Genomic DNA, 48112 nt, shown 5'->3' with positions numbered 1-48112 from the left:
CGCAATAGGTTTTTGACGTCGCCGCCTTCTTCAGATCGATCAGCCTGCTATCCCACGTCGGCACCTGCACGCCCTTGTAGCCACAATCGGCCGCCCATTTCGTGATCGACGCAAACGAGTTGAACGGCGCGACATCCCCGGCAAACTGCGCCAGAAACAGGCCAGGGCCCTTGATCGTTTTCATCCCGAACATCCTCCTGATGCTATGGCTGCCGACAAAGCCGGCCTCTTAGGCCAACGACAGGAAGAAGCGGAAGAAGGTTTCATTTTCGCTCTTACTGAAGTACCTGAAACGTTGCAGGCGCCGAAACTAGCAGATTTTTTGCTTGGAGCAACCGGCCGAAGGACAGTTTTCGCAAATCCGTTCGAGGCATGCCCGGGGCCCGCAGGCGAGCATTCAGGGCAGAAAAAGGGGCGAAGGTTTCCCTCCGCCCCGTGTTCACAAAACGTATACGACTGCCCGATCAGACGTAGCGGTTGACGACATTCTCCAGCAGCTCCTGCTTGCCGGATTTCGGCTGCGGGTTGAGGTCGGACTTCAGTACCCAGGCTTCGATCTCTTCCAGCGAGAAGCCGCCGTCGAGCATCTTCTTGGCTTCAGGCACCTGCCAGCCGGCATAGCGCTGATCAAGCGGGCCGGACAGTGCCTTGTCTTCGATCATCTGGGCGGCAGCCTTGAGGCCGCGGGCGCAGCAATCCATGCCGCCGATATGGCCGATCAGCAGGTCTTCGGGATCGATTGACTGGCGCCGCAGCTTCGCATCGAAGTTGGTGCCGCCGCTCTTGAAGCCACCGCCGGCCAGAACCTGGTAGTAGGCGAGCGCCATTTCCGGCACGTTGTTGGGGAACTGGTCGGTGTCCCAACCGGACTGGTAGTCGTTGCGGTTCATGTCGATCGAACCGAAGATGCCGAGCGCGTTGGCAAGCGCCAGCTCATGCTCGAAGGAATGGCCGGCAAGGATCGCGTGGCCCTGTTCGATATTGACCTGCACTTCTTTTTCCAGGCCGTACTTCTTCAGGAAGCCGTAAACGGTGGCGACGTCATAGTCGTACTGGTGTTTGGTCGGCTCCTGCGGCTTCGGCTCGATCAGGATCGCGCCCTTGAAGCCGATCTTGTGCTTGTATTCGACAACCAGGTTGACGAAGCGGCCGAGCTGGTCGAGCTCGCGCGAAAGATCGGTGTTGAGCAGCGTCTCATATCCTTCGCGTCCGCCCCACAGCACGTAGTTCTCGCCGCCCAGACGCTGCGTGGCGTCAAGGCAAGTCTTGACCGTCGCGGCCCCAAAGGCAAACACATCCGGGTCAGGATTGGTGGCGGCACCCGACATGTAGCGGCGGTTGGAGAACAGATTGGCCGTTCCCCAGAGCAGCTTGACGCCTGTGTCGGCCTGCTTCTTTGCGAAGTAGTCGACGATCTCGTTGAGGTTCCTGGTGTTCTCGACGAAGTTGCGGCCCTCGGGACGCACGTCGGCGTCGTGGAAGCAGTAGTAGGGAACGCCGAGCAGCTGGAAGAATTCGAAGGCGACATCGGCCTTCAGCTTGGCCGCGTCCATCGTGTCCTTGAACCAGGGGCGCTCGAAGGTTTGTCCACCGAAGGGATCTCCACCCGGCCAGACGAAGGTGTGCCAATAGGCGACCGCAAAGCGCAGGTGATCTTCCATGCGCTTGCCGAAGACGACCTCGTCCTTGTTGTAGTGGCGGAAGGCGAGCGGATTGCTGCTCTCCGGTCCTTCATACTTGATCTTGGCGATATCGCCGAAAAATCCCGTGCTCACGGTGTAGCTCCTCTTAAGGGTGGTGGACCGGCGTCGCGGTTGCGAAACGTCCGGCCATTACGTGGAAGGTAATTGGTTTCATTCCCTCGGCGGGCGATATCTGGGGCATCGAAACGCCAACCGAAGGAACATTCAGATGAACGACTTCAACGAAATCGCCGAGGCCTATATCGCCGCCTGGAACGCCGAGGTCGGCAGCCGCAACACACTGATCGAAAAGGCTTTTACTGCCGATGTCGCCTACCGCGACCCGATCATGCAGGGTGACGGGCACGAGGGCATCGGCGGCCTGATCGCCGGCGTCAAGGGCCAGTTCCCCGGCTTCGTCTTCACGCTGAAGGGCGCCCCCGACGGGTTTGCCGACACGATCCGCTTCTCTTGGGCACTCGGCCCCGAAGGCGTTGATTCCGTCATCGAAGGCACCGACATCGGCCTGATCGAAAACGGCCGACTGAAGCAGGTTACCGGCTTCATCGACAAGGTACCGGCGCAGTAAGTGCGCTCGATCGGAAACAGCCATGGAAGGGCGCGGTGCGGTCACGTCGTCGCGCCCTTGATGGCCGGATAAAGGCGCCGGTAGCGCTGGTAGGCCTCTTCGTAGGCAGGCACCAGGCCAGCATCGGGCGCGATCGTTTCCGCTGTTTTCGGCGCGTAGCAAGTCGCAACCGGATCGGCACCGGTTGCCGCGATCAGCCCCAGGCGCGCGGCGCCGAAGGCAGCGCCGAAATCGCCGTCGGCGGGCAGATCGACCGGCAGATCGAGCGCAGTCGCGATCGACTTCAGCCAATAACGCGAGCGCGAGCCGCCGCCGATTGCCGTCACCCGCGAAAGCGTCGTACCGGCAGCACGCAGGGCTTCGAGGCTGTCACGGATGGCAAAGGAAACCCCTTCCATCACCGCCTGCGTCAGCACCACTCGGCTGCTCTCGTGGCCGAGCCCGGCAAAGGCGCCGCGGATAGCGGCGTCGTTGTGGGGCGTGCGTTCGCCGGAAAGATAGGGAAGAAAGGTCACGCCGCCGGGCGCCTTCAGCGTCTCGCCAAGTTCGGCGCTGAGATCGGCGGCACTATGACCGGCGATGCCCGAATACCAGTTGAGCGCATCGGTCGCCGACAGGATGACGCCCATCTGATGCCAGGTGTTCGGCAGCGCATGGCAGAAGGCGTGAACGGCGCTTGCCGGGTTGGGCAGATAGCGCGCATTGGCGGCAAACAGCACGCCCGACGTGCCGAGCGAAACGAAGGCGTGGCCCTCCCCCACAGTCCCCATGCCGCAGGCGGAAGCGGCATTGTCACCGGCACCGCCGGCAACCACGACATTGCCCGAAATTCCCCAGCGTGCGGCGAGTTCGGACCGAAGCGTTCCGGCTGCATCCGTGCCTTCGACGAGGTCCGGCATCTGCCGTTCCTCCATGCCGGTGACGGAAAGCAGGTTCTCCGACCAGCGGCGCTTGGCCGTGTCGAGCCAAGCAGTGCCGGCCGAATCCGACATTTCCGAGATATGCTCGCCGGTCAGCCACAGGCGCAGATAGTCCTTCGGCAGAAGCACCCGGCGCACCCTGGCGAAAATCTCGGGCTCGTTTTCGCGAACCCAGACAAGTTTGGGCGCGGTAAATCCCGGGAAGACGATGTTGCCAGTGACGGCGCGGAATTGCGGGTCGGCGTCGAGTGCCGCCGCCTCGCGAAAACTGCGGGTGTCGTTCCAGAGGATGCAGGGGCGCAGCACCTTGTCATCCGCATCGAGCAGCGTCGCACCATGCATCTGGCCGGAAAGGCCGATGCCACGCACGGCGCCGAGCGCTGCCGGGTGCGCCGCCTTCAGGCCGGCGATTGCCTCCTCGCTGGCGCGCACCCAATCGGCCGGATCCTGCTCCGACCAGCCGGGATGCGGCCGGGAGACATCGAGCGCACCGGAAGCCGAGCCGACAATGCGCTGATTGTCGTCGATCAGCATCGCCTTGACGCCCGAGGTGCCGAGATCCAGTCCGAGATACATGTAGGCCTCCATTGAGAGCAACCTCGGGAAAAGCGCGCAACGATTTTCCGTCAGGAATTGTGTAAATTCAAAGTATTACGCCGGCTCGACCGGCAGGTTGTCTTTCAGGAAGATATCGATGCGGATGCGCTCCTGCGCTTCGATCATCGACAGGCCGTCGGCTCGGGCCTTCAGCACGCGAATGGCGCTCCTCACCTCATGACCCGCATCCTGGTTGAGCAGCGCATCGATCGTGCCCGACACCAGTGCAGCCCGGCTATACGGCGTCAATTCATGCGCGATTGCGCAAATCTCGGACTGTCGCCCTGCCTCTTCGAGCGCCGCGATCAGGCCGCGGTTGCCAGCGCCGAGGCTGTAGATGCCGGCGAGATCCGCATGCGCAGCCAGCAGATCCCGTACCAGCGTCTCGACCTCGGTCGGATCGTCGTGGCCCTCGACCACGGGCAGCAGATGCCGCTTGGCCGCCCCTTCGTTGACGGCAGTACTGAAGCCTTCAAGCCGATCCCGGTGGTCTCGCACCAGCATCGAGCCGGCGACGATCGCGACCGGCCCGTCGCGGCCGCCGAGGAAACGCCGCATCAGACTGCCGGCGGTGCGCCCGGCTGCAATGTTGTCGACACCGGCGAAATGGTCGCGCTCCGACCCGGTCAGGTCGGAGACGAGCGTGATGACGGCAATGCCGTCCTCGCGAAGCCGCCCGACGGCGGCAACCACTTCCGGCGCCTCGACGGCAACGACGGCAACGCCGGCCGGTGTGCGCCGGCGCGCGTCGTCGAGGGCTGCGGCCAGCGCCGCGGCATCGAAAGCGGGAACGGACAGAATGGTAATCTCGGTGCGTTCGACGGCGGAACGGGCTATTGCTGCTTCAATCTCCGCCTCAAGCCCGCGCATGAAGGCGTTTTCGCCCTCGGGCAGGATGAAGATCAGCGGATAGCTGCGGCTCTTGGCAAGGTTGGCCGCCGCCACGTCCCTGACATAACCGAGCGTCGCGATGGCGCGCTCGACCTTGTCACGCGTGACCGACCTGACCCCCGGGCGATTGTTCAAAACCCGGTCGACGGTCGCAAGGCTGACGCCTGCTTCTGCAGCAATGTCGTGAACTGTAGGGCGCATCATTTCCTCCCGCAAACTGCCTTAGAGGAATTTTTGATGTACGTAAATCAAAAATGCGAGCGAGACTGCCGAACGCTGTTTTCGCTGGCTAAAACCGCTTGCTGAACGCCTGGGTGAAAACGACTTCGCCGTGGCCTTTTCCGGCTTCGCCAAGCGCCACGTCCATGAAGCCGTCGGTCACGCGCACAAGCGCGAAACCGCCCATATACGCAGCCTTGGGCTTGAAGAGGTCGAGACCTTCGCGGCGATAGATCATCGCCGTTTCGTGCTGGTGGCCGTGAAACGCGCCGACGACGTTGTAGCCCCCGATGGCGTCGACGAGCGCCTGACGCTGCTCGGCACTCCACCAATGTGGCGGGCCGTCGCCCTGATCGTCGAAGGTCTTGGCGGAAGCGTCCCAGACTTCGGTCGAAAAAGCGTCCCAGCCATAATGCTGGAACAGGATCACTGGCCGGCCGTCGGCCGCGTAGGTTTCCAGATCCTGCTTCAGCCAGGGAAGCGCATCGACGGCGCCCTTGCTGACATCGCCGCCGAAGCGCTGGAGTTGGACGAGATGCAGCCCGCCCCAGTCCCAGGAATAACAATCCGACAGTGGATCGTAATTGCTAACCGGCACCGGCGGCTTGTAGAACACCGTCTGCCGATGGTTGAGTTCGACATAGTCCCGCAGTTCGCGGCGATACCAGTCCACATGCGGCGGCGGGCCATCCTGGTCGAGGTCATGATTGCCGAGACCGACATAGACGGGGAAGTGTACCCGGTCGGCACCCGGCCCTTCCTGATAGCGGCTGGAAAACTGCTGTAGCTGTCGTCCCTCGCGCGGCTGGCGCACCTGCCCGCCGCCGTCATCGGTCACGTCGCCGCCCAGCACCAGGCCGAGCGGATGGCCGATCCGCCGGCCGGCGCTGCCAAGCCCGCTCGCCTCGCCGGCAACGCTCTCCGGCCACCGCATCGCCGGCAGACCATTGAGCGCCGCCACGTGACGTAAAAGGTTCTCGTCGGTCTTGCCCTCCGCCGCACAGTTCGGCGCAAGGCCTTCGGTCGAGACGAGGCAGGCATGGATGTCGTTCGAAAACAGGAAGGTGGCATCGATGGGCGGGCGCCCGGCTGCCCATGTCGGCCTTGCCAGCAATGCCGCGCCCATGCCGGCCGCACCGGCAAGGAAGGACCGCCGGGAGATGGCGAAGCGCTTGAATGCCTGCATGAATGACCCCGTTTCCGCCCGGCCGGCGATTGTTTTCCGGCCGGATTGTGCCGCAACGCGACGATCGCGTAAACCGTGCGGATGGGCTTGGTTGCCGGGCCTAGTGGCCGCCGCCGCTTGGGCCAACGCCCTCCGGTTTCTTGATCATCATCACGCCCAGGATCAGCGACAGGAACAGCACCGTCAGGATGACGAAGACGTCGCTGAACGACAGGATCATCGCCTGCTTCTGCGCCATCGCTGCAAGCTGCTTGATGGCGATCGAAGCACCGTCGAGGCCATGGGCGTCGAACTTGGCCGCCATGTTGTTGAACTGTTCCACAGCTTCCGGGTTACCCCACTGGATATGCTCGGAAAGCCGGGCATAGTGCAGGTCCTGTCGTTGGGTCAGGATGGTGTTGATCACCGCGAGACCGACGGCACCGCCCAGGTTGCGCGTCAGGTTGAAGAGGCCGGATGCGCCGCGCATGCGCGCCGGCGGCATGGTGCCGAGCGCGATGTTGTTGATCGGCACCATGCACAGCATCAGCCCGACGCCACGCAGGATCTGCGGGATGAACAGCTCGTAGAAGTCCCAGTCGGCCGTCAGGTGCGCCATGATCCAGGTGCCGCTGGCAAAGCTGGCAAAGCCGATGGTCATCAGCACGCGCGGATCGAGCTTGCCCGACAGGATGCCGGCAACCGGCGCGGTCAAGAACATCGCCAGACCCGAGACGAACATCGTCTCGCCGATCATCAGCGAATCGTAGCCGCGGATGCGCCCGAGATAGAGCGGATAGAGATAGGTGAGGCCATAGAGCCCGATGCCCATGACAAAGGAGAACATCGAGCCGAAGGCGAAGTTGCGGTTGGAGAACGCCCGAAGATCGACCACCGGGAACTCCACCTTGAAGGCCCGATAGAAGAAGATCACCGCGGCTACCACCGTGGCAACGGCGCCCATGACGATATGATCGTCATTGAACCAGTCGTTGGCGTTGCCTTCTTCCAGGACATATTCGAGCGAGCCGAGGAAGACCGCCATCGAGGCGAGCCCCCACCAGTCGAATTTCTTGAAGAGGCTCAGTTCCGGCTTGTCGAAATCGATGAAGGTCCAGGTCAGCGTCGCGACGATGATGCCGGGAATGACGTTGACGAGAAACAGCCAGTGCCAGGAAAAGGCGTGGCTGAGGTAACCGCCAACGGTCGGGCCGATGGTCGGCGCCAGCGTGGCGATCAGGCCGATGATCGGCGAGACGATGTTGCGCTTCGACGGCGGGAAAATGGTGAAGGCAGCCGCAAACACCGACGGGATCATGCCGCCGCCGATAAAGCCCTGGATCGCCCGATAGACGATCATCTGGTCGATATTGGTAGCGGTCGCGGCCAGCGCGCTTGCCGCCGTGAAGCCCGCAGCCGACACCGAAAATAACACGCGGGTCGACACGATGCGCGCCAGCGTGCCCGACAGCGGGATCATGATGACTTCGGCGATGAGGTAGGAGGTCTGCACCCAGCCGATTTCGTCGGAGCCGGCTGACAGACCCGCCTGGATCTCTGCAAGCGAGGCCGAAACGATCTGGATGTCGAGGATCGCCATGAACATGCCGACGACCATGGCGAAGAAGGCGATCAGCCTTCTCGGATCCATATGTTCCTCGACCTTCGGTGCGGCTGCCGCCACCGAGCCTGCTGTTGCCGTTGCGGCCATCTGAGCCACTCCCTGCGTGTAAAGGCGCGGGCGGCGCGTTCCATCGAACTCGCCGGCGCGCCAGGCCCGATTACTTCGTGGCGGCGACCTTGGTCTCAGCGGGCGCCGTGCGCGTGTCGACATCGACGACGACGCTCAAGCCCGCCCGCAAATGGCCTTCCGCCAGCACATCGGCCGGCAGCGTGATGCGCACCGGCACGCGCTGGATCACCTTGGTGAAGTTGCCGGTGGCGTTTTCCGCCGGCAGCAGCGAGAACACAGAGCCGGACGCCGGCGAGATCGAGGCGACCGTGCCTTCGATCGCGTGCTCGTCATAGGCGTCGATATGGACCTTGACCTTCGAGCCGGGGACCAGATGCGCGATCTGCGTCTCCTTGAAGTTGGCGTCGATATAGAGTTGGTCGACCGGCACGAGAGCGGCCAGACGCTGACCGGCCGAGACGAGATCGCCGACCTGGACGGCGACGTTGCCGATGACGCCGTCATAAGGCGCCTTCAAGACGGTGAAACCGAGGTCGCGATTGGCCTTGTCGCGGGCAAGCTCCAGCGAGCGGATCTGGCTTTCCGCCTCGGCGCGCTGCGCCTGCAGCACGGTGATGTTGGCGTTGGCGGTCGCGATGTTCGCATCGGCGCCGGCAAGGTTGGCCCGCGCCTGGTCCAGCGCAACGTCGGCATTGTCGCGGGAAGCAACGGTGCCGACGTCCTTGGACTGGAGGTCGCTTGCGCGCTTTTGCGCAAGTTCGGCGCCGCGCACCGTTGCTTCGAGAGCGTTTTTCTGGGCTTCCGCCTGGGCAAGGCTCGCCCTTGCCCCGGCGATCTGCGCGTCGAAGCGGCTGAGCGCCAGCTTCTGCGTCGCGATCTGGGCCTCGGTCTGCTCGGCGGCGATGCGGTAGTCGCCGTCATCGAGCGTGACCAGCGGGTCGCCGGCCTTCACCTGCTGGTTGGCGACGACGTCGACCTTGGCGACATACCCCGAAACCTTCGGGGAGATCGTGGCGATGTCGCCCTCGATATAGGCGTCGTCCGTCGAAACCATGAAGCGGCCATTGGTCCACCAGTCATAGCCATACCAGCCGCCTGCGGCCAAAGCTGCGAGGCCGAGAACCGGCAAGATCGGGCTGCGCTTCTTCTTTTTCGGGGCGGCTTCGACAGCGGGCTGCTGCGTCACAGCAGGCGCCTCGTCCGTCGCACCCTTGGCTTCGGGCGCGGCCTCATGGGTCTGCGGAACTTCAAAATCCTCGCCGACAGGGCGAACGCGAGCGGCGCTGGACGTTTTGGATGCGGACATGGGTACCGGCCTGGTTAATGAGTGGTGATTGAACTGAACCGTTCGGTTCGATCGAAGCTTGACTTAATCGCTTTGACGTCGCATATCAAGAGGGAATCGAACCGCGCAGTTCGATGGATGTAATTTAATGCGAACAGGACGGGCACAGACGGCGATCATGGAACCAGCAAAGACCGGACAGAAAGAGACCATCCAGCCTGACAACGGCATGGACGACCAGCTTTGTCCCGGCGGCGGACGCCATGCGGCGGGCGAAGACCCTGCCAAGCGCGAACAGATCCTGGAGGGCGCCCGGCGCGCCTTCATGAACCAGGGCTTCGACGCCGCCAGCATGAACGACATCACCCGCGAGGCCGGCGTCTCCAAGGGCACGCTCTATGTCTATTTCGAAAACAAGGAAGACCTGTTCAAGGCGCTGATCATCCAGGGCAAGACCCGGGTGGTTCAGACCGCCAAACATGCGCTCAACGATCACGACGATGTGGAGGAATCGCTTTTCGATTTCGGCGTGACACTGACGACCAGCATGACCGCCGAAGAGACGATCCGGTCCATGCGCATGGTGATCGGCGTCATCGACCGCATGCCGCATCTGGCCGAACGCTTCTTCAGCGAGGCACCGGAAAACGGCTACACGGTGCTCAAGGCCTATCTCGACCGCCAGGTTCCGGCGGGAACGCTCGACATCGACAATACCGAAATGGCCGCCCGACAGTTCATCGAGATGGCGCAGGCCGGGCTCTTCAAGCACCGGCTGTTCGGCGGCATGTGTTCGGCGCCGCCGCGCGAGCAGATCGAGGGCACGGTTACAGCAGCTGTGCGGGTCTTCATGGCCGCATACGGGCCGAAGAAGACGGCTTGAGCCGAAGGGCGCATTCGGCCGCCCCCCTCTTCAATCCAGCAATTGCGATCAAGCACGCCCTGCGGCAAAACCCTATGAGCATGGGTGTCTGCCACGGGAGTGATCATGAGTGCTATCGGAAGGGCGATCTGGTTCATCGAGAGCCATTTCGCGAGCGATATATCGCTGGAGGAGATCGCAGAGGCTGCCGGCTTTTCGCGCTTTCATCTGTCGCGCGTCTTCGGACTGGTGACCGGTCACTCCATCAGCGCCTATATCCGCGCACGCCGCCTGAGCGGCGCTGCGCAAACCCTTGCCGATGGCTCCTCCAGCATTCTCGCGGTGGCGCTCGAAGCGGGCTACGGCTCGCATGAGGCCTTCACCCGTGCCTTTCGCGAACAATTCGGCGTGACGCCGGAGACCGTGCGCAAGCAAGGGCACCTCAGCAACATCGCACTGACGGAGCCTATCAGAATGGACGACACCCGCCTCCTCAAACTGGACCCACCCCGCTTCGAAGACAGCCCGCCTTTGCTTCTGGCCGGCCTTGGCGAAACCTATGCCTACGGCCGCACCGAAGGCATTCCTTCGCTCTGGCAGCGCTTCAACGCCCATTTCGGCAACATTCCCGGACAGAAGGGCAATGTCGCCTATGGCGTCTGCAGCCAGAGCAACAGCGAAGCCGGCACATTTCACTACATGGCCGCAGTGGAGGTAGACGACGCCGGCAGCCTGCCCGCAGGCTTTTCGACGATCAAGCTGCCGAAACAGCGCTATATCGTGTTCCTGCACCGCGGCCATATCTCGTCGATCGCGACGACCGCGCAGCATATCTTCGGCACCTATCTTCCGGAGGCCGGTCTCCAGCATGGAGAAACGCCCGACCTGATCGAGCATTACGACGAGCGCTTCGACCCGCATTCGGGCATGGGCGTGGTGGAAATGTGGATTCCGCTGAAACCGTAAACGGTAAAGCGCCGCTGCAAACGCGCGGCGGCGCTTGTCACTTTCGCAATGTTGCTTAAATACTGCCGCGATTCTTGCGCGACGACGCGCCACCGAGACAAGGAAAGATCGCCGATGCAGGATTTAATGCTGCTAGCCCAGGACCCGGCTGCCTGGGTTGCCCTCATAACACTGGTTGTCATGGAGGTGGTTCTCGGCATCGACAACCTGATCTTCATCTCGATCCTCACCAACAAGCTGCCACCCGAACACCGTGAAAAGGCCCGCCGCATCGGTATCGGTCTCGCGCTCGTCATGCGCCTCGCTCTGCTCGGCACCGTCGCCTGGATCGTCAAGCTGACGACGCCGGTCTTCGAGGTCTTCGGACATGGCTTCTCCTGGAAGGACATGATCCTGATCGCCGGCGGTCTCTTCCTCGTCTGGAAGGCGACCAAGGAAATCCATCACAGCGTCGATCCGAGCGACCACGGCGAGGATTTCATCGCCTCTTCGGCGATCAGCAGCTTCAGCGCGGCGATCGGCCAGATTCTGTTGCTCGACCTGGTCTTCTCGGTCGACAGCATCATCACCGCCGTCGGCATGACGCCGCATCTGCCGATCATGGTCATTGCCGTCGTCGCCGCCGTCACCGTGATGCTCGTTGCCGCAACACCGCTTGCCAACTTCATCGAGAAGAACCCGACGATCGTCATGCTGGCGCTCGCCTTCCTCCTGATGATCGGCACGACGCTGATTGCAGAAGGCATGGGTCTGCACGTGCCCAAGGGCTACATCTACGCCGCCATGGCGTTTTCGGCCCTGGTCGAGGTTCTCAACATGGTGGCGCGCAATGCGCGGCTGCGAAAGAAGGCGGCCGGCAAGCCGCACTGAAGCGCAGCCATTGCCGAAAGTCGAAAAAGGCGGGGCTCCATGCTCCGCCTTTTTTCGTCGGGTCAAAAAGGCCTGCATCACGGGGATGCAGGCCATCTTGCTGCGGGCTTACGTGAGAGCGCAAGCCGGACGGGTCGGTGAGCTCGGCTGCCGTTTCGTTGGCCACGGGAAGAAATCGGAAAAACTCCCGCGTTCTCCACCTCCGTCATGTCCGATTGGCACCGTTCGCGCCTCTCGAAGGGAGAACGCATCATCCGGTCAATCGTTCCTGCTGGCTTCAGGCGTCGAGATCAGGTGCGCTTCGCGCGGCCAATGCGCCGGAGGGACAGATTTCAGTTTTTCTCCGCGTCCGGATCGCCCTTCTGCAGTTCCTGCAGATAGACGTCGAGACGATCGAACTTCTCTTCCCAGAAGCGGCGGTAGCTGTCGAGCCAGCTGTTGATGTCGCGCAACGGTGCGGCTTCGAGCCGGCAGGGGCGCCACTGCGCCTCGCGGCCACGGCTGATCAGCCCCGCACGCTCGAGCACCTTCAAGTGTTTGGAAACAGCCGGCAAGCTCATTTCGAACGGCTCCGCCAGTTCGCCGACCGAGGCCTCGCCGAGGGACAATCGGGCGAGGATGGCCCTGCGCGTGGGATCGGCCAGGGCTGAGAGCGTGGTCGACAGGCGATCTTCCGGCATTTTCTAAAAAACCTTTCAGTTAAATAACCTTACGGTTCAATATAGCCAGCCATCGGCGGTGTCAACAAAAACCGGAGTGATCCACTTTCCGTTGACATGCTCCATGTTCTATGGTCTCACGCGAGCCGACTGGAATAGCCTGCCGATACCGCTGGTGCGGCACCCCTACGGGCCTTTCCTTCCCATAAAATGCGCGCCCGGTGGCCGGACTTGTCTTCCGGCAAGGGGCGAAAAGCACGTAAAACGGGCAAAGACCATGACAGATTCAGCAGTTCGGGTACGCATTGCACCCTCCCCCACCGGCGAGCCGCATGTCGGCACCGCCTATATCGCACTGTTCAACTATCTCTTCGCAAAGAAGCACGGCGGCACCTTCATCCTCAGGATCGAAGATACCGACGCCACGCGCTCGACGCCGGAATTCGAGCAGAAGGTGCTGGACGCGCTGAAATGGTGCGGGCTCAAATGGTCGGAAGGCCCGGATGTCGGCGGCCCCTATGGCCCCTACCGCCAGAGCGATCGCAAGGACATCTATCTCGACTACGTCCGCCAGATCGAGAAGAACGGCCACGGCTTCCGCTGTTTCTGCACGCCCGAGCGGCTGGAGCAGATGCGCGAGGCACAGCGCGCCGCCGGCAAGCAGCCGAAATATGACGGCCACTGCCTGACGCTCTCAGCCGAAGAAGTGACCCGCCGCGTCGATGCCGGCGAGCCGCACGTCGTGCGCATGAAGATCCCGACCGAGGGTTCCTGCAAGTTCACGGACGGCGTCTACGGCGACGTCGAAATCCCGTGGGATTCGGTCGACATGCAGGTTCTGCTCAAGGCCGACGGCATGCCGACCTATCACATGGCAAACGTCGTCGACGACTATCTGATGAAGATCACCCACGTCGCGCGCGGCGAGGAGTGGCTGGCCTCCGTGCCGAAGCACATCCTGATCTATCAATATCTCGGCCTGACGCCGCCGGTGTTCATGCACCTGTCGCTGATGCGCAACGCCGACAAGTCGAAGCTGTCGAAGCGCAAGAACCCGACATCGATCTCCTATTACTCGGCGCTCGGCTACCTGCCGGAAGCGTTGATGAACTTCCTCGGCCTGTTCTTCATCCAGATCGCCGAAGGCGAGGAGCTGATGACGATGGCCGAGCTTGCCGAAAAGTTCGACCCGGACAACCTGTCGAAGTCGGGTGCGATCTTCGACATCCAGAAGCTCGACTGGCTGAACGGCCGCTGGATCCGCGAGAAGCTGAGCGACGACGAGTTCCTCGGCCGGGTTCTGGCCTGGGCGTCCGAAAACGATCGCCTGAAGCAGGGCCTGAAGCTGTCGCAATCGCGCATCTCCAAGCTCGGCGAACTGCCCGCGCTTGCCGACTTCCTGTTGAAGTCCGACCTCGGTCTCGAACCCTCGGCCTTCGCCAAGATCAAGTCGAGCCCGGAAGAACTGGTCGAGATCTTCAACACGGTCCAGCCGGACCTGGAAAAGATCCTCGAATGGAACAAGGAAACGATCGAGGCGGAACTGCGCGCCATCGCCGACCGCATGGGCAAGAAGCTCAAGGTCGTGCTGGCGCCGCTGTTCGTCGCGGTTTCCGGCTCGTCGCGCTCCCTGCCGCTCTTCGACAGCATGGAACTGCTCGGCCGCTCGGTCGTGCGCCAGCGCTTGAAGGTTGCGGGCCAGGTCGCCGCCTCGATGGCCGGCAGCGGAAAGTAAGGACAGGACGATGAACGACAAGACCGAGACAACAGCCCTCTCCTCCGACGTGACGGAAGTACGCGCGCAGAAGCTGAAGCTGCTGCGCGAACAGATCGGCGACGTCTATCCGGCGCATTTCCACCGCACGATGACCAATGCCGAACTTGCGGCGAAGTATGAGACCCTGGAGCTGGACACCGAGACGCAGGACGTCGTCACGGTCGCCGGCCGCGTCTACTCGTCGCGCAACTCCGGCATGTTCATGGATATCCATGACGCCTCCGGCAAGATCCAGATCTTCAGCCACAAGGACACCACGCCGGAAGACGCCCGCGCACTGCTGCCGATGATTGACATCGGCGACATCATCGGCGTCACCGGCGTCGTGCGCCGCACCAAGCGCGGCGAGCTGACGATCAACGCGCAGGCGATCACCATGCTGACGAAGTCGTTGCTGCCGATGCCCGAGAAGTGGCACGGCCTATCCGACATCGAGCTGCGCTACCGCAAGCGCCACCTCGACATCATGACCAACGAGGAATCCAAGCTCCGCTTCCAGCAGCGCAGCAAGATCGTCTCCGGCATCCGCCACTTCATGGAAGAAGACGGCTTCATGGAAGTCGAAACGCCGATGCTGCATTCGGTCTATGGCGGTGCCACGGCCGAGCCGTTCAAGACCCACCACAACACGCTGAAGCTCGACATGTACCTGCGCATCGCGCCGGAACTGTACCTGAAGCGCACGCTGGTCTCGGGCCTGACCGACAAGGTGTTCGAGATCAACCGCAACTTCCGCAACGAAGGTGTGTCGACACGGCACAATCCCGAGTTCACCATGATGGAGTGCTACTGGGCCTATGCCGACTACGAGGACATCATGGACCTCGTCGAGCGGCTGTTCACCAAGCTCGCTCTGTCGATCCATGGCTCGACCGAATTCATGTTCGGCGACAAGGAAATCTCCTTCAAGGGTCCGTTCCGCCGCGTGCCGATGCCGGATGCCGTCAAGGAAGCGACCGGCATCGACTTCCTGGCGATGAAGACCGACGAGGAAGCCCGCGTTGCCGCCAAGGCTGCCGGCTTCGAAGTCGAGAAGGACTGGACCTGGGGCGAGTGCCTCGCCTTCGTCTTCGAAGAAAAGGTCGAGCCGACGCTGATCCAGCCGTCGCACGTCACGCACTTCCCGAAGGACATCTCGCCCTTCGCCAAGGAAGTGCCGGGTGAGCCGCGCCTTGTCGAGCGCTTCGAGACCTATTGCAACACCTGGGAACTCGGCAACGCCTTCTCCGAGCTCAACGATCCGGAAGAGCAGCGCGCCCGCATGGTCGAGCAGCTCGAGCAGGCGCATGCCCGCGGCGAAAAGGCCAAGCAGCTTGACGACGAGTTCCTTGACGCCATCGACCAGGGCATGCCGCCGGCCGGTGGCCTCGGCATCGGCGTCGACCGCCTGATCATGCTGCTCACCAACGCGCCGTCGATCCGCGACATCATCCTGTTTCCGGCGCGCCGCAACAAGGCCGACTGATCAGGGCCACAACAGCACAAGACAGAAAAGCCCGGCGCGATTGCGGCGGGCTTTTTTCGTTCTCAATGATGGATTGCCGGCGCCCTCCAAGGCTAACCGTGTGTCAGTGGCCTGCTGGCGCCTCGGCGCTCTCGGCCTTGTGCTCTGGCGCTGCGGCTTCGGGTCCAGCCTCGCCCTCGACGGTGACAGCGTTCGGATCGATGCAGGGCGAACGATCGTCCATGCCGGCCATCATTCCACCGATATCGCCGACCGAAAGATCGACCGTGTTGCCGTGAAAGAAGCCGGCCGAGTTTGCCGTGCCGTCATTGTAGGACGCGCGGAAAGGCGCATCCATGCCGGGCACGCTTTGCGGGCCCGGTGCGAAAAGAACCTGAGCCCCGATTGCGGCGCCACGCACCGCAGCCCGCTCTTCCGGTCCGGCCGCATCGAGAACGACGACCTGATAGAGATCGGCCTTCTCCGTCTTGGAGAGCGCGCCGACGACGCGAAGCGCCGTGCGCATGCGCGCCTCGCCATCGGCGCGGTCCGTCTTGATGTGCAGGCGAACCCAGCGCTGGCCGTGATGGCCGAGCTTGACGGTCCTGACCAGCGTGCATTCGAGACCGGAGGTGGCGGGCTTCGACATCCGCTCCATCAGCGCGTCGCGGCCGACATAGACGGCGGCCGCACCTGAGGCAGCCGACACGCCGAATGCGGCGGCAAGGATGACGACCAGCCTCTTCGATGGGCGCAACTTGCCGAGAATAGCCTTCACGAGAATGGCTCCGCTGTCATAACAGGAACTGAAACAAAAGCCCGAAGGCGCCTTGCAAGGATAAGCGCTCGACCTTTCGGAAAGTTTAAGCGGGTTCGGCGGCCGGATGATCGAAAAGAGCACAGCTCATGTCACAGGCTGCACCAACTTTGCCGTCAGGCATATCCAACCGGGATCGATCACCGATTGACTTTCGCGGGCATCTTGCCTCCATTGCGACCCGTCAAACGCAAGAAAAAGAAAAGAAGAACACATGCACAAAGTTATCTTTGATACGGATCCGGGCATCGACGATGCGATGGCGCTCCTCTTCCTCCACCGCCACCCGGATATCGACCTCATCGGCATCACCACGGTCTTCGGCAACGCCTCGGTCGAAACGACGACGCGCAACGCGCTGTTTCTGAAGCGTGAGTGGGGCATAAAGGCACCGGTTGCCAAGGGTCTCGACAAGACCTTCAATCCGGATCGGCCGCATGTCGGCTGGCCGACCTTCATTCACGGCGATGACGGCCTCGGCAACATCGACGTGCCCGAGACGATCGACTTGCCCGTCGATCCGCGTTCCGCGCACCGCTTCATCATCGACACCGTCCGCGCCAATCCCGGCGAAGTGACGCTGATTGCCGTTGGCCGCATGACCAACCTGGCGCTGGCACTGCGCGAAGACCCGGACTTTGCACCGCTGGTGCGCGAAGTCGTGATCATGGGCGGCGCCTTCGACGTCAACGGCAACATCACCCCGGCCGCCGAAGCCAATATCCATGGCGACCCCGAGGCGGCCGACGTCGTCATGACCGCACCATGGCCTGTCACTGTCGTCGGTCTCGACGTCACGATCAAGACGGTGATGACCAAGGCGATGCTTGCCGACATCGCCGAGCGCGGCGGAGCGCCGGCGAAGCTGCTCTCGGACATCTCGCAGTTCTACATCACCTTCTACGAGCAGCATGTTCCGGATGGCATGGTGGTGCATGACAGCTGCGCCTGCGCCTATGTCGTGGCGCCAGATCTGTTCAAGGTGCGCAGCGGCGTGATCCGTGTCGTGTGCGGCGGCATTGCCGACGGCCAGACGATCCAGAAGCCCGACAGCCGGCTGTTCCCGCCGAGCCCATGGGACAACCTGCCGAGCCAGAAGGCCTGCATCGACATCGATGCGGCAAAAACCCTGAAGCTGATCGGCGACACGCTGGCACTGCACGACTGATGCCACCCCGGGCAGATCGGCACGGTCGACTGCTCGAAAAACTTTGCACCCATGGCTGGCGGATCCATTTTCGCCAGCTATCTCTAAGGGCATGAAACCGGACGCCCTGCTCTATCCCGCCCCCAAAGGTCTCTACTGCGAGATCGGGGATTTCTACATCGATCCGGTACAGCCGGTCGATCGCGCGCTGATCACCCACGGTCATTCCGACCACGCCCGTGCCGGCCACGGCCAGGTGCTCGCCACCCGCGAAACCCTCGACATCATGCGCATCCGTTATGGCGAAGGCTTTTGCGGCGTGAGCCAGGCCGTAGCCCTGGGCGAGACGATAACCGTCAATGGCGTCGAGGTGTGCTTTCACCCGGCCGGCCATGTGCTCGGCTCGGTGCAGATCTCGGTTGCCGCGAAAGGCACGCGCATCGTCGTGTCGGGCGATTACAAACGACGGCGCGATCCAACCTGCCTGGCCTTCGAACCAGTTCCCTGCGACGTCTTCATCACCGAGGCGACCTTCGGCCTGCCGGTCTTCCACCATCCGGATGACCGCAGCGAAATTCAGAAGCTGCTGACATCGCTCAAACAATTCCCCGAACGCACCCACGTGGTCGGCGCCTATGCGCTCGGCAAGGCGCAGCGAGTGATCGCGCTGCTGCGCGAGCAGAGTTACGACGAGCCGATCTACATCCACGGTGCCCTGCAGAGGCTCTGCGACTATTATCGTGGCGAAGGCATCGACCTTGGAGACCTCCGCCCGGCGACGCTTGCCGCCGACGAGAAACAGGATTTTGCCGGCACCGTCGTCATCGGGCCGCCCGCCGCCTTCGCCGACCGCTGGGCCCGGCGCTTCGTCGACCCCTTGGCGATCTTCGCCTCCGGCTGGATGATGATCAGGCAGCGGGCCAAGCAGCGCGGGGTCGAGCTGCCGCTTGTCATCTCCGACCATTGCGACTGGCCCGAACTGACGCGGACGATCCGCGAAATCGGCCCGTCGCAGGTCTGGGTCACCCATGGGCGCGAAGAGGCGCTGGTGCGCTGGTGCGAGCTCGAGGGCATCGCCGCGCGGCCTCTGCATCTCGTCGGCTACGACGACGAGGGAGAATGAGCGATGAAGGCTTTCGCCGAACTGCTTGATCGCCTCGTTCTGACCCCGCAGCGCAACGCCAAGATCCGGCTGCTGGCGGATTATTTCGTGACCGCGCCGGACCCCGACCGAGGCTACGCGCTCGCCGCCATCGCCGGCACGCTGTCGCTTGCCACCGTCAAGCCGGCGATGATCCGCGACCTCCTGCTCGAGCGCATGGACGAGGTGCTGTTTCGTTACTCCTACGATTACGTCGGCGACCTCGCCGAAACGGTGTCGTTGGTCTGGGAGCCGCCTGAGGGCGTTGTACCGGACGACATTCCGCTCGGCGACGCCATCGAGACGCTGCAGACGACCGGCCGCGCCAATGTGCGCAGCGTCGTTCGCGACATGCTCGACCGGCTCGACACGTCGGCGCGTTTCGCTTTCCTGAAGCTCGTGACCGGTGGCCTGCGCATCGGCGTCTCCGCCAAGCTTGCCAAACAGGCACTGGCCGAAATGGGCAGCAAGGACGTCACTGAGATCGAGACCCTCTGGCACGGGCTCGCCCCACCCTACCTGCCGCTCTTCCAGTGGCTGGCGGGTGAGGCGGACAGGCCGGCGCTGTCGACGCCCGCCGTCTTCCATTCGGTGATGCTGGCCACGCCCGTCGGGGAAGGCGATCTCGATGGGCTTGATCCGAAGGATTTTGCCGCCGAATGGAAATGGGACGGCATCCGCGTGCAACTCGCCAATATCGGCGGGACCAGGAGGCTCTATTCGCGCAGCGGCGACGAAATTTCCAGCGCCTTCCCCGATGTGCTGGAAGCGGCCGACTTTTCCGGCGTCATCGACGGCGAACTGCTGGTCGGCGGCACTGCCCGCACCAACCGCGCCACCCGAACCTTTTCCGACCTGCAGCAACGGCTGAACCGCAAGACCGTCAGCCACAAGATGCTCGACGAATACCCGGCCTTCATCCGCGCCTACGACGTGCTCTTTTCCGGAGAAACAGACGTGCGGGCCGAAGGCTTCCTGGCGCGGCGGGCGATGCTCGGTGATCTCGTCGAACGCGCCTCGCCTCAGCATTTCGACCTGTCGCCGCTTGTGCCGTTTTCCTCCTGGGAAGAGCTCGACCAGCTGCGCTCCGAGCCGCCCGATCCGGTCATCGAAGGCATCATGCTGAAGCGGCTGGATTCGCCCTACACCGCCGGCAGAGCCAAGGGGCCTTGGTTCAAGTGGAAGCGTGCGCCCTACAATGTCGACGCCGTGCTGATGTACGCCCAGCGCGGCCACGGCAAGCGCTCCAGCTACTATTCCGATTTCACCTTCGGCGTCTGGACCGAGATCGACGGCATGGAAACACTGGTGCCGGTGGGCAAGGCCTATTTCGGCTTCACCGATGCCGAACTCGAAATCCTCGACCGTTTCGTCAGGGACAACACCACCGAGCGTTTCGGCCCGGTCCGGGCGGTGCGCGCGGAACTCGATTTCGGCTTCGTCCTCGAGGTCGCCTTCGAGGGCCTCAACCGCTCGACGCGGCACAAATCCGGCGTTGCCATGCGCTTTCCGCGCATTGCCCGACTGCGACAGGACAAGCTGCCGCATGAGGCCGATCGTCTGGCGACCTTGCAGGCAATGATCGAGAGCAAGTCGTGATCGCGAACCGGGAACAGACCCGCCCGGATGGCGTTTGAGTTACTCGAGCGCACGCAAGGAGATGCGATATGCCTGCAAAATCCAAGGCACAGCAGAAGGCGGCCGGCGCGGCTCTCGCCGCCAAACGCGGAGACATGAAGAAGTCCGACCTCAGAGGTGCATCGCGCGCGATGGAGAAATCCATGACCGAAGGCGAACTGGAAGACCTTGCGCAGACCAAGCGCAAGAAACTGCCCGAGCGAAAGACGGCAAAATGAAGACGGCCGAGCATAAAAGCGCAACCTAAAACAATAATTGTTAATACCAATTTGGGATCATCCCGGTCGTTTCGTAACCTTCTGATGCCGCCGGGGTGATCTTGTGCCTGCCAGACATGCCTTCGATCTCGGGAAAAAGAAACTCTTCGGGTTTCTGACGCCGAACTACCTTCCTGCGATCATCGCTTCTCTCGTCGTTCTGGTGGCCGGCATCCTCGCAGACAACCAGAACCAGGTGGTCTCCGAAGCGCGCATGCGCTCGCAAGTCGCCGATGAACTCAACCCGATCCGCTCGAAGCTCGAAGCCAGCATCAACGGCAACATCCAGCTCGTGCGCGGCCTGATCGGCACCATCGTGACCGAGCCGGGCATGGATCAGGATAGGTTTGCCGCGCTCTCGCGCAGCATTTTCACCGAACGCTCCCAACTGCGCAGCATTGCCGCCGCACCCAACCTTATCGTGCGCATGGCCTATCCCATGCGAGGCAACGAAAAGGCGATCGGGCTCGACTACCGCAAGAATGAGGCGCAGCGCGCAGCCGTCATGAAGGTCAGGGATACCGGCAAGATGGTTCTTGCCGGCCCCGTGGATCTGGTGCAGGGCGGGCGCGGGCTGATTGGCCGGTTCCCGGTCTCGATCGAAGCAGGCGGCGGCAGCAATCGCTTCTGGGGCATCGTCTCGGCAGTCATCGACGTCGATCGCCTCTACAATGACAGCGGCCTCTTCTCCCCTTCGCTCGGCATCGATATAGCCATCACCGGCCGCGACGGGACGGGCAGCGACGGCACGGCGTTCTACGGGAATGCCAGGATTTTCGATCAGGCGCCGGTGGAGATGACCGTTCTGCTTCCTGGCGGTTCCTGGCACATCGCTGCCGTTCCCAAGGGCGGCTGGCCGCAGACGGCGCGCAACGCCTGGCTCATCCGCGCGCTGATTGTCGCCGGCGGCCTGATGATCGTCCTGCCGATGCTCTTGACCGGCCGGTTGATGAGCGAGCGCCAGAACAACATCCGCGCCCTCAGACAGAGCAAGGCACAATTGCAGGAACTGTCGCATCGCCTGAAGATCGCCCTCGACACTTCGGAGATCGGCATCTGGGAACTCGACATCGCCAGCGGCAAGCTGCTCTGGGACGAGCGCATGAAAGAACTCTACGGCAAGACGGGATCGGTCCGCCAGGACTATGAGGACTGGAAGTCGGCCCTGCATCCCGATGATGTCGCTCATGCCGAGGAGGAGTTTGCCGAGGCACTTCACTCGGGCGCCCCTTACAATTCCGAGTTTCGGGTGCGACTGCCGGATGACACCGTGCGCCATATCCGTGCGGTTGGCTCCGCCTATGACGGCGCAGACGGGCGCAGGAAGTTCGTCGGCGTCAACTGGGACGTGACTGCCGACATCCAGACCCGCGCGACGCTGTCGGAAGCCAAGCGGCAAGCCGAAGCGCATAGCGCCGAACTGGAAGCAGCTCGCTACCGCATGGAATTCAATGCCCTGCACGATCCGCTGACCGGCTTGCCCAACCGCCGGTTTCTCGACCAGGTGCTTGCGGATAGAAGCCATCATTTCGATGCCGAGGCGAGGCTCAGCATCTTCCACATGGATCTCGATCGGTTCAAGCAGATCAACGATACGCTCGGCCATGCCGCAGGCGACGAAATCCTGCGCCACGCCGCGAAACTGTTGCGCACCAACGCCAAGGAGAAGGACTTCGTTGCCCGCATCGGTGGCGACGAATTCGTCCTCGTCCGCCCGGAGGATAGTGCCGAGCCCGACGCGCGGCTTGCTTCCTGCATCATCGAGGCGATGAGCGTTCCGGTTCGCTACAAGGACCAGGAATGCCGCATCGGCGTCAGCATCGGCATAGCCGCCCAGGCCAAGCCGTCCGACGAGCTATCCCAGATCCTCGTCAATGCCGATATCGCCCTTTACGAGGCCAAACGCCGCGGTCGCAACCGGCACGAAACCTTCACCGGCGATCTGAAGACCGCCGTGTTCAAGACCAAACAGACCGCCGACGAGATCCTTCGCGGTTTGGAACACAAGGAATTCATCGCGCATTTCCAGCCACAGTTCTGTCCGAACACCCTTGAGGTCATAGGCGTCGAAGCGCTCGCGCGCTGGGACCATCCGACCAAGGGGTTGCTGGGGCCGCACACCTTTCTCAAGACCGCCGAAGACATCAATGTCGTCGCCTCCATCGACCAGGCGATCCTGGAGCAGGCGCTGTTCCAGATTTACCGCTGGGAGGCCAGCGGCATTCATATCCCGAAGGTTTCGGTCAACCTTTCCTATGCCCGACTGCACGACGAAGGGCTGATCGACCGTCTCGAACAATTGCAGATCCCGCGCGGCCGCGTGTCCTTCGAACTTCTGGAATCGATTTCCTTCGATGAGAGCGACATCACGGTGCTGTCGAACATTCGCCGGATCAAGGAACTCGGCATCGATATCGAGATCGACGATTTCGGCACCGGCTATGCCTCGATCCTCAGCCTGTTGAAGCTGTCCCCACGGCGCCTGAAGATCGATCGCCAGCTGATTCTGCCGATCCTGAATTCGCCGACCGAAAAGCGCCTCGTCGAATCGATCATCGATATCGGCACATCGCTCGGCATCGAAGTGATCGCAGAGGGTGTCGAAACGCTCGACCATGCCCGCATTCTGCAGGAGCTCGGCTGTCATGGCCTGCAGGGCTATGCCTTTGCCAGACCGATGAGCGCCAACGATCTAGGCACCTTTGTTTTCGAGCGCAGGTGGCAGGCAGCCTGATACGGTCTTTGGTCGGCTGCGACAGTTCGGCGCGCAAGTGATAGGGGCAAAATGCCCCCCTCACGCATTTTTCCCGCCATCGAGGCTTGGCAGCCCCAGGGAAAATCGTCATAAAAACATACGGCTGTTACCGCTATGCGGACTATGACGGCATCGTCTGCGACCGTTGCATTCGCGATGGTCCTTTAGGGGCTTCGGCACCCAATCTCCATTATGCCCAAGAGAAGGGAACGGTACGATCGAATACGCGGGGAAATTGCTTTCTGTCTTCATCCTAGCCCCGTTCGCGGGAAGCCTCATTGCAATCTTCTTTCCGTCCGATCAACGCGGCGCAACGGCCTGGTTCGCAGGTGCGATCGCGCTTCTCTGCTTCCTGATTGCGGCCGGCCTGTACCCCTTTGTCACCTCCGGCGGCGTTCTTCGCTATGAATTGGCCTGGATACCGGAGCTTGGCCTCAACTTCACCTTGAGGATGGACGGCTTCGCCTGGCTGTTTACGGTGCTGGTGACCGCGATCGGCGTGCTCGTGGTGCTCTACGCCCGCTATTACATGGCGGCCGAAGATCCGGTCCCGCGCTTCTTCGCCCTGTTCCTCGCCTTCATGGGGTCGATGCTGGGGGTCGTGCTTTCCGGCAACCTGATCCTGCTTGCCGTTTTCTGGGAGCTGACGAGCATCGTCTCCTTCCTGCTCATCGGCTATTGGCATCACAATGCCCACGCCCGCGACGGCGCGCGCATGGCGCTGACGATGACCGGCATGGGCGGGCTTTGCATGCTTGTCGGGCTGTTGATCATGGGCCGTATCGTCGGCAGCTACGATCTCGACGTCGTGCTCGCCTCCGGCGACACGATCCGCGAACATCCGCTCTATCTGGCGACATTGGTGCTGATCCTGCTCGGAGCTCTGACCAAGAGCGCGCAGTTCCCGTTCCATTTCTGGCTGCCGCACGCCATGGCAGCGCCGACGCCCGTTTCGGCCTACCTGCACTCGGCAACGATGGTGAAGGCGGGGGTGTTCCTGCTCGTCCGCTTCTGGCCGGTCATGGCCGGCACCGAGGCCTGGTTCTGGATCGTCGGCCTTGCCGGCCTGACGACGCTCCTTCTCGGCGCCTATTTCGCCATCTTCCAGCAGGACCTGAAGGGGCTTCTCGCCTATTCGACCATCAGTCATCTGGGGTTGATCACGGTGTTGCTCAGCCTCGGCAGTCCGCTGGCCGCAGTCGCCGCCGTCTTTCACATCGTCAATCACGCCACCTTCAAGGCATCGCTGTTCATGGCGGCCGGCATCATCGACCATGAGACCGGTACCCGCGACATGCGCAAGCTCGGCGGGCTGATACGCCACATGCCCGGAACCGCCATGCTCGCCATGGTCGCCAGCGCCGCCATGGCCGGCGTGCCGCTGTTGAACGGCTTCATCTCGAAGGAGATGTTCTTCGCCGAGGCGATCGAGACGCATCAGGCCAACCTGCTCGATACGATCACGCCCTACGTTGCCACGCTTGCCGGCATGTTCGCGGTGACCTATTCGCTGCGCTTCATCCACAGCGTCTTCTTCGGCAAGATCCCGAGCGATCTGCCGAAGATCCCGCACGAGCCGCCACGCTGGATGCGGGCGCCGATCGAGTTCCTCGTGCTCGCATGCCTGGTTGTCGGCATCATCCCGGCGATTACCATTGGCCCGTTCCTGCACACCGCCGTCGTGTCGATCCTCGGCGCCAGCACCCCGCAGTACAACCTCTCCGTCTGGCACGGCTGGAACCTGCCGCTGATCATGAGCTTCGTGGCGCTGCTCGGCGGTATCGGTCTCTACTTCCTGATGCGCAACTATCTGGCGACCAGCACCGAGGGACCGCCGGTCTTCCGGCTGCTGCACGGCCAGCGCATCTTCGAACGGGTGCTCGTGACGCTCTCATGGAAATGGGCGCGTTGGCTCGAGCAGAGGCTCGGCACGCGCCGGCTGCAGCCGCAGATGCGCTTCCTGGTCTTCGTCGCGATCATGGCCGGTGCCCTGCCGCTGCTTCTCAACCATTTCGAACTGCCGCCGCTTCTGGTGCGCGGCATCGATCCGGCCTTCGCTCTTCTATGGGCAATCGGCATCGCCTGCGCCGTGGGTGCTGCCTATCAGGCGAAATTCCACCGGCTGGCGGCCCTGGTGCTTCTCGGCGGCGCCGGTCTCGTCACCTGCATCACCTTCGTCTGGCTGTCGGCACCCGACCTTGCCGTCACCCAGTTGCTCGTTGAGATCGTCACGACGGTGTTGATCCTGCTCGGCCTGCGCTGGCTGCCCAAGCGCATCGAGGACACCCAGGAATCCGAGTTGCTTTCGCTGCGGGTTCGCCTTCGACGCCTGCGCGACTTTGTGCTTGCCCTTGTGGCAGGGGGCGGCGTGGCGCTGATCGCCTATACCGTGATGACCCGCCCGATGCCGGAAACCATTGCCAGCTACTTCCTCGAGCGCGCCTACAAGGAGGGCGGCGGCACCAATGTCGTCAACGTCATCCTCGTCGACTTCCGCGGCTTCGACACGCTCGGCGAGATCGCGGTTCTGGCGATCGTCGCACTCACCGTGTTCGCCCTTCTGTTGCGCTTCCGCCCGCAGGCCGACAGTCTCGAGGCGCCGGAACAGCAGAAGGTTCAGAATGCCTTCGACGACGATCACCCCGACCGCGCCAAGGGAGACAGCGTCGCCGAATATCTGTTCGTACCATCCGTGATCATGCGCTGGATGTTCCCGGTGAGCGGCATGTTGGCCGCCTATTTCTTCCTGCGCGGCCATGACCTGCCGGGCGGCGGCTTCGCGGCGGGGATCGCCATGTCGATCGGCTTCATCCTGCAATACATGTCGGGCGGCACCCGCTGGGTCGAGGAGCGGCTGCGCATCCATCCGCTGCGCTGGATGAGCATCGGCATCATCGTCGCGGCGGCAACCGGCATCGGTTCGTGGCTGTTCGGTTATCCGTTCCTGACCTCGCACGCGCAGTACATCACATTGCCTATCGTCGGGAAAATCCCGCTGGCAAGTGCGATCTTCTTCGACCTCGGCGTCTTCTCGCTGGTGGTCGGAGCAACGGTCCTCATCCTGATCGCGCTCGCGCACCAGTCGATCCGTGCGCCGCGTGCCCATGCCCGTGCCCTTCGCGCCGCAAAGGAGGCGAAGTAATGGAGATCATCCTGTCTGCCGCCATCGGCGTCCTCACCGCTTCGGGCGTCTACCTCCTGCTTCGGCCGCGCACCTATCAGGTGATCATCGGCCTGTCGCTGCTCTCCTATGCCGTCAATCTCTTCATCTTCAGCATGGGGCGGCTGCGCGTGAACGCGCCCCCCATTCTGGAGCCCGGTGGCGTCGGCGATCTCTCGCGCTATACCGACCCGGTGCCCCAAGCACTGGTGCTGACTGCCATCGTGATCGGCTTTGCCATGACGGCGCTCTTCCTCGTCGTGCTGCTCGCCTCGCGCGGCTTCACCGGCACCGACCATGTCGACGGAAGGGAGCAGCGCAGTGACTGATTGGCTGCATCACCTGATCATCCTGCCCATCCTCATACCGCTGATGGTCGGCGCGGCGATGATCCCGATCGACGAGCGCAACCGCATGATCAAGGGCGTCATGGGCTTCGTCTCGACGCTTGTCCTCTTCGTGCTCTCGATGGTGCTGATGCGCGCTACGGCCTCGAGCGAAGGCTTCCTTGCCGGCACGAGTGTCTACCAGCTCGGCAACTGGCCGGCGCCGTTCGGTATCGTTCTGGTGCTCGACCGGCTGTCGGCGCTGATGCTGTGCCTGACGAGCGGCCTGGCGCTTGCGGCCCAGGTCTATTCGATCGCCCGCTGGCACACGGCCGGCCATCACTTCCATTCGCTGTTCCAGCTCTTGATCGCCGGCCTCAACGGCGCCTTCCTGACGGGCGACCTGTTCAATCTCTTCGTCTTCTTCGAGATCATGCTGGCGGCATCCTACGGCCTGTTGCTGCACGGCTCCGGCCCGCTGCGCGTCAAGGCCGGCCTGCACTACGTCGCGATCAACCTTGCCGCCTCGTCGCTGTTCCTGATCGGCGTCAGCCTGATCTATGGCGCGACCGGCACGCTCAACATGGCCGACCTTGCCATCAAGCTCGCGACCATTTCGCCGGAAAACCGCCAGATGGTCGAAGTCGGCGCCGGCATCCTCGGCGTCGCCTTTCTGGTCAAGGCCGGCATGTGGCCGTTGAGCTTCTGGCTGCCGACAGCCTATTCGGCCGCAACACCGCCGGTTGCTGCCGTCTTTGCCGTTCTCACCAAGGTTGGCATCTACGTCATCCTGCGTCTTTCGCTGCTCGTCTTCGGCGCCAATGCCGGGGTTTCCGCCGGCTTCGGGCAGACGCTACTGGTGGCCGGTGGCATGCTGACGATCGCCTTCGGCGCGATCGGTGTACTGGCCTCGCAGGCGATGGCGCGGCTTGCCGCCTATTCGGTGCTTGTCTCCTCGGGTACCTTGATGGCGGCGATCGGCCTCGGGCATTCGAGCATGATTGCCGGCGCGCTGTTCTATCTCGTCAGCTCGACGCTGACGATCTCGGCCTTCTTCCTGCTGATCGAACTGGTGGAGCGCGGCCGCGACGCCGGCGCCGACGTTCTGGCCGTGACGATGGAAGCCTATGGTGATGCCGACGAGGATGAAGAGGTCGATGAGGCGGGTGCCGCCATTCCCGGCACCATGGCTGTGCTCGGCCTCTGCTTCTGCCTCTGCGCGCTGTTGCTCGCAGGCCTGCCGCCGCTTTCGGGCTTCGTTGCGAAGTTCGCGATTCTGAGCGGCCTCTTCGGCCTCTCCGGCGCCGAGCCTGTGCCGGCGCTGTCGGCTGCCGACTGGACCTATGTCACCTTGCTGATCCTGTCGGGCCTGTCCGCGATGATCGCCATGAACCGCGTCGGCATCCGCACGTTCTGGGCCTCGATCGAAAACACCGTGCCAAGGGTCTTCGTCATCGAGATCGCGCCGGTCGTTGTGCTGCTTGGTGCCTGCATCTTCCTGAGCCTGCAGGCAGGCCCGACGATGCGCTACATGCAGGCGACGGCGGATTCGCTGCTCAGCCCTTCGGGCTATACAGAGCGTGTCCTCACGGCGCCGCGTGTGGGAGGGCAATAACGATGCGCACGTGGTTCCCCTACCCGCTCCTGTCCGTCGGCCTGCTGATCATCTGGATGCTGCTGAACCAATCGGTCGCCCCCGGCACCATCGTCATGGGCACGATCCTCGGCATCGCGCTCGGCTGGGTGACGCTGAAGCTCACGCCGGCCCGCTCGCATCCCCGCCGCATCCTGCGCACCCTGCGCTTCAGCGCCAGCGTATTCGTCGACGTTATCCGCTCCAACATCGCAGTCGCGCTCGTCATCCTGCGCGTCGGCCGCCGGGCGCCGAACTCGGGCTTCCTGACAGTGGACATCGATATCGAGGATGAAAATGCGCTTGCCCTCCTCGCCTGCATCATGACTGCGACGCCGGGCACGGCGTGGCTCGAATATGATCGCGGCCGGAAATCGCTGCTTTTCCACGTCCTCGACATGGAGAATGAGGAAGTCTGGATACGGACGGTGAAGCGTTACGAGGCCGGTTTGAAGGAGATGTTCGCATGACGGTGCTTGCAATCATCTGGTCGATCCTCGCAGCCCAGATCATGATCGGGCTCGCTATGGCCTTCGCGCTCTATCGCATGATCAAGGGGCCACGGGCGCAGGATCGCATCCTCGGCCTAGACACCCTCTATATCAACGCCATGCTGATGCTGTTGACCTTCGGCATCCGTACCGCCAACAGCATCTATTTCGAGTCCGCTCTGATCGTCGCGCTGATCGGCTTCGTCTCGTCGATCGCCTTTGGCAAGTTCCTGATGCGCGGGGAGGTGATCGAATGAGCCATCTGACCGACCTTCCGACCTGGGCTGCCGTTGTCGTCTGCGGGCTCGTTCTTCTCGGCGCGGCCATTGCGCTGATCGGCTCGGTTGGCCTGCTCCGGCTGCCGGATTTCTACACCCGCCTGCACGCGCCGACGCTTGCCACCAGCGGCGGCGTCATCCTCATCTGCACCGCCTCGATGGTCTGCTTTGCCGTGCTGCAGAATCGCTGGGTGTTTCACGAAGTGCTGATCGTCGTCTTCGTCATCATGACCACGCCGGTGACGCTGATGCTGCTCGGCCAGGCAGCACTTTATCGCGACCGTGTCGAAGAACGCCGCGGCGTGCCGCTGAAGCAGAAGCCGCTTCGCGAAGAGATCTCGGAAGATACCGATGAGTAGATTTATAGCGCGTCGCGGCCGCGAAAACGCCGTTGATAGGCGGGATCGTAGAGCGAGCTTTCCCGGAAATCCGAGGCTTCCAGACCGGGACCGACGAAGATCAGCGCCGTGCGCTCGATCGGCTCTTCGGCGACCTTGGCTGAGATCGTGCCAAGCGTTCCCCGCACCACCCGCTCATCCGGCCATGACGCCTTGACGACGATCGCCACCGGGCAATCGGCTCCATAGAGCGGCGTCAGTTCTTCGACCACCTGATCGAGCGCATGGATGGCGAGATGAATGGCGAGCGTCGCACCGGTCGCGCCGAAGCCGGTAAGCGTCTCGGTATTGGGCATCGGCGAAGCCCGACCGGAAACCCGGGTCAGCACGAGGCTCTGGGCCACGGCGGGAATGGTCAGCTCGCGACCGAGCGCTGCAGCAGCTGCCGCGAAGGATGGGACGCCCGGCGTCATCGTATAGCCGATGCCATGCTTCTCCAGCCGGCGGATCTGTTCGGCAACGGCACTCCAGACCGAAAGGTCGCCGGAATGCAGCCGGGCGACGTCCTCGCCGGCTTGCGCCGCGCGCACATATTCCGCCTCGATCTCGTCGAGCGACATCGGCGCGGTGTCGACGATGCGGGCGCCGGGCGGGCAATATTGCAGCAGTTCCGGCGAGACGATCGAGCCGGCGTAAAGGCAGACCGGGCAGCGTCCGATGAGATCGCGGCCGCGAACCGTGATCAGATCCGCCGCCCCCGGGCCAGCGCCGATGAAATGTACCGTCATGTGTCTCTCCGAACGTTCCAGGCGCCGTTCACGCAAATGCAGAACCGCCCCATTCTCTTTGTCTCATACAAGTCCGGGCGCAGAGCTGCTCTAGCTCTTAGTCCAGGACCATTGCGTTACCGGCATTGCCGGCCGCCAGCCCGTCATGCCGCCGATCGGCAGCGCCCGGGCGATATCGATGCGGATCAGCGAACCGCCGAGCTGCGCGTGGCGCTGCAGCAGCACCGCCTCCATCTCGGTCGTCACGGCATTGGCGACCAGGCGGCCGCCGCTGCCGAGGGCGGTTGTTGCAGCATCCATGACACCCGGCTCGCTGCCGCCGCCACCGATGAAAATCGCATCGGGGCGTGAAAGGCCGGAAAGTGCTTCCGGCGCCTTGCCCTGGACGACCATCAGGCCGGGCACGCCGAACGCCTCGGCATTGCGGCCGACGCGGACCGCGCGCTCGGGCGATGCCTCGATGGCGATTGCCCGCATCGCCGGATCGGCGAGCATCCATTCGATACCGATCGAACCTGAGCCCGCACCGATATCCCAGAGCAGCTCGCCCTTGCGCGGCGAGAGTGCCGACAGCGTCAGTGCCCGCACTTCGCGCTTGGTGATCTGGCCGTCATGCTCGAACAGCAGATCGTCGCGCCCCGCCGAAAGCGGCAGCACCCGGCCGCCCTGGTCGGCGGCCACTTCGATGGCGCAGACGTTGAGCGGGTGGACGACACCGAGCATGAAGAGCGAGGCAATCTGCGTGGTCACGCGTTCGCCGGCGCCGCCGAGCGCCTCCAGAACCGTCAGCCGCGACTGACCGAACCCGTTTTCCGTCAATAGCTCGGCGAGCGCCTTCGGTCCGGTTCCATCCGACGTCAGCGCCAGTACCCTGTTGCCCGGCTGCAGATGCGGCCGAACCAGGTCGATCGGCCGTCCATGCAGCGACACGAGCGTCGCTTCCTGCAGCGCCCAGCCAAGCCGCGAGGCGGCAAGGCTGAAAGAAGACGGGGCCGGAAGGGTGCGGATCTCGGATGCGGCAACACGGCGCGCAAGCGTGGCACCGACACCGAAGAAGAAGGGGTCGCCCGAGGCGAGCACGACGACCGGGCTGCCTCGTCGCGCAACGATCTCCTCGACCGAGCGGCCGAACGGGCTCTGCCAGACACGGCCCTCACCCCTGATCAGCGATTGCGTCAACTCCATGTGGCGAGCGCCGCCATAGACGACCGGCGCGGCAGCAATCAGCCGCTTGGCCTCGTCGCCGAGACCGGCTACACCATCCTCGCCTATGCCGATGATGGTCAACCAGGGGGAGACGATGGCCGGATCGCTGTTCGACACCTCAGCCATGGAAAAACCTCGCATATTGATTCTTGGCGGGACGACCGAGGCCCGCGAACTGGCATCCCGCCTTGCCGGCGACACGCGGTTTGAAACCGTGATTTCGCTTGCCGGCCGCACGGCCGATCCGCGCCCGCAACCGGTCGAGACCCGCATCGGCGGGTTTGGCGGCGCCGAGGGTCTTGCGGCCTTCCTCATTGCCGAAGAGGTTGCGCTGGTCGTCGACGCGACGCACCCCTTCGCTGCCCGGATTTCCCACAATGCCGCCGCGGCTGCAAAGGCCGCGCAAGTGCGCCTTCTCGCCCTTCGCCGCCCGGAATGGCAGGCGGAGGCCGGCGACGCCTGGACCGGCGTCGGCAGCGTCGCGGAAGCGGTGACCACCCTTGGTGACGCCCCGCGCCGCGTCTTTCTCGCCATCGGCCGGCAGGAGGCCTTTCATTTCGAGGCAGCGCCGCAGCACAGTTACGTCATCCGCAGCGTCGATCCGGTGACGCCCCCCTTGAAGTTGCCGGATGCGACGGCGATCCTTGCCACCGGCCCGTTCGCCGAAGCGGACGAGATCGACCTGCTTGAAAGTCACCACATCGATATCATCGTCGCCAAGAACAGTGGCGGCGCTGCCACCTATGGAAAGATCGCGGCGGCCCGCAAACTTGGGATCGCGGTGATCATGGTCGAGCGCCGCAAGCCCGCCGACGTGCCGTCGGCGGGCGACTGCGACACAGCGCTCGAACGCATCGATCACTGGCTGTCTCCCGCGTAGAAGCGCGGGGTATAAACGAGATCCGGCTTGCCTTCGCGCGCAACGATACGCGTTTCCGCCGAACCGATGATGACGCAGGTCGCCATGTCGGCGCAGCTGGCATCGGCCTCGCCGAGCGGCATGACCGCAATGCGCTCGTCCGGCCGGCCGGCGGCACGGCCGAAGATCACCGGCACCGATGCCGGCAGCACGCCGCGCAGGATCTCGAAGGCCTCGCCAAGCTGCCAGGGCCGTGCCTTGCTGATCGGATTGTAGAGGGCAATCACCAGCCCGGCTTCCGCCACGAGCTTCAGCCGTTTGGTGATGACCTCCCAGGGTTTCAGGTTGTCGGAGAGCGAAATGGCGCAAAAATCATGACCGAGCGGCGCGCCGATACGAGCGGCAACGGCGAGCATCGCCGTCACCCCTGGCGTCACCACCAGATCGACGGACTTCCATTCCGCCGGTCCCTTGTCGATCGCCTCGCAGACGGCCGCCGCCATCGCAAAGACACCGGGGTCACCGCCCGAGACCATGCAGACCTTGGCGCCGGCGGCAGCCCGCGACAGCGCCGCCTGCGCGCGATCGAGCTCCTCGCGATTGTCCGACGCGATGCGGACCTGGTCGGGCCTGAGGTTCAGGCGGTCGAGATAGGGGAAGTAGCCGAAGAATTCCTGCGCCTGCGAAACGGCCTCGGCCGTCTCCGGCGTCATCTGCGCAGCACTGCCGGGACCGGTGCCGACGACATAGAGCGTGCCGCTCATGGTTTGTCCTTCCATCCGGGCCTGTCCTTCCATCCGGGAACGAGCACGAGCGAGAAGTAGGGCGCCTCATCATCAGGCTTTTCCGCAAGCGCCGTCATCGCCGCATTCTTCATCGTGCCACGCTCGACATAGACGGCCTGGTCGAGCCTTCCGGAGGCAGCAAGCGCCCTGCGGATCTTCGGCAGGTTGCGCCCGACCTTCATGATCACGGCAGCCTCCGTATCGGCCAGGCGTCGTCCGAGCTCGCCTTCGGCCATGGTGCCCGGCAGCACCGACAGGACGTCGTCGCCCTGGACCAGCGGCAGGCCGGCAAGCGACCAGCAGCCGGACATGGCGGTGATGCCGGGGATGACTTCGACCGGGAACCGACCGGCAAGCCGCACATGCAGGTGCATGTAGGAGCCGTAGAACAGCGGATCGCCTTCGCTCAGAACCGCGACGGTTCGGCCGGCCGCGAGGTGTTCGGCGACGGCCTCGGCAGACGCGTTGTAGAAATCGGTGATCTGGCTCTTGTAGGCACCGTCGTCCTTGTCGATCTCGGTGGTGACGGGGTAGTAGAGCGGCAGCTCGACGAGACCCGGCTTCAGCAGGCCTTCGACGACAGCGCGGCCATTGCCGCTGCGCCCCGCCTTGGCGAAATAGGCAAGCACATCCGCCTCGCCCAAGGCCTTGACGGCCTTGACCGTCAACAACTCCGGATCGCCGGGACCCGTGCCGACGCCGATCAACCGGCCCAAACCCGCGCCGCTCACAGGCCCGGCCTCGCGAGCGAATTGAGCGCGGCAGCGGTCATGGCGCTGCCGCCCAGGCGACCGCGCACAATGGCGAACGGTACGCCATAGGAATTCTCGGCGAGAGCATCCTTCGATTCGGCCGCGCCGACGAAGCCGACCGGCATGCCGATGATCGCAGCCGGCTTCGGTGCGCCATCGCGCAGCATTTCCAAGAGATAGAACAGCGCCGTCGGCGCGTTGCCGATGGCAACGACCGAGCCGGCCATATGCTCGCTCCAGAGTTTCAGCGCCGCAGCCGACCGCGTGTTGCCGATCTCGGCTGCCAGTTCCGGCGTGCGGGGATCGCGAAGCGTGCAGATCACCTCGTTGTTTGCAGGCAGGCGCGCGCGTGTCACGCCGCGCGCCACCATCTCGGCATCGCAGAGGATCGGCGCGCCGTTTTTCAGGGCGCCGCGGGCAGCGGTGACGAAGTCGGGAGAAAACACGAATTGCTTCGACGCCTCGACCAGGCCACAGGCATGCACCATGCGCACCGCGAGATCGGCTTCCTCCTCGGAGAAGGCGGAAAGGTCGGCTTCTGCCCGAATGATGGCGAAGGAACGCTCATAGATGGCGTTGCCATCCCGGATGTAATCATACTCAGGCATTTCTATCCCTGTTCGAACGCAGCCGAGACGCGCGCGGCACCCAGCCGTGTAAGACAGGAGCGCGCCGATTCGCCAGCGTCTTTGTTTTTGCGCACCAGGTCGGCCAGCCGTTCCAGCGCGGATTTCATTCCATTTTCATCGGTGTAGGCATTCGCGCCATCCTTCGCCGCCCCATTTACGACAAGCGCATATCCTGATGGCGCACCCACCAGCGTCAACCCCGACGCCTTCGGACGGGCGCAGCCCTTGAGACAGCCGGAGAGATGCACCGTCAGCGAGCCGTCGAAGAGATCCGGCACCGTTTCCACCCATAGCCGCGCCATTGCCTTGGTGTCCATCCATGCGGACGCGCAGCCGGTGCTGCCGGCGCAGGTGGCAATGTGGTTTCGCGGGTCGTCGCTCGCGATGCGGAGCCCCTGAGCCAGCGCCAGACGCTGGGTGATTGCGGCAGCTTCTCCTTCCAGACCCAGCACGAAGAAACCGTGTCCGGGCGCAAGCCGGATTTCTCGTGCCCCAAGCTCGGCGGCTTGCCGAAGAAACGCCATAAGACTGATCGCGTCGATCTGGGCAAAGGCGAGCCCGAGACCAAGCACAATGCCAGCCGAACCGAGATCGTGGATGCCGACGACCGAAGGTGTGGGCATCAAAGACAAAGCGATGCCGACACTCTCGGCGCTAGACGAACAGAACGCCTGAACCGCGCAAACGTCGAGATCACGGCCACGTGCGGCCGGACCGATGGCGGTCAAGGCTTCGAGAATCCGGATAACGACCGGTATCACAGCCTCGCTTTTGAGGACTCCGACGGGCTTCGCCGTCGAAGCGGTTCCGGCAAGCGACAGGCTCCAACAAATCTCGTCGCCGCGCCGAAAGGCCTGCAGGCGAAGGTCGGCAAGCGTATCGCCGAGATGGAACTGACCGCCGCCATCGACGATGATGCTAAGCTTCGGCGCGAGCCTCAAAGCGGCCCGCCGTGCGGCGATCTCCTTGCGCAGCGCGGCAGCGAGGCCCCGGGGGTCGGCGATCTCTTCCGGGTCGATGCCGGCAAGCGGCGGAGTCTCGATCGCGACGCCATCGGGAACCACGATCGCCGCCTCGCCGATCGCTTCGGCAAGGCCGGGGACGGTCGATGCCGTCAGCCCGCGGACCTGCACGTTGCCGCGCGCGGTAATTTCCAGAATGCCATTGCCGAATTGGCGGGCGGCCTTGGCGACATCAGAGAACTGCGAAAGTGTCAGGCTGCCGTCGAGCGGGCGCAGCCGCACCAACAACCCATCGCCTGTCGGCATCGGTGCGGCAAGCGACGGGCAGGCGCCACGACGCATGGCGGCGGCATCCGTTGTTTGCATTGTCGGCACGGCGCAACTGCTCATCGGCTTGTCTCGGTCTCTCCCAACGCTGGCCCTATCGTTGGGCCTCTTTTCACCAGACGCTATAGCACAGTGACCGACGTTGAGAGAGATCAAAGACGACGGGAAAAGCCGTGTGAAAGCAGGTGCGGGAGCCGCTATTCCTCGAAATCGGCACCCTTGCGCAGAAGGTAGATATCCATGATCCACCCCATGCGCTGGCGTTCCCTTGCGCGCGTCGCCAGGATCTCGTCCTTGACGTCGGCAAGGCGACCGGAGATGACGATCTCGTCAGGCGTTCCGAGATAGGCGCCCCAATAGATCTCCGCGTCCGGATCCTCGATCCGCTGGAAGGCCTGCTCGCCATCGAGCATGACGACAGAGGTCTGGCTGCGCTCGGGGAAGCTCTCGGACAAGCGGCGCCCGGTGGTGATCTCGACCGGCTTGCCAACCAGGTTCAGCGGAATGCGATGGCTGGCGCAAAGCGCCTGCAGACTGGTGATCCCCGGAAGGACGTCGTAGTCGAAGACGACCTTGCCCCGCGCCTTCACCCGCTCGACGATGCGAATGGTGCTGTCATAGAGCATCGGATCGCCCCAGACGAGAAAGGCGCCGATCCCGTCTTCCCCGAGTTCGCTGCCGATCAGGCGCTCGTAGATTTCGGCAATGCGGGCATGCCAGTCGTCGACGCTGCCGTCATAGCTGACACCCTCGGTGCGGCGGACCGGCACCGCGAATTCGACCGTGCGGCTGTCAGCGCGCGTCACGTAGCGCGCGCAGATCTCGCGGCGCACCTCGGCAAGCTCGGTCTTCTTCTCGCCCTTGGTCGGGATGAACAGCACGTCGGCGCGGTTGAGCGCGTTGATCGCCTGGACGGTCATGTGCTCGGGATTGCCGGAGCCGATGCCGATGATCAGAAGTTTTCGCACACGGCCCTCGCCTTTGTTATCTGCAGCAGATCAAAGTGTTGCAGTGTCTTTGGCGGATTGCCGATTGAGACACAAGGCCCGCCGGCGACACGCTGCCCGCCGTCGGCGTCACGGCTTGGCGGGCGCGTTTAAGATGCCTCCGGATTTTCGGGCAATGTCCAGTCGATCGGCTCAAAACCTTTCGAGACGAGGAACTCATTGGCCTGGGAGAAATGCCGGCAGCCGAGAAAACCGGAATGCGCCGAGAGCGGCGACGGATGCGGCGCCCGCAACACGAGATGGCGCGATCGGTCGACGAAGGCGGCCTTCTTCTGCGCGTAGGATCCCCAGAGCAGAAACACCACCGGGTGATCCGCCTCGTTGACGGCGCGGATGATCGCGTCGGTAAAGCGCTCCCAGCCGCGTCCCTGGTGCGAGGCCGCCTGCCCGCGCTCGACCGTCAGCACGCTGTTGAGCAGCAGCACGCCCTGCTTCGCCCAACTTTCGAGAAAGCCGTGGCGAGCCGGGGCGATACCGAGGTCGGTCTTCAATTCCTTGTAGATGTTGACGAGAGACGGCGGCGTGCGCACGCCCGGACGCACGCTGAAGCAGAGCCCGTGCGCCTGGCCATCGCCGTGATAGGGATCTTGGCCCAAGATGACGACGCGCACCTTGTCGAGCGGCGTCAGATCGAGCGCCCGAAAATACTCAGGCCCCCGCGGAAAGATCTGCCGCCCTTCGCTGCGCGCATTGACCAGGAACTGCTTGAGTTCGCCCATGTACGGGCTGGAAAATTCCGGCTCCAGTGCCGCTTTCCAGCTTTCTTCGAGCTTCACTGCCGTGTCCATACCGCCTCCGGTCCGTTGCATCCGCCTGTCGCCCGGGAATTTAGGCCGATCGCCCGCCACCGCAAGCATCAATCCCGCGACGAGCCGCTTGTTTCACGGCTTTTACTAGCGCTTTCGAGCAGCATTGTATTTCAATGGATACAACGCTAATCAGGAGGAGGTATCGTTATATCCTGAAGAATATCACGAACTTGATGGAGGCAAGAATGATGATGCAACGCAGACAATGGCTGAAGGGACTGGTGCTCGCTCTTGGCGTCGCCTTTACCGGCGCAACCTTTGCATCTGATGCCGCCATGGCCGAGGACAAGGTAACCGTCTTTGCCGCCGCGAGCCTGAAGAACGCGCTCGATGCGATCAACGCCGAATGGCAGAAGGAAAGCGGCAAGGAGACGACCGTTTCCTATGCGGCAAGCTCGGCCCTTGCCAAGCAGGTGGAACAGGGCGCACCGGCCGATGTCTTCATCTCCGCCGACCTCGCCTGGATGGACTATCTCGCTGAGAAAAAGCTGATCAAGGATGACACCCGCGCAAACCTGCTCGGCAATCGCATCGTTCTCGTCTCGGGCAAGGCGGATGCGCAGCCGGTCGAGATCAAGCAGGGCTTCGATCTGACAACGCTGATCGGCGACGGTCGCCTGGCGATGGGTGCGGTCGATTCCGTGCCGGCCGGCAAATACGGCAAGGCCGCCCTTGAAAAGCTCGGCGTCTGGTCGAGCGTAGAGCAGAAGGTTGCCGGCGCCGAGAGCGTGCGCGCAGCCCTGCTGCTGGTCTCGCGCGGCGAAGCGCCCTATGGCATCGTCTACCAGACCGACGCTGCCGCGGATCCGGGCGTCAAGGTCGTCGGCACCTTCCCCGAGGACAGCCATCCGCCGATCATCTATCCGATCGCGATCACCACGGACAGCAAGAACGCCGATGCGGCCGCCTATGTCGACTTCATCAAGTCCGACAAGGCAGCACCGCTCTTTGAAAAGCAGGGCTTCACCATCCTGAAATAACCGTCGCCTCGCCTGTCCAGAAACGGGCGAAGCATCTATCGTTCTCCAGCGCCGCGCGCACATCGCGCGGCGCTCTACATTTCGACCGGGGGTGACACGACTTTGGATTGGTTGGAGTTGAGCGAGGCGGAATGGACGGCGATCCTGCTGAGCCTGCGCGTGGCGACGGTGGCGATGGTCTGCAGCCTGCCCTTTGCGCTTGGCGTTGCCATGCTGCTTGCCCGCGGCCGCTTCTGGGGCAAGACGGCGCTGAATGGTCTCGTGCACATGCCGCTGATCCTGCCGCCTGTTGTCACCGGCTTTCTGCTGCTGCTTCTGTTCGGCCGTAGAGGACCTATCGGCGCGTTTCTGGCCGAGAATTTCGGCCTCGTCTTTTCCTTCCGCTGGACCGGGGCTGCCCTTGCCTGCGCCGTCATGGCCTTTCCCTTGATGGTGCGCAGCATCCGGCTGTCGATCGAGGCGGTCGACCGCAAGCTCGAGGATGCCGCGACCACGCTCGGCGCCGGGCCGATCTGGGTGTTCTTCACCGTCACCCTGCCGCTGATCCTGCCGGGCATCATCGCCGGCATGATCCTCGCCTTTGCCAAGGCCATGGGCGAGTTCGGCGCGACGATCACCTTTGTCTCCAACATTCCCGGCGAAACGCAGACCCTGTCGGCGGCGATCTACACGTTTACCCAGGTGCCGGGCGGCGACGCCGGCGCCATGCGCCTGACGATCATCTCGGTGATCATCTCCATGGCGGCGCTGATGCTCTCGGAACTGCTGGCAAACGCTGCCGCCAAGCGGACGGTTGCCGCATGAGCCTGCTCGTCGAAGCCCGCCACAAGCTCGGCGACTTCTCCGTCGACGCCGCCTTCACATCCGATGGCGGCGTCACCGCGCTGTTCGGCCGCTCGGGCTCGGGCAAGACCTCGCTGATCAACATCATCGCCGGCCTGATGAAGCCGCAAAGTGGTCGTGTGGTGCTCGACGGCGACATCATCGCCGACAGCGAACGACGGATCTTCACGCAGGTGCATCGCCGCCGCTTCGGTTATGTCTTTCAGGAGGCACGCCTGTTCCCGCATTTGAGCGTCGCCAGCAACCTTGCCTATGGCCGCTGGTTTGCCGGCAAGCAAGGAAAGGCAGCCGACACGGGACGCGTCGTCGATATGCTCGGCATCGGCCATCTGCTTGAACGCAACCCCTCGGCGCTCTCGGGCGGCGAAAGGCAGCGGGTCGCCATCGGCCGCGCCTTGCTTGCCGCCCCTCGCCTGCTGCTCATGGACGAGCCACTCGCCGCCCTCGACGACGCGCGCAAGGCCGAGATCCTGCCCTATCTCGAGCGCTTGCGCGACGATACCGGCATTCCGATCGTCTATGTCAGCCATTCCGTCAGTGAAGTCGCGCGTCTGGCCCAGCGGGTCGTGGTGCTGGAGGATGGCCGCGTGAAGGCATCGGGCGCTGCCGCCGACGTGTTGAGCGCGCCGGCAGCGACGGTTGCCACCGGCCGGCGCGAAGCGGGCGTATTGCTCGAAGGCGTTGTCGAGATGCACGATACCACTCACGACCTGACGACGGTGCGCGTCGGCGAGCGGCTTATCCGGGTGCAAGGGATCGACCTGGCGCCGGGGCATGGCTTGCGCCTGCACATCGCCGCGCGCGACGTCATGCTGGCGACGGTTCGCCCCGAGGGCATCAGCGCCCTCAACGTGCTGGAGGGAACGATCGTCGATCTGGTGGCGGGCGAAAACGGCAGCGTCGATGTGCGCATAGACTGCGGCGGAACGACGATCGCCGCGCGCATCACGACATTCTCACGCGATGCGCTGCAACTCCACCAGGGCAAACCGGTTCACGCCATCATTAAGTCGGTGGCAATCGATCACTGATCGGCGTCTGATCGGGATCACGAGCGGCTTCAAGCCAGGCGAGATCGTCGGCGATGGCCGCCCGCGCCTTTGCCTCCATCTCACGGTAGCGGCAGATCAGCGTTTCTCCGAAGGGCGTCAGCGCGGCGCCGCCGCCCTGTTTGCCGCCGCGCTGGCTTTCGACTGACGGCTCCTTGAACATCCGGTTCAATGCATCGACCAGCAGCCAGGCCCGGCGGTAGGACATGTCCATGGCCCGACCGGCGGCTGAGATCGATCCGGTTTCGCGGATGTGTTCAAGAAGCATGATCTTGCCGCGCCCAAGCCGGTCTTCGGGCGGGAAGTCGATGCGCAGGATAGGGCGAAGGTCGTCAGGGCGATCATTCATGCGCGAAACATAGAAGCTTGCACGGCAAATCGAAAGTCGGTTCGCGACCGAGCCGGGCCGATTTCTCATCGGTCGATGCAAGCGCCCGTCAAAGAATGAGAAAGGCCAAAATCAGGGCCTTGATCTGTCCGTGCCGACATGCACCGATGGCGTATCCGCAGTAACCCCCGCCTGAAAGCTTATCCCCCATGCCCGGCCCTCTTCTCGATGTCGTCGAAACCGATCAGATCCAACCAGCCAAAGCCGATGTCGTTATCGTCGGTGGCGGCATCATCGGCGTCAGCACTGCGCTGTTTCTCGCCGAACGCGGCATTGACGTCGTGCTCTGCGAAGAAGGCACGCCCGGAGCCGAACAGTCGAGCCGCAACTGGGGTTGGGTGCGCGTTATGGGACGCGACGAACGGGAGATACCGCTCGCGATCGAGGCGCTGAAGATTTGGGATACGCTCGATGCCCGGATCGGCGGTGAAACAGGCTTTCGGCGCAGCGGCATCCTCTACATCTCCGAAAACGAGACCGATATCGCCAACCGCGATGCCTGGCTGGCGATGGCAGAACCCTATGGCGTCGACACCAGGCAGATCGGGGCGGATGAAACAGAAGCGCTGATGCCGGGCGCAGGCATCCGCTACCTGGGAGCACTGCACACGCCGAGCGACGGCAGGGCCGAGCCGCAAAAGGCGGTGCCGGCAATCGTTGCCGGAGCAAGACGCGCCGGTGCCCGCATTCTATCGGGCTGCGCGGTGCGAGGTATTGAACGGAAGGCCGGCAGGATCAGTGCCGTCGTCACCGAAAAGGGCCGGATCGAAACATCAAGTGTGGTCGTGGCCGGCGGGGCCTGGTCGCGGCTGTTCCTCAAGGGCCTCGGCGTCCGGCTGCCGCAACTCAAAGTGCGCAACACCGTGCTCAGAACCAGTGCGGTCTCGGGCGGCCCCGAAGGTGCGGGCGCCACCGGCGCCTACGCCTATCGCAAACGGCTCGACGGCGGCTACACGATTGCCGATGGCGGCGCCAACCTGCACCCCGTCGTGCCCGACAGTTTCGCCTTCTTCCGCGAGTTCCAGCCGGCACGGAAGGCCGAGGGCGAATCCGTCCAGGTCGGGCTCAGCGCCCAGAGCTGGCGCGAACTTTTCGAGATCGGCACCGTCCCGCTCGATCGCCCCGGCGCCTTCGAGCACCGCCGGGTGCTGGATCCGCCGCCCGATCAGCACTCCGCGCTGCGCGCATTCGATGAAGCGAAAAAGGCGCTGCCCTCCCTGCGCGACGCGCGGGTACAGCAGGTTTGGGCCGGCCTGATCGACGTCACGCCCGACGCCATTCCGGTGATTTCGACGGTCGAGAGCCTGCCCGGCCTCGTCGTTGCCACAGGTTTCTCCGGCCATGGCTTCGGTATCGGCCCGGGCGCCGGGCACCTGGTCGCCGACCTCGTCACCGGCCAGAAACCGATCGTCGACCCCACGCCTTTTCGCCTGTCGCGTTTCTCCGATGGCACGCCGATCACCATCGCTCCACCGGTTTGAGCGACCGAACCAGAAGTCGTCACGCAAGAAAATTACGCGTGATGCCGATCGGAAATCGCTGCGGCACCAGCCGCAGCCACGGTCATGGCAGGAATCTGTCTTTCTTCTGTCGTAGGCATCCCGAGCCGCCGAAAGGCCTTCATAAGCCCCGGAACTCATGGCAGTCTGTGTGCATTCCCGTCGGGAGAACGGGGCTGAGGAGGAAGGCGTGACGATCCGGGGCGGAGGAGCCTGCGGGTACTCCCGCCCACTTTTGCCATGAGGCGATATCCCGTTTTCCCCGATATTTGCTGGTGCGCGTCGCGCACTCCGGAGGGAGGCCGGAAACCGCATGAGCGATCCCGATCGACTTAGCCTGCATGTCCCCGAACCGGCGGTCCGGCCGGGTGGCCAGCCGGACTTTTCCAACGTCAAGATCCCGAAGGCCGGGTCCGTTCCGCGGCCTGAGATCGACGTCGCTCCAGAAGAGATCCGCGACCTCGCCTATTCGATCATCCGCGTCTTGAACCGCGACGGCGAGGCGGTCGGCCCCTGGGCCGGACTTTTGTCCGACGATGAACTGCTCGCGGGCCTCAAGCACATGATGACGCTCCGCGCCTTCGATGCGCGCATGGTCATGGCGCAGCGCCAGGGCAAGACGTCGTTCTACATGCAGCATCTGGGCGAGGAGGCCGTCAGTTGCGCCTTCCGCAAGGCGCTGGACAAGGGCGATATGAACTTCCCGACCTATCGCCAGGCGGGTCTGCTGATCGCCGACGAATACCCGATGGTCGAGATGATGAACCAGATCTTCTCGAACGAGAGCGATCCGCTTCGCGGCCGCCAGCTGCCGATCATGTATTCCTCCAAGGAGCATGGCTTCTTCACCATCTCCGGCAACCTCGCCACGCAATATGTGCAGGCGGTCGGCTGGGCGATGGCGTCTGCCATCAAGAACGATACCAAGATCGCTGCCGCCTGGATCGGCGACGGCTCGACGGCGGAATCGGACTTCCATTCTGCCCTCGTCTTCGCCTCCACCTACAAGGCGCCGGTCATCCTCAACATCGTCAACAACCAGTGGGCGATCTCGACCTTTCAGGGCATCGCCCGTGGCGGGTCCGGCACCTTTGCCGCGCGCGGCCTCGGCTTCGGCATTCCCGCATTGCGCGTCGACGGCAACGACTACCTTGCCGTCTATGCGGTCGCCAAGTGGGCGGCCGAACGTGCCCGGCGCAACCTCGGCCCGACGGTGATCGAATACGTCACTTACCGCGTCGGCGCCCATTCCACCTCCGACGATCCGAGCGCCTACCGGCCGAAGACGGAATCGGAAGCCTGGCCGCTCGGCGACCCCGTCCTTAGGCTGAAGAAGCACCTGATCCTGCGCGGCGCCTGGTCGGAAGAACGCCACACCCAGGCAGAAGCCGAGATCGTCGACGCGGTGATCCAGGCGCAGAAGCAGGCCGAGGGCCACGGCACCTTGCATGCCGGCGGCAGGCCCTCGGTGCGCGACATCTTCGAAGGCGTCTATGCCGAGATGCCGCCGCATATTCGCCGCCAGCGCCAGAAGGCAGGATACTGATATGGCCAGAATGACAATGATCGAGGCCGTGCGCAGCGCCATGGATGTCGCCATGGGGCGCGACGACAATGTCGTCGTCTTCGGCGAGGACGTCGGCTACTTCGGCGGCGTCTTCCGCTGCACGCAGGGGCTCCAGGCGAAATACGGCAAGACCCGTTGCTTCGACGCGCCGATCAGCGAGAGCGGCATCGTCGGCACGGCGATCGGCATGGCGGCCTACGGGCTGAAGCCCTGCGTCGAAATCCAGTTCGCCGACTACATGTATCCGGCCTACGACCAGATCACCCAGGAAGCAGCCCGCATCCGCTACCGCTCCAACGGCGATTTCACCTGCCCGATCGTGCTGCGCATGCCGACCGGCGGCGGCATCTTCGGCGGCCAGACGCACAGCCAGAGCCCGGAAGCGCTGTTCACCCATGTCTGCGGCCTCAAGGTCGTCGTGCCGTCCAACCCCTATGACGCCAAGGGCCTGCTGATCGCCTCGATCGAGGACCCCGATCCGGTGATGTTCCTGGAGCCGAAGCGGCTCTATAACGGCCCCTTCGACGGCCACCACGATCGCCCCGTCATCCCCTGGTCGAAGCACGATCTCGGCGAGGTGCCGGAGGGCCATTACACGATCCCGATCGGCAAGGCGGAAGTCCGCCGCAAGGGTTCGGCCGTCACGGTCGTCGCCTATGGCACCATGGTGCATGTGGCGCTGGCAGCCGCCGAAGAGACCGGCATCGACGCCGAGGTGATCGACCTTCGCAGCCTGCTGCCGCTCGATCTCGATGCCATCGTGCAATCGGTCGAAAAGACCGGGCGCTGCGTCGTCGTGCATGAGGCGACGCTTACCTCGGGCTTCGGCGGCGAAATCGCCTCCCTCGTCCAGGAGCACTGCTTCTACCATCTGGAAGCCCCGGTCGTGCGCGTCGCCGGCTGGGACACACCCTACCCGCATGCCCAGGAGTGGGACTATTTCCCCGGCCCGGCGCGCGTCGGACGCGCGCTCGTCGAAGTGATGGAGGCCTGAGCATGGGCGAATTCGTAATCAAGATGCCGGATGTCGGCGAAGGCGTGGCCGAGGCCGAGCTGGTCGAATGGCATGTGAAACCCGGCGATCCCGTGCGCGAGGACATGATCCTCGCCGCCGTGATGACCGACAAGGCAACAGTCGAAATCCCCTCGCCGGTCAACGGCACGGTAATCTGGCTCGGCGCCGAGATCGGCGATACGGTCGCGGTCAAGGCGCCGCTGGTGCGCATCGAAATCGCCGGCGAAGGCGCCAATGCGCCTGCAGCCGAAGAAAAATCGGCGGCCAAGGCGGAAGACAAGCCTTCGGCAAAAGCTGAAACTCCCGCCGCACAGCCGAGCCAGCCGGCAAAGGTCGAGGCGAAGGCAGAGGCGAAGACGCCCGCACCGGCCAGGAACGGCGTACATGTGGCACCCGAGCGGCTGGAAAAGGCGCTGGCCTCGCCGGCCGTGCGCCAACGCGCCCGCGAAAGCGGCGTCGACCTGCGCCAGGTGACCGGCACCGGCCCTGCCGGCCGCATCACGCATGACGACCTCGAACTGTTTCTGGCTCGCGGTGCCCAGCCGGTAGCAGCGCCGGCCGGCCTCGCGCGCAAGACCGCCGTCGACGAGATCAAGGTGACCGGCCTACGCCGCCGCATCGCCGAGAAGATGACGCTGTCGACCTCGCGCATTCCCCACATCACCTATGTGGAGGAGGTCGACATGACAGCACTTGAAGACCTGCGCACGATGATGAACCGCGATCGCAAGCCGGATCAGCCGAAGCTGACGATCCTGCCCTATCTCATGCGCGCGATGGTCAGGGCGATCGCCGATCTACCCGGCGTCAACTCCACCTTCGACGACGGCGCCGGCATCATCAGCCGTCACCACGCCGTGCATATCGGCATCGCCACGCAGACGCCGGCGGGCCTGACTGTGCCGGTCGTGCGCCACGCCGAAGCGCGCGGCATCTGGGATTGCGCCATCGAGCTCAACCGGCTGGCGGAAGCGGCGCGCACCGGCACCGCGACCCGCGACGAGCTTACCGGATCGACTATCACCATCTCCTCGCTCGGGGCACTCGGCGGCATCGTCTCGACGCCTGTCATCAACCACCCGGAAGTCGCGATCGTCGGCGTCAACAAGCTGGCGGTTCGCCCGGTCTGGGACGGCACGCAGTTCGTGCCGCGCAAGATCATGAACCTGTCGTCGAGCTTCGATCACCGCGTCATCGACGGCTGGGATGCGGCCACCTTCGTGCAGCGGGTAAAAACCCTGCTCGAAACGCCGGCACTGATTTTCGTGGAGGCGTGAGGCGATCATGAAGGAAATTTCCTGCAAGCTGCTCGTCATCGGCGCCGGCCCTGGCGGCTATATCTGCGCCATCCGCGCCGGCCAGCTCGGCGTTGATACCGTGATCGTCGAGAAGGCGAAGGCCGGCGGCACCTGCCTCAATGTCGGCTGCATCCCTTCGAAGGCGCTGATCCACGCCGCCGACGAATTCCATAAATTGCGCTCGGCCGCCTCGGGCCGCAGCCCGCTCGGCCTGTCGCTCGCCAACCCGACGATCGATCTCGCCCGCACCGTCGCCTGGAAGGACGGCATCGTCGGCCGGCTGAACGGCGGCGTCACCGGCCTGCTGAAGAAGGCCGGCGTCAAGGCCGTCATCGGGACGGCTCGTTTCGTCGACGGCAAGACCGTCGATGTCGAGACCGAGACCGGCCTGCAGCGCATTCGCGCCGAAGCGATCGTCATCGCCACCGGCTCGGCACCGATCGAGCTTCCCGACATGCCCTTTGGCGGTTCGATCATTTCATCAACCGAGGCGCTGTCGCTGAAGAGCGTGCCGGCAAGCGTCGCCGTCATCGGCGGCGGCTACATCGGGCTGGAACTCGGCACCGCCTTTGCCAAGCTCGGCGCTCATGTCACCGTGCTCGAGGCGCAGACGCGCATCCTGCCGCAATATGACGCCGATCTGTCGAAGCCGATCGCCAAGCGCCTCGGCGAACTCGGCATCGAGGTCTTTACCCAGACGGTCGCCAAGGGGCTCTCGGCCGACGGCAGGAGCCTGCTTGCAGAGCACAATGGCCGCCCGATCGAGGTGCCGGCCGAAAAGGTGCTGGTGACCGTCGGCCGCAGACCGGTGACCGACGGCTTCGGGCTAGAGGAGATCGATCTCGATCGTGCGGGAAAATTCATCCGCATCGACGATCAGTGCCGCACCTCGATGCGTGGCATCTATGCGATCGGCGACGTCACCGGCGAGCCGATGCTGGCGCACCGCGCCATGGCACAAGGCGAAATGGTCGCGGAGATCGTTGCCGGCAACAAGCGCGCCTGGGACAAGCGCTGCATTCCTGCCGTCTGCTTCACCGACCCGGAGATCGTGACCGCGGGGCTTTCGCCGGAGGAAGCGCGCGCCAGCGGCATCGAGATCAAGATCGGCCAGTTCCCCTTCCAGGCGAACGGCCGCGCCATGACGACGTTGTCGGAAGACGGTTTCGTGCGCGTCGTCGCCCGCGCCGACAACCACCTGGTTCTCGGCATCCAGGCGGTCGGCCACGGAGTGTCGGAACTTTCGGCAAGTTTCGGTCTGGCGATCGAGATGGGCGCGCGGCTGGAAGACATCGCCGGCACGATCCACGCCCATCCGACCCAATCGGAAGCGTTTCAGGAAGCGGCGCTCAAGGCGCTGGGACACGCACTGCATATCTGAGCGGCGTACCGGTGAAATAGCGCCCACCAGCGCTAACCGTTGCCTTTTGCCGTATGGGAGAAAGACATGAGCAGAACTGATCCGATCGTCATAGTGTCGGCCGCGCGCACCCCGATGGGCTCCTTTCAGGGCAGCCTGAAAGATCTGACCGCACCGGAAATCGGCGCCATAGCGCTCAAGGCAGCACTCGACCGCGCTGGCCTTGACGCTGTCGACGAGGTGCTGATGGGCAATGTACTGCCGGCCGGCATCGGCCAGAACCCGGCGCGCCAGGCTGCTCTTGGCGCCGGCCTTGGCAAGGAAACGCCTTCGACGACCATTTCCAAAGTCTGCGGCTCCGGCATGAAGGCCCTGATGCTCGGCCACGA

The 48112-nt window shown here is 63.7% G+C and carries 44 protein-coding genes and 1 pseudogene (1 of these 45 only partly in view); 27 read left to right on the top strand and 18 right to left on the bottom strand.

Annotated elements, in window-relative coordinates; translation table 11 throughout:
- A pseudogene (locus tag BLJAPNOD_RS05560) lies at positions 1-184 on the bottom strand (sugar phosphate isomerase/epimerase); the annotation flags it as partial.
- A 280-nt stretch (positions 185-464) separates the two neighbouring features.
- Positions 465-1775 (bottom strand): xylose isomerase, encoded by a 1311-nt coding sequence (xylA, locus tag BLJAPNOD_RS05555; RefSeq protein WP_077504844.1) that lies wholly within the window; start codon positions 1773-1775, stop codon positions 465-467.
- Between the two features lie 136 nt (positions 1776-1911).
- On the opposite strand from xylA, the gene BLJAPNOD_RS05550 reads away from it, so the two are divergent.
- Positions 1912-2271 carry a nuclear transport factor 2 family protein gene (locus tag BLJAPNOD_RS05550; RefSeq protein WP_115419175.1) on the top strand — a complete coding sequence of 120 codons (360 nt, stop codon included), beginning with the start codon at positions 1912-1914 and terminating at the stop codon, positions 2269-2271.
- Positions 2272-2312: 41 nt separating this feature from the next.
- Here BLJAPNOD_RS05550 and xylB read toward each other — a convergent pair whose 3' ends face one another.
- The 5 genes from xylB to BLJAPNOD_RS05525 all read right to left on the bottom strand — a co-directional run bounded on the left by xylB (position 2313) and on the right by BLJAPNOD_RS05525 (position 9062).
- Positions 2313-3767, bottom strand: coding sequence for a xylulokinase (gene xylB, locus BLJAPNOD_RS05545; protein WP_115421150.1), 1455 nt, complete (start codon positions 3765-3767; stop codon positions 2313-2315).
- A gap of 75 nt (positions 3768-3842) precedes the next feature.
- A complete protein-coding gene (locus BLJAPNOD_RS05540) occupies positions 3843-4880 on the bottom strand; it encodes a LacI family DNA-binding transcriptional regulator (RefSeq protein ID WP_115421149.1) in 1038 nt (345 codons plus the stop codon).
- 88 nt (positions 4881-4968) lie between these two features.
- Positions 4969-6024 carry a metallophosphoesterase gene (locus BLJAPNOD_RS05535; protein WP_115421148.1) on the bottom strand — a complete coding sequence of 352 codons (1056 nt, stop codon included), beginning with the start codon at positions 6022-6024 and terminating at the stop codon, positions 4969-4971.
- 160 nt (positions 6025-6184) lie between these two features.
- Positions 6185-7774, bottom strand: a complete 1590-nt coding sequence (locus BLJAPNOD_RS05530; RefSeq protein WP_077504848.1) for a DHA2 family efflux MFS transporter permease subunit — start codon at positions 7772-7774, stop codon at positions 6185-6187.
- Between the two features lie 70 nt (positions 7775-7844).
- Entirely contained in the window at positions 7845-9062 is a 1218-nt protein-coding gene (locus BLJAPNOD_RS05525) for an HlyD family secretion protein (protein WP_115419174.1), read from the bottom strand.
- A 157-nt stretch (positions 9063-9219) separates the two neighbouring features.
- On the opposite strand from BLJAPNOD_RS05525, the gene BLJAPNOD_RS05520 reads away from it, so the two are divergent.
- From BLJAPNOD_RS05520 to BLJAPNOD_RS05510, 3 genes are all read left to right on the top strand, one after another.
- Positions 9220-9924, top strand: coding sequence for a TetR/AcrR family transcriptional regulator (locus BLJAPNOD_RS05520; RefSeq protein WP_077504850.1), 705 nt, complete (start codon positions 9220-9222; stop codon positions 9922-9924).
- Between the two features lie 105 nt (positions 9925-10029).
- Positions 10030-10869, top strand: a complete 840-nt coding sequence (locus BLJAPNOD_RS05515) for an AraC family transcriptional regulator (RefSeq protein WP_115421147.1) — start codon at positions 10030-10032, stop codon at positions 10867-10869.
- Between the two features lie 114 nt (positions 10870-10983).
- Positions 10984-11739: a TerC family protein gene (locus BLJAPNOD_RS05510; protein ID WP_115419173.1), complete on the top strand. Its 756-nt coding sequence runs from the start codon at positions 10984-10986 to the stop codon at positions 11737-11739.
- 332 nt (positions 11740-12071) lie between these two features.
- On the opposite strand, the gene BLJAPNOD_RS05505 is transcribed toward BLJAPNOD_RS05510, so the two are convergent.
- Entirely contained in the window at positions 12072-12419 is a 348-nt protein-coding gene (locus tag BLJAPNOD_RS05505) for a metalloregulator ArsR/SmtB family transcription factor (protein ID WP_115419172.1), read from the bottom strand.
- A 256-nt stretch (positions 12420-12675) separates the two neighbouring features.
- Between BLJAPNOD_RS05505 and gltX the strand changes: the two genes are divergently transcribed.
- The gene (gene gltX / locus BLJAPNOD_RS05500) at positions 12676-14133 is read left to right on the top strand and encodes a glutamate--tRNA ligase (protein ID WP_077504854.1); all 1458 of its coding nucleotides are present in this window, start codon (positions 12676-12678) and stop codon (positions 14131-14133) included.
- A 10-nt stretch (positions 14134-14143) separates the two neighbouring features.
- Complete coding sequence (lysS, locus tag BLJAPNOD_RS05495; RefSeq protein ID WP_077504855.1) at positions 14144-15640, top strand: lysine--tRNA ligase; 1497 nt, start codon at positions 14144-14146, stop codon at positions 15638-15640.
- Between the two features lie 103 nt (positions 15641-15743).
- On the opposite strand, the gene BLJAPNOD_RS05490 is transcribed toward lysS, so the two are convergent.
- Positions 15744-16397, bottom strand: coding sequence for a hypothetical protein (locus BLJAPNOD_RS05490; RefSeq protein ID WP_077504912.1), 654 nt, complete (start codon positions 16395-16397; stop codon positions 15744-15746).
- A 253-nt stretch (positions 16398-16650) separates the two neighbouring features.
- Between BLJAPNOD_RS05490 and BLJAPNOD_RS05485 the strand changes: the two genes are divergently transcribed.
- From BLJAPNOD_RS05485 to mnhG, 11 genes are all read left to right on the top strand, one after another.
- The gene (locus BLJAPNOD_RS05485) at positions 16651-17604 is read left to right on the top strand and encodes a nucleoside hydrolase (protein ID WP_115419171.1); all 954 of its coding nucleotides are present in this window, start codon (positions 16651-16653) and stop codon (positions 17602-17604) included.
- Positions 17605-17695: 91 nt separating this feature from the next.
- Positions 17696-18706: a ligase-associated DNA damage response exonuclease gene (locus BLJAPNOD_RS05480; protein ID WP_115419170.1), complete on the top strand. Its 1011-nt coding sequence runs from the start codon at positions 17696-17698 to the stop codon at positions 18704-18706.
- A 3-nt stretch (positions 18707-18709) separates the two neighbouring features.
- Positions 18710-20323 (top strand): cisplatin damage response ATP-dependent DNA ligase, encoded by a 1614-nt coding sequence (locus BLJAPNOD_RS05475; RefSeq protein WP_115419169.1) that lies wholly within the window; start codon positions 18710-18712, stop codon positions 20321-20323.
- A gap of 68 nt (positions 20324-20391) precedes the next feature.
- Positions 20392-20580 (top strand): DUF3008 family protein, encoded by a 189-nt coding sequence (locus BLJAPNOD_RS05470; protein WP_115419168.1) that lies wholly within the window; start codon positions 20392-20394, stop codon positions 20578-20580.
- Positions 20581-20683: 103 nt separating this feature from the next.
- Positions 20684-23353: an EAL domain-containing protein gene (locus BLJAPNOD_RS05465; protein WP_115419167.1), complete on the top strand. Its 2670-nt coding sequence runs from the start codon at positions 20684-20686 to the stop codon at positions 23351-23353.
- Positions 23354-23591: 238 nt separating this feature from the next.
- Positions 23592-26516: a monovalent cation/H+ antiporter subunit A gene (locus BLJAPNOD_RS05460; protein WP_343215815.1), complete on the top strand. Its 2925-nt coding sequence runs from the start codon at positions 23592-23594 to the stop codon at positions 26514-26516.
- Positions 26516-26863, top strand: coding sequence for a Na+/H+ antiporter subunit C (locus BLJAPNOD_RS05455; protein ID WP_025428214.1), 348 nt, complete (start codon positions 26516-26518; stop codon positions 26861-26863). The genes BLJAPNOD_RS05460 and BLJAPNOD_RS05455 overlap by 1 nt, the downstream gene beginning before the upstream one ends.
- Entirely contained in the window at positions 26832-28475 is a 1644-nt protein-coding gene (locus BLJAPNOD_RS05450) for a monovalent cation/H+ antiporter subunit D (RefSeq protein ID WP_199565900.1), read from the top strand. The genes BLJAPNOD_RS05455 and BLJAPNOD_RS05450 overlap by 32 nt, the downstream gene beginning before the upstream one ends.
- A 2-nt stretch (positions 28476-28477) precedes the next feature.
- Positions 28478-28963, top strand: coding sequence for a Na+/H+ antiporter subunit E (locus BLJAPNOD_RS05445; protein ID WP_115419164.1), 486 nt, complete (start codon positions 28478-28480; stop codon positions 28961-28963).
- Entirely contained in the window at positions 28960-29241 is a 282-nt protein-coding gene (locus BLJAPNOD_RS05440; RefSeq protein WP_112812005.1) for a K+/H+ antiporter subunit F, read from the top strand. The genes BLJAPNOD_RS05445 and BLJAPNOD_RS05440 overlap by 4 nt, the downstream gene beginning before the upstream one ends.
- Entirely contained in the window at positions 29238-29621 is a 384-nt protein-coding gene (gene mnhG, locus BLJAPNOD_RS05435; protein WP_115419163.1) for a monovalent cation/H(+) antiporter subunit G, read from the top strand. Before BLJAPNOD_RS05440 ends, mnhG begins: the two co-directional genes overlap by 4 nt.
- A 2-nt stretch (positions 29622-29623) precedes the next feature.
- Here the strand turns inward: mnhG and cobM are convergent, their stop codons facing one another.
- Both cobM and cbiE read right to left on the bottom strand, forming a co-directional pair.
- Positions 29624-30388: a precorrin-4 C(11)-methyltransferase gene (gene cobM, locus BLJAPNOD_RS05430; protein WP_115419162.1), complete on the bottom strand. Its 765-nt coding sequence runs from the start codon at positions 30386-30388 to the stop codon at positions 29624-29626.
- A 90-nt stretch (positions 30389-30478) separates the two neighbouring features.
- Positions 30479-31720: a precorrin-6y C5,15-methyltransferase (decarboxylating) subunit CbiE gene (gene cbiE / locus BLJAPNOD_RS05425; protein ID WP_115419161.1), complete on the bottom strand. Its 1242-nt coding sequence runs from the start codon at positions 31718-31720 to the stop codon at positions 30479-30481.
- On the opposite strand from cbiE, the gene BLJAPNOD_RS05420 reads away from it, so the two are divergent.
- Positions 31689-32474 (top strand): cobalt-precorrin-6A reductase, encoded by a 786-nt coding sequence (locus tag BLJAPNOD_RS05420; protein WP_115421146.1) that lies wholly within the window; start codon positions 31689-31691, stop codon positions 32472-32474. The two genes, cbiE and BLJAPNOD_RS05420, sit on opposite strands and share 32 nt — an antisense overlap.
- Here the strand turns inward: BLJAPNOD_RS05420 and BLJAPNOD_RS05415 are convergent.
- From BLJAPNOD_RS05415 to ung, 6 genes are all read right to left on the bottom strand, one after another.
- Positions 32453-33217, bottom strand: coding sequence for a precorrin-3B C(17)-methyltransferase (locus tag BLJAPNOD_RS05415; RefSeq protein ID WP_115419160.1), 765 nt, complete (start codon positions 33215-33217; stop codon positions 32453-32455). The genes BLJAPNOD_RS05420 and BLJAPNOD_RS05415 overlap by 22 nt on opposite strands.
- The gene (locus BLJAPNOD_RS05410) at positions 33214-33969 is read right to left on the bottom strand and encodes a precorrin-2 C(20)-methyltransferase (protein ID WP_115419159.1); all 756 of its coding nucleotides are present in this window, start codon (positions 33967-33969) and stop codon (positions 33214-33216) included. Before BLJAPNOD_RS05410 ends, BLJAPNOD_RS05415 begins: the two co-directional genes overlap by 4 nt.
- The gene (locus BLJAPNOD_RS05405) at positions 33966-34598 is read right to left on the bottom strand and encodes a precorrin-8X methylmutase (RefSeq protein WP_115419158.1); all 633 of its coding nucleotides are present in this window, start codon (positions 34596-34598) and stop codon (positions 33966-33968) included. Before BLJAPNOD_RS05405 ends, BLJAPNOD_RS05410 begins: the two co-directional genes overlap by 4 nt.
- Before the next feature lie 2 nt (positions 34599-34600).
- Positions 34601-35971 carry a precorrin-3B synthase gene (cobG, locus tag BLJAPNOD_RS05400; RefSeq protein WP_077504871.1) on the bottom strand — a complete coding sequence of 457 codons (1371 nt, stop codon included), beginning with the start codon at positions 35969-35971 and terminating at the stop codon, positions 34601-34603.
- 134 nt (positions 35972-36105) lie between these two features.
- Positions 36106-36876 carry a precorrin-6A synthase (deacetylating) gene (cobF, locus tag BLJAPNOD_RS05395; protein WP_115419157.1) on the bottom strand — a complete coding sequence of 257 codons (771 nt, stop codon included), beginning with the start codon at positions 36874-36876 and terminating at the stop codon, positions 36106-36108.
- Between the two features lie 128 nt (positions 36877-37004).
- A complete protein-coding gene (gene ung, locus BLJAPNOD_RS05390) occupies positions 37005-37703 on the bottom strand; it encodes a uracil-DNA glycosylase (protein ID WP_115419156.1) in 699 nt (232 codons plus the stop codon).
- A 206-nt stretch (positions 37704-37909) separates the two neighbouring features.
- On the opposite strand from ung, the gene modA reads away from it, so the two are divergent.
- The 3 genes from modA (at position 37910) to modC (ending at position 40578) form a co-directional block, all read left to right on the top strand.
- Positions 37910-38704, top strand: a complete 795-nt coding sequence (gene modA / locus BLJAPNOD_RS05385; RefSeq protein ID WP_115419155.1) for a molybdate ABC transporter substrate-binding protein — start codon at positions 37910-37912, stop codon at positions 38702-38704.
- Positions 38705-38806: 102 nt separating this feature from the next.
- The gene (modB, locus tag BLJAPNOD_RS05380; RefSeq protein WP_077504874.1) at positions 38807-39508 is read left to right on the top strand and encodes a molybdate ABC transporter permease subunit; all 702 of its coding nucleotides are present in this window, start codon (positions 38807-38809) and stop codon (positions 39506-39508) included.
- Positions 39505-40578, top strand: a complete 1074-nt coding sequence (gene modC / locus BLJAPNOD_RS05375; protein ID WP_115419154.1) for a molybdenum ABC transporter ATP-binding protein — start codon at positions 39505-39507, stop codon at positions 40576-40578. Before modB ends, modC begins: the two co-directional genes overlap by 4 nt.
- Here modC and BLJAPNOD_RS05370 read toward each other — a convergent pair.
- Entirely contained in the window at positions 40553-40945 is a 393-nt protein-coding gene (locus BLJAPNOD_RS05370; protein ID WP_199565899.1) for a winged helix-turn-helix domain-containing protein, read from the bottom strand. The two genes, modC and BLJAPNOD_RS05370, sit on opposite strands and share 26 nt — an antisense overlap.
- A 188-nt stretch (positions 40946-41133) precedes the next feature.
- Between BLJAPNOD_RS05370 and BLJAPNOD_RS05365 the strand changes: the two genes are divergently transcribed.
- The 6 genes from BLJAPNOD_RS05365 to BLJAPNOD_RS05340 form a co-directional block, all read left to right on the top strand.
- Positions 41134-42465, top strand: coding sequence for an FAD-binding oxidoreductase (locus BLJAPNOD_RS05365; RefSeq protein WP_115419152.1), 1332 nt, complete (start codon positions 41134-41136; stop codon positions 42463-42465).
- A gap of 331 nt (positions 42466-42796) precedes the next feature.
- On the top strand, positions 42797-44029 hold the full coding sequence (locus BLJAPNOD_RS05360) for a 3-methyl-2-oxobutanoate dehydrogenase (2-methylpropanoyl-transferring) subunit alpha (protein ID WP_077504877.1): 1233 nt from the start codon (positions 42797-42799) through the stop codon (positions 44027-44029).
- A 1-nt stretch (position 44030) separates the two neighbouring features.
- Positions 44031-45044, top strand: a complete 1014-nt coding sequence (locus tag BLJAPNOD_RS05355) for an alpha-ketoacid dehydrogenase subunit beta (protein WP_077504878.1) — start codon at positions 44031-44033, stop codon at positions 45042-45044.
- A gap of 2 nt (positions 45045-45046) precedes the next feature.
- Complete coding sequence (locus BLJAPNOD_RS05350) at positions 45047-46342, top strand: dihydrolipoamide acetyltransferase family protein (protein WP_115419151.1); 1296 nt, start codon at positions 45047-45049, stop codon at positions 46340-46342.
- A 7-nt stretch (positions 46343-46349) separates the two neighbouring features.
- Positions 46350-47744 carry a dihydrolipoyl dehydrogenase gene (lpdA, locus tag BLJAPNOD_RS05345; RefSeq protein WP_115419150.1) on the top strand — a complete coding sequence of 465 codons (1395 nt, stop codon included), beginning with the start codon at positions 46350-46352 and terminating at the stop codon, positions 47742-47744.
- Positions 47745-47810: 66 nt separating this feature from the next.
- Positions 47811-48112, top strand: partial view of an acetyl-CoA C-acyltransferase gene (locus BLJAPNOD_RS05340; RefSeq protein ID WP_077504881.1) — the beginning only. The gene runs 880 nt beyond the window's last position; only the first 302 of its 1182 coding nucleotides appear in the window; its start codon is at positions 47811-47813; its stop codon lies off the right edge, out of view.

Origin of the sequence: Ensifer sp. M14 (assembly GCF_003355565.1) — a bacterium.
GTDB lineage: Bacteria > Pseudomonadota > Alphaproteobacteria > Rhizobiales > Rhizobiaceae > Ensifer.
Note: the sequence above shows the minus strand (reverse complement) of the source record. Positions and strands in the feature narration are given on the sequence as shown.

Coding starts and splice junctions, on each gene's coding strand:
- BLJAPNOD_RS05550 (WP_115419175.1), top strand. CDS start 1,912: ATGAACGACTTCAACGAAATCGCCGAGGCCTATATCGCCGCCTGGAAC.
- xylB (WP_115421150.1), bottom strand. CDS start 3,767: ATGTATCTCGGACTGGATCTCGGCACCTCGGGCGTCAAGGCGATGCTG.
- BLJAPNOD_RS05540 (WP_115421149.1), bottom strand. CDS start 4,880: ATGCGCCCTACAGTTCACGACATTGCTGCAGAAGCAGGCGTCAGCCTT.
- BLJAPNOD_RS05535 (WP_115421148.1), bottom strand. CDS start 6,024: ATGGGCGCGGCATTGCTGGCAAGGCCGACATGGGCAGCCGGGCGCCCG.
- BLJAPNOD_RS05530 (WP_077504848.1), bottom strand. CDS start 7,774: ATGGCCGCAACGGCAACAGCAGGCTCGGTGGCGGCAGCCGCACCGAAG.
- BLJAPNOD_RS05525 (WP_115419174.1), bottom strand. CDS start 9,062: ATGTCCGCATCCAAAACGTCCAGCGCCGCTCGCGTTCGCCCTGTCGGC.
- BLJAPNOD_RS05520 (WP_077504850.1), top strand. CDS start 9,220: ATGGAACCAGCAAAGACCGGACAGAAAGAGACCATCCAGCCTGACAAC.
- BLJAPNOD_RS05515 (WP_115421147.1), top strand. CDS start 10,030: ATGAGTGCTATCGGAAGGGCGATCTGGTTCATCGAGAGCCATTTCGCG.
- BLJAPNOD_RS05510 (WP_115419173.1), top strand. CDS start 10,984: ATGCAGGATTTAATGCTGCTAGCCCAGGACCCGGCTGCCTGGGTTGCC.
- BLJAPNOD_RS05505 (WP_115419172.1), bottom strand. CDS start 12,419: ATGCCGGAAGATCGCCTGTCGACCACGCTCTCAGCCCTGGCCGATCCC.
- gltX (WP_077504854.1), top strand. CDS start 12,676: ATGACAGATTCAGCAGTTCGGGTACGCATTGCACCCTCCCCCACCGGC.
- lysS (WP_077504855.1), top strand. CDS start 14,144: ATGAACGACAAGACCGAGACAACAGCCCTCTCCTCCGACGTGACGGAA.
- BLJAPNOD_RS05485 (WP_115419171.1), top strand. CDS start 16,651: ATGCACAAAGTTATCTTTGATACGGATCCGGGCATCGACGATGCGATG.
- BLJAPNOD_RS05480 (WP_115419170.1), top strand. CDS start 17,696: ATGAAACCGGACGCCCTGCTCTATCCCGCCCCCAAAGGTCTCTACTGC.
- BLJAPNOD_RS05475 (WP_115419169.1), top strand. CDS start 18,710: ATGAAGGCTTTCGCCGAACTGCTTGATCGCCTCGTTCTGACCCCGCAG.
- BLJAPNOD_RS05470 (WP_115419168.1), top strand. CDS start 20,392: ATGCCTGCAAAATCCAAGGCACAGCAGAAGGCGGCCGGCGCGGCTCTC.
- BLJAPNOD_RS05455 (WP_025428214.1), top strand. CDS start 26,516: ATGGAGATCATCCTGTCTGCCGCCATCGGCGTCCTCACCGCTTCGGGC.
- BLJAPNOD_RS05450 (WP_199565900.1), top strand. CDS start 26,832: ATGTCGACGGAAGGGAGCAGCGCAGTGACTGATTGGCTGCATCACCTG.
- BLJAPNOD_RS05445 (WP_115419164.1), top strand. CDS start 28,478: ATGCGCACGTGGTTCCCCTACCCGCTCCTGTCCGTCGGCCTGCTGATC.
- BLJAPNOD_RS05440 (WP_112812005.1), top strand. CDS start 28,960: ATGACGGTGCTTGCAATCATCTGGTCGATCCTCGCAGCCCAGATCATG.
- mnhG (WP_115419163.1), top strand. CDS start 29,238: ATGAGCCATCTGACCGACCTTCCGACCTGGGCTGCCGTTGTCGTCTGC.
- cobM (WP_115419162.1), bottom strand. CDS start 30,388: ATGACGGTACATTTCATCGGCGCTGGCCCGGGGGCGGCGGATCTGATC.
- BLJAPNOD_RS05420 (WP_115421146.1), top strand. CDS start 31,689: ATGGCCGGATCGCTGTTCGACACCTCAGCCATGGAAAAACCTCGCATA.
- cbiE (WP_115419161.1), bottom strand. CDS start 31,720: ATGGCTGAGGTGTCGAACAGCGATCCGGCCATCGTCTCCCCCTGGTTG.
- BLJAPNOD_RS05415 (WP_115419160.1), bottom strand. CDS start 33,217: ATGAGCGGCACGCTCTATGTCGTCGGCACCGGTCCCGGCAGTGCTGCG.
- BLJAPNOD_RS05405 (WP_115419158.1), bottom strand. CDS start 34,598: ATGCCTGAGTATGATTACATCCGGGATGGCAACGCCATCTATGAGCGT.
- cobG (WP_077504871.1), bottom strand. CDS start 35,971: ATGAGCAGTTGCGCCGTGCCGACAATGCAAACAACGGATGCCGCCGCC.
- ung (WP_115419156.1), bottom strand. CDS start 37,703: ATGGACACGGCAGTGAAGCTCGAAGAAAGCTGGAAAGCGGCACTGGAG.
- modA (WP_115419155.1), top strand. CDS start 37,910: ATGATGATGCAACGCAGACAATGGCTGAAGGGACTGGTGCTCGCTCTT.
- modC (WP_115419154.1), top strand. CDS start 39,505: ATGAGCCTGCTCGTCGAAGCCCGCCACAAGCTCGGCGACTTCTCCGTC.
- BLJAPNOD_RS05370 (WP_199565899.1), bottom strand. CDS start 40,945: ATGAATGATCGCCCTGACGACCTTCGCCCTATCCTGCGCATCGACTTC.
- BLJAPNOD_RS05365 (WP_115419152.1), top strand. CDS start 41,134: ATGCCCGGCCCTCTTCTCGATGTCGTCGAAACCGATCAGATCCAACCA.
- BLJAPNOD_RS05360 (WP_077504877.1), top strand. CDS start 42,797: ATGAGCGATCCCGATCGACTTAGCCTGCATGTCCCCGAACCGGCGGTC.
- BLJAPNOD_RS05355 (WP_077504878.1), top strand. CDS start 44,031: ATGGCCAGAATGACAATGATCGAGGCCGTGCGCAGCGCCATGGATGTC.
- BLJAPNOD_RS05350 (WP_115419151.1), top strand. CDS start 45,047: ATGGGCGAATTCGTAATCAAGATGCCGGATGTCGGCGAAGGCGTGGCC.
- lpdA (WP_115419150.1), top strand. CDS start 46,350: ATGAAGGAAATTTCCTGCAAGCTGCTCGTCATCGGCGCCGGCCCTGGC.